The sequence below is a fragment of the Nostoc linckia z4 genome (assembly GCF_002608075.1).
Taxonomy (GTDB): Bacteria; Cyanobacteriota; Cyanobacteriia; order Cyanobacteriales; family Nostocaceae; genus Nostoc; species Nostoc linckia.
Window position 1 is genome coordinate 1 of the sequence record NZ_LAHA01000041.1, and the last position, 57671, is coordinate 57671.

General features: G+C 41.9%; 46 protein-coding genes and 1 tRNA gene (1 of these 47 running past the window's edge). 9 read left to right on the forward strand and 38 right to left on the reverse strand.

Translation table 11 applies throughout. The annotated features are described in order from the left end of the window. Positions 1–211: 211 nt before the first annotated feature. The 14 genes from VF06_RS25895 to gvpN all read right to left on the reverse strand — a co-directional run bounded on the left by VF06_RS25895 (position 212) and on the right by gvpN (position 19402). A complete protein-coding gene (locus tag VF06_RS25895) occupies positions 212–592 on the reverse strand; it encodes a four helix bundle protein (RefSeq protein WP_099068591.1) in 381 nt (126 codons plus the stop codon). Positions 593–672: 80 nt separating this feature from the next. Next, the gene (locus VF06_RS25900) at positions 673–3819 is read right to left on the reverse strand and encodes a hybrid sensor histidine kinase/response regulator (protein WP_099068592.1); all 3147 of its coding nucleotides are present in this window, start codon (positions 3817–3819) and stop codon (positions 673–675) included. A 162-nt stretch (positions 3820–3981) separates the two neighbouring features. Next, on the reverse strand, positions 3982–9207 hold the full coding sequence (locus VF06_RS25905; RefSeq protein WP_099068593.1) for a GAF domain-containing protein: 5226 nt from the start codon (positions 9205–9207) through the stop codon (positions 3982–3984). A gap of 277 nt (positions 9208–9484) precedes the next feature. Then, entirely contained in the window at positions 9485–10003 is a 519-nt protein-coding gene (locus VF06_RS25910; protein WP_099068594.1) for a chemotaxis protein CheW, read from the reverse strand. A gap of 14 nt (positions 10004–10017) precedes the next feature. Next, positions 10018–10380, reverse strand: coding sequence for a response regulator transcription factor (locus VF06_RS25915; protein ID WP_099068595.1), 363 nt, complete (start codon positions 10378–10380; stop codon positions 10018–10020). A gap of 174 nt (positions 10381–10554) precedes the next feature. Beyond that, positions 10555–11964 carry a response regulator gene (locus VF06_RS25920; protein ID WP_099068596.1) on the reverse strand — a complete coding sequence of 470 codons (1410 nt, stop codon included), beginning with the start codon at positions 11962–11964 and terminating at the stop codon, positions 10555–10557. A gap of 436 nt (positions 11965–12400) precedes the next feature. After that, entirely contained in the window at positions 12401–13099 is a 699-nt protein-coding gene (locus VF06_RS25925) for a gas vesicle protein GvpC (protein ID WP_099068597.1), read from the reverse strand. Between the two features lie 78 nt (positions 13100–13177). Further along, a complete protein-coding gene (gene gvpA / locus VF06_RS25930; RefSeq protein ID WP_099068598.1) occupies positions 13178–13399 on the reverse strand; it encodes a gas vesicle structural protein GvpA in 222 nt (73 codons plus the stop codon). A 196-nt stretch (positions 13400–13595) separates the two neighbouring features. Then, entirely contained in the window at positions 13596–14297 is a 702-nt protein-coding gene (locus tag VF06_RS25935; RefSeq protein ID WP_099068599.1) for a GvpL/GvpF family gas vesicle protein, read from the reverse strand. A gap of 87 nt (positions 14298–14384) precedes the next feature. Further along, complete coding sequence (locus VF06_RS25940) at positions 14385–16199, reverse strand: AAA family ATPase (RefSeq protein ID WP_099068600.1); 1815 nt, start codon at positions 16197–16199, stop codon at positions 14385–14387. 356 nt (positions 16200–16555) lie between these two features. Further along, a complete protein-coding gene (gene gvpF, locus VF06_RS25945; RefSeq protein WP_099068601.1) occupies positions 16556–17305 on the reverse strand; it encodes a gas vesicle protein GvpF in 750 nt (249 codons plus the stop codon). Between the two features lie 162 nt (positions 17306–17467). Continuing rightward, positions 17468–17902, reverse strand: coding sequence for a gas vesicle protein K (locus VF06_RS25950; protein ID WP_099068602.1), 435 nt, complete (start codon positions 17900–17902; stop codon positions 17468–17470). Continuing rightward, positions 17889–18236: a gas vesicle protein gene (locus tag VF06_RS25955; protein WP_099068603.1), complete on the reverse strand. Its 348-nt coding sequence runs from the start codon at positions 18234–18236 to the stop codon at positions 17889–17891. The genes VF06_RS25950 and VF06_RS25955 overlap by 14 nt, the downstream gene beginning before the upstream one ends. Beyond that, positions 18233–19402 (reverse strand): gas vesicle protein GvpN, encoded by a 1170-nt coding sequence (gene gvpN, locus VF06_RS25960; RefSeq protein ID WP_099068604.1) that lies wholly within the window; start codon positions 19400–19402, stop codon positions 18233–18235. Before gvpN ends, VF06_RS25955 begins: the two co-directional genes overlap by 4 nt. Positions 19403–19595: 193 nt before the next feature. On the opposite strand from gvpN, the gene VF06_RS25965 reads away from it, so the two are divergent. Beyond that, entirely contained in the window at positions 19596–19847 is a 252-nt protein-coding gene (locus VF06_RS25965) for a gas vesicle protein GvpG (protein WP_099068605.1), read from the forward strand. A 282-nt stretch (positions 19848–20129) separates the two neighbouring features. Here VF06_RS25965 and VF06_RS25970 read toward each other — a convergent pair whose 3' ends face one another. The 4 genes from VF06_RS25970 to VF06_RS25985 form a co-directional block, all read right to left on the reverse strand. Beyond that, a complete protein-coding gene (locus VF06_RS25970) occupies positions 20130–20462 on the reverse strand; it encodes a hypothetical protein (RefSeq protein ID WP_099068606.1) in 333 nt (110 codons plus the stop codon). Positions 20463–20468: 6 nt separating this feature from the next. After that, positions 20469–21173, reverse strand: a complete 705-nt coding sequence (locus tag VF06_RS25975; RefSeq protein WP_099068607.1) for a hypothetical protein — start codon at positions 21171–21173, stop codon at positions 20469–20471. A 182-nt stretch (positions 21174–21355) separates the two neighbouring features. Then, entirely contained in the window at positions 21356–21688 is a 333-nt protein-coding gene (locus VF06_RS25980; protein ID WP_099068608.1) for a hypothetical protein, read from the reverse strand. Between the two features lie 77 nt (positions 21689–21765). After that, on the reverse strand, positions 21766–21954 hold the full coding sequence (locus tag VF06_RS25985; protein ID WP_099076754.1) for a hypothetical protein: 189 nt from the start codon (positions 21952–21954) through the stop codon (positions 21766–21768). A 152-nt stretch (positions 21955–22106) separates the two neighbouring features. Between VF06_RS25985 and VF06_RS25990 the strand changes: the two genes are divergently transcribed. Together VF06_RS25990 and VF06_RS25995 are read left to right on the forward strand one after the other, a co-directional pair. Further along, positions 22107–22397 (forward strand): type II toxin-antitoxin system TacA family antitoxin, encoded by a 291-nt coding sequence (locus tag VF06_RS25990; RefSeq protein WP_099068610.1) that lies wholly within the window; start codon positions 22107–22109, stop codon positions 22395–22397. A gap of 11 nt (positions 22398–22408) precedes the next feature. After that, positions 22409–22906, forward strand: coding sequence for a GNAT family N-acetyltransferase (locus tag VF06_RS25995; RefSeq protein ID WP_244918143.1), 498 nt, complete (start codon positions 22409–22411; stop codon positions 22904–22906). Here the strand turns inward: VF06_RS25995 and VF06_RS26000 are convergent. Beyond that, positions 22874–23362: a DUF1016 N-terminal domain-containing protein gene (locus VF06_RS26000; protein WP_099068612.1), complete on the reverse strand. Its 489-nt coding sequence runs from the start codon at positions 23360–23362 to the stop codon at positions 22874–22876. The two genes, VF06_RS25995 and VF06_RS26000, sit on opposite strands and share 33 nt — an antisense overlap. A gap of 148 nt (positions 23363–23510) precedes the next feature. Here VF06_RS26000 and VF06_RS26005 point away from each other — a divergent pair, with 148 nt between their 5' ends. Continuing rightward, complete coding sequence (locus VF06_RS26005) at positions 23511–23912, forward strand: hypothetical protein (protein ID WP_099068613.1); 402 nt, start codon at positions 23511–23513, stop codon at positions 23910–23912. Positions 23913–24036: 124 nt separating this feature from the next. Here the strand turns inward: VF06_RS26005 and VF06_RS26010 are convergent, their stop codons facing one another. The 4 genes from VF06_RS26010 to VF06_RS26025 all read right to left on the reverse strand — a co-directional run bounded on the left by VF06_RS26010 (position 24037) and on the right by VF06_RS26025 (position 27903). Further along, the gene (locus VF06_RS26010) at positions 24037–24546 is read right to left on the reverse strand and encodes a HEAT repeat domain-containing protein (RefSeq protein WP_099068614.1); all 510 of its coding nucleotides are present in this window, start codon (positions 24544–24546) and stop codon (positions 24037–24039) included. A 38-nt stretch (positions 24547–24584) separates the two neighbouring features. Next, positions 24585–25403 (reverse strand): hypothetical protein, encoded by an 819-nt coding sequence (locus VF06_RS26015; protein ID WP_099068615.1) that lies wholly within the window; start codon positions 25401–25403, stop codon positions 24585–24587. Between the two features lie 298 nt (positions 25404–25701). Next, the gene (locus VF06_RS26020) at positions 25702–25986 is read right to left on the reverse strand and encodes a hypothetical protein (protein WP_099068616.1); all 285 of its coding nucleotides are present in this window, start codon (positions 25984–25986) and stop codon (positions 25702–25704) included. Between the two features lie 45 nt (positions 25987–26031). Next, a complete protein-coding gene (locus VF06_RS26025) occupies positions 26032–27903 on the reverse strand; it encodes an ArsA family ATPase (protein WP_099068617.1) in 1872 nt (623 codons plus the stop codon). A 438-nt stretch (positions 27904–28341) separates the two neighbouring features. Here VF06_RS26025 and VF06_RS26030 point away from each other — a divergent pair, with 438 nt between their 5' ends. Then, positions 28342–31590 carry a WD40 repeat domain-containing protein gene (locus VF06_RS26030; protein WP_099068618.1) on the forward strand — a complete coding sequence of 1083 codons (3249 nt, stop codon included), beginning with the start codon at positions 28342–28344 and terminating at the stop codon, positions 31588–31590. Positions 31591–31760: 170 nt separating this feature from the next. On the opposite strand, the gene VF06_RS26035 is transcribed toward VF06_RS26030, so the two are convergent. The 8 genes from VF06_RS26035 to VF06_RS26080 form a co-directional block, all read right to left on the reverse strand. Further along, on the reverse strand, positions 31761–32546 hold the full coding sequence (locus tag VF06_RS26035; RefSeq protein ID WP_099068619.1) for a hypothetical protein: 786 nt from the start codon (positions 32544–32546) through the stop codon (positions 31761–31763). Between the two features lie 425 nt (positions 32547–32971). Next, entirely contained in the window at positions 32972–36649 is a 3678-nt protein-coding gene (locus tag VF06_RS26040) for an ELWxxDGT repeat protein (protein ID WP_143861759.1), read from the reverse strand. A gap of 107 nt (positions 36650–36756) precedes the next feature. After that, positions 36757–37737, reverse strand: coding sequence for a protochlorophyllide reductase (locus VF06_RS26045; protein ID WP_099068621.1), 981 nt, complete (start codon positions 37735–37737; stop codon positions 36757–36759). 43 nt (positions 37738–37780) lie between these two features. Further along, complete coding sequence (locus VF06_RS26050) at positions 37781–43180, reverse strand: trifunctional serine/threonine-protein kinase/ATP-binding protein/sensor histidine kinase (RefSeq protein ID WP_099068622.1); 5400 nt, start codon at positions 43178–43180, stop codon at positions 37781–37783. Positions 43181–43858: 678 nt separating this feature from the next. After that, a tRNA-Pro gene (locus VF06_RS26060) sits at positions 43859–43932 on the reverse strand. 118 nt (positions 43933–44050) lie between these two features. Next, entirely contained in the window at positions 44051–44416 is a 366-nt protein-coding gene (locus VF06_RS26065) for a DUF1818 family protein (RefSeq protein WP_099068623.1), read from the reverse strand. Positions 44417–44522: 106 nt separating this feature from the next. Next, on the reverse strand, positions 44523–45041 hold the full coding sequence (locus tag VF06_RS26070) for a hypothetical protein (RefSeq protein WP_099068624.1): 519 nt from the start codon (positions 45039–45041) through the stop codon (positions 44523–44525). Positions 45042–45323: 282 nt separating this feature from the next. Further along, positions 45324–45560, reverse strand: a complete 237-nt coding sequence (locus VF06_RS26080) for a DNA-directed RNA polymerase subunit omega (protein ID WP_094351515.1) — start codon at positions 45558–45560, stop codon at positions 45324–45326. A gap of 224 nt (positions 45561–45784) precedes the next feature. Here VF06_RS26080 and VF06_RS26085 point away from each other — a divergent pair, with 224 nt between their 5' ends. Further along, positions 45785–46204 carry a fasciclin domain-containing protein gene (locus VF06_RS26085; RefSeq protein ID WP_099068625.1) on the forward strand — a complete coding sequence of 140 codons (420 nt, stop codon included), beginning with the start codon at positions 45785–45787 and terminating at the stop codon, positions 46202–46204. A gap of 102 nt (positions 46205–46306) precedes the next feature. Here VF06_RS26085 and VF06_RS26090 read toward each other — a convergent pair whose 3' ends face one another. After that, positions 46307–47764 (reverse strand): glycoside hydrolase family 13 protein, encoded by a 1458-nt coding sequence (locus tag VF06_RS26090; RefSeq protein WP_099068626.1) that lies wholly within the window; start codon positions 47762–47764, stop codon positions 46307–46309. Here VF06_RS26090 and VF06_RS42175 point away from each other — a divergent pair. The 3 genes from VF06_RS42175 to VF06_RS26105 all read left to right on the forward strand — a co-directional run bounded on the left by VF06_RS42175 (position 47759) and on the right by VF06_RS26105 (position 50338). Next, a complete protein-coding gene (locus VF06_RS42175; protein WP_143861760.1) occupies positions 47759–47956 on the forward strand; it encodes a hypothetical protein in 198 nt (65 codons plus the stop codon). The two genes, VF06_RS26090 and VF06_RS42175, sit on opposite strands and share 6 nt — an antisense overlap. 240 nt (positions 47957–48196) lie before the next feature. Beyond that, on the forward strand, positions 48197–49924 hold the full coding sequence (locus tag VF06_RS26100) for a S8 family serine peptidase (protein WP_099068628.1): 1728 nt from the start codon (positions 48197–48199) through the stop codon (positions 49922–49924). Positions 49925–50038: 114 nt separating this feature from the next. Further along, positions 50039–50338, forward strand: coding sequence for a hypothetical protein (locus tag VF06_RS26105; RefSeq protein WP_099068629.1), 300 nt, complete (start codon positions 50039–50041; stop codon positions 50336–50338). A 43-nt stretch (positions 50339–50381) separates the two neighbouring features. Here the strand turns inward: VF06_RS26105 and VF06_RS43520 are convergent, their stop codons facing one another. The 6 genes from VF06_RS43520 to VF06_RS26130 all read right to left on the reverse strand — a co-directional run. Further along, positions 50382–50504, reverse strand: a complete 123-nt coding sequence (locus VF06_RS43520; RefSeq protein ID WP_306419401.1) for a CU044_2847 family protein — start codon at positions 50502–50504, stop codon at positions 50382–50384. Further along, positions 50501–53371, reverse strand: a complete 2871-nt coding sequence (locus tag VF06_RS26110) for a CHAT domain-containing protein (RefSeq protein ID WP_180267366.1) — start codon at positions 53369–53371, stop codon at positions 50501–50503. Before VF06_RS26110 ends, VF06_RS43520 begins: the two co-directional genes overlap by 4 nt. A gap of 166 nt (positions 53372–53537) precedes the next feature. Continuing rightward, positions 53538–54167 carry a tetratricopeptide repeat protein gene (locus VF06_RS26115; RefSeq protein ID WP_099068631.1) on the reverse strand — a complete coding sequence of 210 codons (630 nt, stop codon included), beginning with the start codon at positions 54165–54167 and terminating at the stop codon, positions 53538–53540. A 177-nt stretch (positions 54168–54344) separates the two neighbouring features. After that, complete coding sequence (locus VF06_RS26120; protein ID WP_099068632.1) at positions 54345–55274, reverse strand: tetratricopeptide repeat protein; 930 nt, start codon at positions 55272–55274, stop codon at positions 54345–54347. Next, complete coding sequence (locus VF06_RS26125) at positions 55274–56887, reverse strand: serine/threonine-protein kinase (RefSeq protein ID WP_099068633.1); 1614 nt, start codon at positions 56885–56887, stop codon at positions 55274–55276. The genes VF06_RS26120 and VF06_RS26125 overlap by 1 nt, the downstream gene beginning before the upstream one ends. 7 nt (positions 56888–56894) lie before the next feature. Continuing rightward, on the reverse strand, positions 56895–57671 hold the final stretch of the coding sequence (locus VF06_RS26130) for a helix-turn-helix domain-containing protein (protein ID WP_099068634.1). Its footprint extends 852 nt past the window's final position; only the last 777 of its 1629 coding nucleotides appear in the window; the start codon falls outside the window, past its right edge — the gene reads right to left on this strand; the stop codon is at positions 56895–56897.

The following is a 57671-nucleotide window of genomic DNA, read 5'->3' on the forward strand; positions in this document are numbered from 1 at the left end:
AAGGCAAATAAATAATCTGGTATGGCAAAAACAACGACGCGTAATGAGTCGCTCTCGCTCACAGTGCCAGATAATCGCTTAAACGGAAAGGGAGTGTTGAGCATAAAGACTAAAAGGGGAAAGGGGAAAGGGGAAAAGGGGAAGGGGGGAAGGGGGAAGGGGGAAGGGGGAAAGGGTAAAGGGTAAAGGTAAAGGGTAAAGGGGAAAGATTTTATTGTTTTAATGACTGATTTATAGATTGAATTTGATTAGATAGCATACGGCTCAACTCCATAGCTTGATTAGAAAGTTGTGTATAAGTTGGTTGGTCTAGATAGCCCACTTCTAAAGCTACTCTTAAAAGACTGCGAACTTCACCAGCAGACCCTTTGGCAATATTTAGAAAATTTAAGTATTCTTTGCGAGAATATCGTTCAAATCCTTCTGCAATATTTGTAGGTATTGATACGGTTGCACGTCTTAACTGATCTCTTAAACCAAAATCTTTACTCAGTTCACCTTCCTTAGTCCTTAAATATATTTGCTTAACTAAGTCAATACCTTTTTGCCATACTTTTAAATCCTCAAAAGTTTCAATTTTTTTCCTTTCCATTCCTTCCCTTTCCCCTTTCCCCTTTCCCCTTTCCCCCTTCCCCCTATCCTTCCCCTTTACCCTTTCCCAGTGACACTGCGCTAAGGGCTATTAACCAGTTCGGCGATCGCGGCTAGGAAGTTCTGTTCGGAATAGGGTTTGGTCAGGTAAGCTTTCGCCCCTAGAGCTAAAGCTAATTGGCGGTGCTTCTGTCCGCTACGGGTTGTGAGCATCACCACGGGAACCCTTGACAAACGCTCGTCTTGGCGATGGTGTTCTAAAAACTCAAATCCATTCATCCGGGGCATTTCAATGTCGCAGATTGCTAGATTGACATTACCGTGTTGAAGCATTTGGGCGATGGCCTCTCGACCATCACCTGCTTGCAACACTTGATAATCGGCTTTCTGGAGGGTCTGCACCAAACTCTGCCTTTGTACGATGGAATCTTCCACCACTAACACCGTCAAGCGGTTGGGTTGAGCAACGGCTGTATTGACTTCCATTGGCTGCGGTTGCCTTATGGTTAGCTCGGATTGCTGCCCCTCTAGAGTCAGAACAGGCTCAAGTGTGGGCAATAGTTTAGTTGCTAGACTTGATGCTGGGGAAGTCGGCATCATATCTGTCTCCCAGGTTTGACGAACTAACTCTAATGGGTCAATGGTGAGGGTGAGGCTACCATTTCCCAAGACGCTGTAGCCTTGGATGTAACTAGGTAAAGTCACGACTCTGCCGAGGGATTTAATCACTAATTCCTGCTCGACTAAAATCTGATCGACTTGCAAACATAGGTATTGCTGCTCTGTTTGCAACAGCAATAAAGGTTCGACGGTGTTCCGTTGTTTAACAGGAAAAGGACTTAGGGTTAAATTGTGGTCTTGGGTGAATAAAGGATATTTATAATCCAACAAATTGGCAAGTGGGCGGATGGGAACTAGTTGCTGATTTTGCCCTTCTCCCCACTGCCAGAATTTTTGGATGCCTTGCCCGTGTAAAGATTGCTGGACTTGAATCTGGTCTGGCTGCGGTAATAAAACCTGGCTAATTCCTTCAGATAGCAAGGCATAAGTGATACCTTGAGATTGACAAACCAGCAAGCGTGCTGTTGTCAAGCTCAGGGGTAATTGCAGGATAAAGGTGGTTCCTTGCCCTGAAAGCGATCGCACTACAATCGAACCTTGTAAAGCCTGCAATTGAGTGCGAACCACATCTAAGCCGATACCACGGCCAGATAACTCACCAATTTGCTTAGCAGTAGAAAAACCCGGTTCAAATAATAACTCTGAGAGTTGGTCTTGTGAGGCGTAGGGGGCTTCTTCGGAATTTAATAGGTGTTTTTCTATACCTTGCCGACGAATGGATTCCCAGTTTAAGCCTCGACCATCATCCCGTACCTCAATAGTAGTGCGGTTGCCTTGATGGTAGGCTTGAATTGTAATTGTTCCGGTTTCTGGTTTGCCCTGCTGGCGGCGGGTTTCTATCGGTTCAATGCCGTGGTCGAAGGCATTGCGAATCATGTGCAGCAAGGGATCGTACAGCAGCTCGGAAATGGCTTTATCCACCAGTACCTTGGTACCGCCAAGCTTGAGTTCAACAGGCTTATGATAAGTTGCTACCATCTGTTGCAGCAGGCGGGGAAAGCGATTCAACACTGTTCCCAGTGGCACCATTCTGGCTTGCAGTAAATCTTCCTGCGCTCCTGAGAGCAGTTGTTTGCGCTTGCCGAGACTGAAACGAGATTGCTGAACTAAGGTATTAAAAGCCTCAATCCGTTCTCCTAATTGCACCATGTCTTCTGTCAAATTTTGTAGGAGAATGTGCAACTCGCTATAGCTATCCATTTCTAAGGCATCAAATTTAGATTGTGCCTGGGCAGTTGGGGAAGCACGGACAATTGAGCAGCGTGGGTATCGCTGCTTTGCGCGTTCGGGAAGCAGTTGTCGATCCGACCAAGTAGCAAGTTTACTAAGTTGTTGTTGACAGTACAAAAACTGTAGTAGAGTTTCTTGACCTGCTTTGTGGATGTGGTTAGATTGTAGGTTTTGTTGGTTTTCGTTGATTAGCAATTCCCCAATCGTGTGACTGAGGCGATCGAGTTGTTCTATTGCGACTCGGATACTGGGAAGTGATGCCGATGACTGAGCCTGGAGGCTTGGTGCTGGCGGTGGAGAAGCAGGCCGTTCTGAGTCTGAGTAGCGGCAGGATGTCTCTTGGTCTCCGATCCAGATTGACTGTAAAATCCGGTCTATGGCAGAAGTAACTACTACCGCATCCTGAGAAATTGGTTCCAGTACTTCCGGTGCTTTCGGTGAGGAATTATCAGTCCGCTTCGGGAAAAATGACCAAATTGATTCTGCTTCACTGGCACTGAGGAGGGGGGATGGCTGATTTTCAGTTGTAGTGGTTTGTGTTGGTTGGGTAGCTATGGAAACTGGCTGTTCTTGTGATTCTGGGACAGGAGTAGTTAGCCCTGCCCATTCTCGCAATTGGGGAGATATTTCTCCCCCTTGAGTGCGATCGCCTGCGAGTACTGCTACTTGAACTGCTTGAAAATTTTCTAAAGCCACTTGAGCGATTTGCAGTACTTTGTCTGGATGCGCTTTCAGGGCGTTTAGAGTTGCTTGGGCAATTTCTCCCAATCCCAATAAGCTATAAGATGCTGCTAGTTCGGCAAAAAATTCTGCTTGAGAGTTGAGTGTTGTTTGAATTTGTTGCGGATCTTGGCTTTGGATGTCAGCTGCCAACTGTTGCAAATCCTGGGGTACACTCCCAGAAAAGATTGACTCTACCACATCAAAACCAAGTTCTTCCGAACTGGGAAGCGGAGCCTCACGGCCAAAAAAGTCGCCTAGTTTATGTTGGAGTTGGGCAAAGATTGAGGCAGTTCGATCGAGTATTTCTGCCTCATTGTAGGATAAGCCCATCAAAGTTGCGCTCAAGGGAGTTCGCAGACACTCATAAGCATCTAGAAGCAAAGCACCCAATTCTGGATCTATTTCCAGTTCTTGGGGGTATAACGCCTGGAATACATCTTCCAAATGATGGGCAATTGTCTTAATCGTTTCCTGTCCAACACTGGCAGCACTTCCCTTGAGAGTATGGGCGCTTCGCATCAAGGCGTGAACTTTTTCTGTGGTTTTTTCATCAAATAAACCGATCAGATTCTGCTCAATGGTTTGCAACAACTCTGCCGCTTCAGCCAGAAAAGCCTGCTCTAGCTGCTCTTGATTAGTGGGATCGAGGTTCATAGCAGTTTTGGGAGATTAGTCAAACAATTTTTGATTTTAGATTTGCGATAGCGCAGCGTTAGCAAGTCATTGAGCGTCGGATTTTCAATTTGGGATTTTGGATTTGTTGCGCTGGGCATGAACCGAAATAATCTAAAATCTAAAATCTAAAATCTAAAATTCTTAGTCAACTTTGAACTGGCTAACGCTGGTTTCCAGTTGTTGTGAAGTCATCCGTAGTTCCTCAAAAGAATCGGAAATGTGGATGGCACTTTGGGAAGTCTTGCGGGCGATGGCCGAAACATCTACCATCGCTTCTGTCAATATCTGAGATTGCTGACTTTGAGTGGAAACTGCTTGAGTAATTCCTTGCACCAATCCCCCAATTTCATTAGTAGCTGCCACGATGGCACTCAGAGAATGACGAGTCTCATCGATTAAGTTCGAGCCTTGGACAACTTGACTAATGCCTACTTCCATTGCTTCGGTAACTTCGTTGGTGCCAGTTTGAATTTCTTGCACGAGTCGCTCAATTTCTGTGGTGGCGCTAGCTGACTGATAAGCCAGAGAACGAACTTCATCTGCAACCACCGCGAAGCCTTTGCCATATTCTCCAGCACGGGTAGCTTCGATGGCAGCGTTGAGCGCCAGCAAATTAGTTTGAGTGGCAAAGTTTTCAATCAAACTCACTACTTTGGAGATTTTCTGAGAAGCTTCACCGAGGCGTTTAATTTTCTTCGCTGTTTCCGACACAGTTTCCCGAATCTCTAAAATGCCATCTACGGTTCTTTCCATCAGAGAATCGCCAGCTTGGACGGTTCTATTAGCTTCATGCACCGCCTGTCCTACTCGTTGGGCATCAGCAGCGACTACCTGGGTGGAAGTGACCATCATTTGTAATTGTTCCAGAGCGCGTTCGAGCCGTTCTACCTGCTGTTGAGCTTGGTCAGATAGTTGTACTACTGAGGTGGTGTTATGGCTGGAATTTTCACTCACCTTGCTGGCAGCAATCTGCACTTGTCGCACCAAATCTCGCAAACTTTGGATTGTAGTGTTGTAACCATCGGCGATGGTGCCAATTTCATCTTCGGATAAGGGCGCTCGAACGGTGAGATCCCCTCTGAAGGATGGTTCCAAAGCCATGAGAACGCGTATTGCTCCTTGTTGCAGTTTTTCCCTTGCAGTACGTTCGCGCTCTGCGGCTTCTGCTAGTTGCTGTTCTTGACTACGCACCTGTTTTAAATACTCTGCCAGATTGAGGGCAATACCAATCTGGACGCTGGCTTGGTTGAGAACATCTTCCTCCGATTGCTCCCACTGGCGCGATGTGCTATTTTGATAAACTCCCATCAGCCCCCAGAGCCGGTCTTCTTGAAAAATCGGCGCAATCATGTAGGCTTTAGTTCCCCAGGTTTCTAACAATTGAATGTGGCATTCGTCATGACCGACACCATATATATTGTCAACCCGCAAGCTTTCTTTACGAGCATAACGCCCGCCTTTGTTGTACTGGAGAAAGGTATCTCTAACTCTGGCAAGGCTAGTTCCCACTAGCTTCGGCCAATCCCCAGTCACAGACTCAACTACAAATTCTCCAGACCAATCAGGCTCAAAACGGTAAACTCCAACTCGGTCTACTTTCAGCAGTTGACGAAGTTCGTGGGTGGCAAACTGGACAAATTCTAGAACATCACCATGACTTTGGGCCATCTCTGTTAACCGACTCGGCAAGCGATAGGAAAATCGGGCATTTGCTACTTCCCGTTCTGCCAGTTTTATCAGTTCCTCATTCTTGTTTAAGGTTTGTTGTAAGTATTGCGATTGCTGGACGGCAACCCCAAACTGCGTGCCGATTTTCGCTACCAAATTGATTTCGTTATCTTGCCATTGCCGCGGCCCGTCATTCTGATATGCTCCTAACAAACCCCAGAGCTTGTTTCCGGCAATAATCGGGGTGATGATATAGGCCCTCATTTGGAATTGCTCTAGAATTTTTATGTGGCACTGGGCATGACCAGAAGTGTAAATGTCATTGATAACAAACGTCTCGTTGTGGCGATAGCGTCCACCTTGAGTTTGTTGGAGGTGTTCGTCTTCCCATACAGTCCTGATATCGGGGCCAACCAAAGCTACCCATTCACGACTTACAGATTCGGCAATAAACTCCCCACCCCAATCTGGATTGAAGCGATACACGGCTAGCCGATCGCATTCCAAGTGCGATCGCAATTCTGGTAAGGCATTGCGGAAAATCGTATCTAGCTCTTGAACTTGGCGGATTTTTTCTGCCAGCCTTGTCAAGGCTCGTTCCCCTTCTGCGGTTCTGGCTAACTCTGCATTCTTGTTCTTGAGCTTTTCGATATACTTAACCTGTTGCAAACCTATACCCATTTGCAGAGCTAGTTTTCGCAACAGTTGGACATCCTTGGATTTCCACTGCCGAGGGCCAGTATTTTGGTATGCTCCTAAAAAGCCCCAGAGTTTGCTGCCAGTAAAGATAGGAGCGATGGCGTAAGCTTTGGCTTGGATTTTTTCTAATATCTCTAGGTAGCACTGGACGTGACCGACAGCGTAAATATCATTGACAATAAAGGTTTCATGATTGCGATAGCGTCCGCCCTGAGTTTCTTGTAAGTGTTCGTCCATCCAAATTGTTTTGATGTCGGAACCAGCTAAAGATAACCATTTATCTTTTACGGATTCGGCAACAAACTCCACACTCCAATCGGGATTGAAACGAAATACTGCTAGGCGATCGCACTGGATTTGTTTGCGTAAACTTGGCAGTACATTCTCGAAAATTGTGTCTAGATCCTGGGCTTGACGGATTTTTTCCACCATCGCTGTCAGCATCTGTTCCTCTTCTGCTGCCCGTGCCAATTCAGCATTCTTCATTTTCAGTTGTTCGATGTACTCGGTTTGCTGCACGCTTAACCCCAACTGAATGCCCAATTTGGTCACCAATCGCACCTCCTCGGAATTCCACTGGCGCGGGCCGCTATTTTGGTAAGCTCCTAATAAACCCCAAAGTTTGTTGCCAGCAAAAATCGGGGCGATGGTGTAGGCTTTAACTTGGAATTGCTCTAACAAATCAATGTGGCACTGGGCATGACCAACAGCATAGATGTCATTGACAACAAAAGTTTCATTGTTGCGATAGCGTCCGCCTTGGGTTTCCTGTAAATGTTCGTCTTCCCATACAGTTTTGATATCGGGGCCAACCAAAGGAACCCAGTCACTTCCCACAGATTCGGCAATAAATTCACCACTCCAGTCACAGTTGAAGCGATATATAGCCAGGCGATCGCATTTGAATAATTGCCGCAATTCTGCCAAGGTAGTGCGGTAGATGGTTTCTGGCTGTTGGGAATGGCGCATTCGATCCACCATACGCGCAATGGCGTTTTCTACTTCAGCTACTTGGGTCATTTCAATATTTTTTAACCGTAGCTGTTCGATATATTCAGCTTGCTGGAGGGCAATGCTCAAGGATTCGCCAATCTGCAATAAAGCACCAATCTCTTCATCAGTCCATTTGCGGACATCAGAATTTTGATAGGCTGCTAACAAACCCCAGAGATTACCAGCGCGGAAGATGGGAACATTAATGTATGCTTTGGCTTGGAACTTCTCTAATGTTTCTAAATAGCAAGGCGAAAAACCAGCAGCAGAAATATCGTTGACTTTACGGAAGCGCGTTCCTTTGGCGTACACTCCACCCTGGGTTTCCTTAAGATAGGTATCCCCATCAGGTTTAATAGGGGAGCCATAATCCTTAATATTGCACCGTTCTGAAGATATCAGACCTGTTTTTAAAATGCCGTCTTGTTCCTGCATCTCCAACAATGACGGCCAACCAGCAGCCACAGATTCAGCGATAACTTCTCCACTCCAGTCTGGATAAATTTGATAAATGACAACGCGATCGCATTTTAAAAATCGCCGCAATTCTTGGGTGGTAATGCGGAAAAGGGTACGGAGATCCGTTGCTTGCCCAATTTTTTCAATGATGCCGAAAACAGTACGTTCTCGTTCAATTAGCTTGGCTGATTCCTCAGATCGTTGATAAAGTTGTTGCTGATATTGCAACTGCTGAATAGCAATACTAGACAAAGATGCCACCTGCACCATCAGGCGAATTTCACTATCTTTCCACTGACGAGGCTGAGAATTTTGATAAGCAGCCAACAAGCCCCACAATTGTTCTCCCTGGAAGATGGCAACAATAATGTATGCTTTGGCTTGATAGCTTTCTAAAACTTTGACATAGCAGTCAGAAAAACCAGCACTGTAGATATCATTAGTGACTCGATAAACCTGTCCGCGATGGAAAGTTTTGCCTTGGGTGTGCTGAATGTAGCTATCTGCACTGTGCGATCGCCCTGTTGTCCCAACTAATCCCCCTTCGTCTGCAAAGTTCCTCACGCTGCAATAGTTAACGTTCTTGATAATTGCAGGGTTGTTTCGCTGTTCTTCCAATAGAGAAACCCACTCAGATCCAACAGATTCAGCAACAAATTCCCCACTCCAATCTGGTTGAAAACGATAAATTGTCACGCGATCGCATTTTAATGACTGTCGCACTTCTTGGGTGGCAACCCGAAATATGGCATCCACATCTTTGGACTGGAGAATTTTACTCGCTACATCGGTAAGGATTTGGTCTTTTTCTACTTCTTGTTGCAATGTAGCTTGAATCGCGGCAACTTGTAGTTGTGCTTCTAATTCCTGCGCCAGTAATTTGAGCGAGCGAATTTCAGCATTCTGCCACTGGCGAGGAGCAGTGCATTGTTGCACTACCAACAAACCCCAAACCCCATCTTTTGTTAATATTGGCAAGCTCAAACAAGCTCTTACCTGAAACCGATCCACAAGCTGCTTTTGGTAAGGAGACAAACTTGCAGTGTAGGTATCCGCGATCGCTGCTAATTTTTCTTGTTGATAAAGCTTGGCAGAACTTAAGCCAAAAGTGACGGCGGGCAATTTTTCTTTCACCATTGGGGTAAAGCCATCCCTCATGGCCTCCGCAACAACTACCCCCAGAGTCGGATTCGTAAACTCATACACCAGGACGCGATCGACTTGCAGGGCGCTTTGTACCTCCAGGACAGCAGTCGCTAACAACGAATCTAAATCCGAATATTGGCGGATTTTACTAGCGATGGCCTGTACTTGCTCTACCTCAAATCGATCTCCTTTGTCTTGACATGGCAACACACTCAGCAGTTCTTTTAATTTGCGGATTCTATCCCGCAATGGCCCTGTTTCCACCCAATCAGCTTGCTCTAGTTCAGCTCGCAATTCTTCTAGAGTGGAGATGATTTGCTGTTGTCCAGGTAAACCAACGGTATGCCCATTGCCGGAGGTAGAATGTGGTTGGTTGGGTGTAACATTGAGTTGCGTTACCATAATCTTTGTTGCTATTAAGGTTGTCGGAGTTAATAAGTAGAACGAACTTTAAAGACTTCCAAGTAAAAAATATTCCATAGAAGACTGTTCAAGGTTCACAGCCAACGGTCAAGGCTTCGACTCCGCTCAGCCTTGACCCTGAGCGAAGTCGTACCACTTCCCTCCGGGACGCTCCGCGAACGTGGAAGCAAGCTACGCGTAGCGGCGACCATAGGAGAAGGGTCAACAGTCAACAGTCAACAACCTGAAGCGGAATAATTTATTTTTTGGAGTTCCTTTAAAGAGACTGAAGGGTTTGAATCACAGTATGAGTGTCAACTAACATCAAAGGGCTACCTTGAGCATCCATAAAGTAACCCTGCAAGAATGATTTAAGTCGGGCGGGTAACATCGATGCCGAAATTGCTAACCGCTCTTGGGAGTCATAAACTTCAATGGTATTGACTTGCTCCACCAACAGCCCAACAGTTTGATTCTGGATTTGAACAAGCATCGCCATGCCAGAGTTGCGGACATTTTCTCGCCGACACCAGTGTGTTGCTCCCAGTAAACCTGCTAAATCAAGAATCCAGATAGCTTCTCCCCGCCAATTCATGATGCCTAACAAAAATTCTGCTACCTGCGGCACTGGTAAAATCTCTGTGAGTGCAACTTGAATTACTCCCCGCAAATCTGCTAGTGGTAGTAACCCGTTTACCTTTCCATTTAACGGAAATCTTAAAAACCTCTGGTTGTTTCCTTGGGAGGAGTTTTCCAGAATGGGTAGCGCTTTAAAGCCATCATTGCCCTGTACCATTGCCACAGTTTCCTTTAGCGAATAAATTTACTAACAGTCTGGAGCAAAGTATTTTCATCTACTGGTTTGACTAAATACGCATCAGCACCACTCATAGTGCCCCAAGTTCTATCAACATCTGTGTTTTTCGTCGAGCAAATCACTACTGGGATTGCTTTTGTTATCGGATCGCCTTTCAACTTGCGGCAGAACTCAAATCCACTTTGACCAGGTAAAATCAAATCCAGTACGATCAAATCGGGTTTCTGTTGCTTCAACCGCAGTTGAGCTTCTTCACCACTGCGAACTTCATAAACTGAATATCCTCCTTGTTCTAGGTAACGTGTCATCTTTTCGGATTCTGTCAGGCTATCTTCCACTAAAAGAACTTTTTTCATTTTTATTCCTAACTATTTAATTGAGAATTTGAAACATAATTGCGACAAATGAATCAAAAACAAGTCAGAAGGAAGGTTTAAGAATTTTCATACTTGCTTGTGCCAAAACTGGGCATCAATTACCTGTTTGGAATATGGCTATAGAGGAGCCACTGGCATGGCTGTCGCTTCAACCTAAACGCTTAAATACTTGTGCAGCACATTGAGTACTTTTTCTGATTCTACGGGTTTACCTAAAAAGTCAGTTGCCCCTACTAATTTTGTTCGCATCCGATCTACTATTCCATCTTTCCCTGTTAAGATGACAACCGGCACATCTTTAAGACTTGGAGTTTTACGGATTTGAGAACAAATTTCATAGCCATTGACTTTTGGCATTAAAAGATCCAAAAAAATAAAGTCTGGCTTGCTTTTAATTAGTTTTAAAACTGCTGTTAAAGAGTCTTGAATGCCAACAAAACGGTAACCTTGTTGGCTGAGAATTTCCTCCAAACTGCGGCAGATCGTCGGACTATCATCCACACAGGCTACTAAAGGTCTTGAGGCATCAATAATTGCTTTGCTAGGCGCTGGGGTAGCAACTTGGATAACAGTGTTCTGTTCTGTCTTTAGTGAAGAATTGGAATTATTAACTGCACTGGATGGACTGACAATTTGTCTGTTAGTTGCAGGGGTAGCAACTTGGATAACAGTGTTCTGTTCTGTCTTCAGTGAAGAATTGGAATTGTTAACTGTACTGGATGGACTGACAATTTGTTTGCTAATCGGTGGGGGAGCAGTTTGGATAACAGTATCCTCTTCTGTTTTCAGTGAAAAATTGGAATTATTAACTGTACTCGATTGGTTGCTAGTTTCTTGACTAATGCCAATCTTCCTGAGCCTTGGGGTGGGTGAAAAAGCGATCGCCCCTGTTTTGACCAATGGCATCAATAACCGAGTTAAAGCTAAGACATCCCGACTTCTTTTTTGCGCTAGACCTCGTAAAGTTTTTGTGCCATCAACTAAAGAAATAATCTGTTTAGAGGATGCTTGTCCTTGGAGTAGCTCAATTTGTTGAATAACAGGATATAAATTAGGGGAGTAATTAACCAGTCCTGCATCTCGCCATTCTTGCCAAGCTTGTGTAGCCTGTTTCAAAACTTCCTCAGTTGGTATTACAGCTAGGAGAAATCCAGGAACTGCACCAACAACTGTGGTAGGTGACAACTGCCTTGCTTGGTTGTTGCCATCTTTTTTGGCTTCAATGTACTGCATGATATCAAACAAGACTTCAGCTATTAAGCTTGTAATCAGGCTAACAAGTTGTTGTTGTTCGATTAATTTTTGTTCTCGCAATTTACTAAGAATGCAATACTCACGATAACTTTCCTGGGGAGAGACAAGCTCCTGTAACTGTGTCAGATCCAGATTAGAACAGTAGTACGACAAGTGCCGTCGCCATCGTTCATCGGCATTAGAACCGCCAGCCTGCCAAATTAATCGTCCTAAACGAAAATATAGCGTCCAACTCGGCCCGTCCCTTGATTCAAGATTCAGCTTGCCTGTGAATAATTTTGTTTGAAGTTGCTCGATCAATTGATTCACAATGGATCGCACCTCCTTATATATCTTGAGTTTTGCATTTATATTAGAATTCCTCCAACAGTCAAGCTGACTAGCCTCATCATGCGATCGCGGGAACACAGTTCAAAACCTCGATCTACCCCAATTTGTTATATTCCTTTCCAATCGGAACATTTTTAAAGTTCAAAGCCAGAAACTCGAACCAAGATTTAAACTCTTTTTTTAGTTAGCCATAAGTTATCTATATTACTTCTGCCATGTTATATATGCTGAAAAAAAATTGCATATATTATAGTTGCAATACAGACCTTAAAAAGACGGAAATGTTGAATACTACGAATCCCAGACCAGCTTGAAAGCTTATAGATTGCTTACTCTGCCTACTTGAGACAAAAGAAACAAACAATCGCCTAAGCGCTCGTCTGCAAATACAAAAAGTCACCTGGAATCGAGTTTGTCAAGAAATTGCTGGTTGCCGAATAAAGTATTGGCGATCGCGTTGTTCTAGTACTCCTTGCTTGATTAAAGAGCGCAGGATATCTATGGTTTGCACCCGGCTTAAGCCTATCACCTCTTCAATTTCTATTAAAGTAGCTCCTTCGGCTTGCTGGATATATTGCTGCACTTTCGATTTAACATTATCTGCATTCAAGGCAGGCACTTTTCTAGTTATGGTATTAACACCAGGACGAAAACCAGTGGCTTTAATTGCAGAACGGGAAATTGGCCATTTGGCAACTGTTGGCACTAATTGTTCTTTTTTAGCAAGAGTTGGAGAAACTGTTTGTTCGTGACTGCCATCACCCCAAACACTTTGATGTAAAATTTTCCGGAAATTTTGCAAATCTTGGAATAATTCCTGAGCCTTTGCTACTCGCTGTTGGCGGTATTCTTGCTGGCGTTGCCAGACATCTGTTTTGATTTGCAATATTTCCAATTGCCGCTCTACAATTTCTTGCTGAAATTGCTGTTGTTGTAACTTTCTGTTGTTGTGAAGGCTAGTAACAAAACTGCTCAATTCTTGATGAATTAAATCTGCTTGTAACTGCAATTCTTGTTGAGTTAGCTGTTTCCACTGGTTAATTTGTTGACGGCGTTCAGCAGTTATTTGTAATCGCTCTTCTCGCTCTTTTTCCCATAAATTCTTCAGAGCCATCAGCTGAAATCTCCTATTTTGTTAACTAGAAACATTAAATGGGAGCCATGAATTAAGGCTCCCTTTTTTAATGTGGTGTTAAGCAGCAGCAGGAACAGCAGCCTGAGATGTTAAACCAACTGCTTCGGCATATCTTAAGTAAGTTTCAACTGAAGCAATCACAATCCGAGCTTCCACTGCTAGCAGTTCAATACCAACTAAAGAAACACGTACCCAAGCATCAACTACAATACCTTTGTCTAAAATGCGGTCAATAACTTCCGCCAGACTAGAAGATGAGTTCACTTTTTCAACAGCCATTTTATTTTCCTCACATAAATCTAATAATTGGTTTCATCTTGCTCCAATCGAGCAATAGGTAAAACTTACACAATGTGTTTTATTCTTCCTGGATTTAGTGTTCCCAAAAACAACAGATAAATAAAAGAAAATAAAAAAATACTAAAAAGTTAACAATATTTTGAGAGAGAAAAATTAAAGAAAAATCTTCTTGTCTTTATTCTTTCTTGTATATGGGAGTATTTTTGAGAAAATGATACGGTGGCAGAGGTTCGCTCAGTGCTAATTGCCAGTGCGAGCATTGTACTTGCCACAGGGAAAATTGCTGCGTATTAACTGTTGAATCGTTGCGCTGTGCTAAAAAGTGGATTTGTCGCACATCTGGCTTTTGAGTTTCACAGATAACATTTGTATATGTTTTGAGAATTAACTGGTTCAAGACTTCCCACTGTTGGCCTTGTTGTGCTTGGAATGCTTGCTGTGTTTGGTAGCGTTGTTTTTTAGCTAATAAATAGGCTTTTCCCCTAGCATCAATCGTGTCAGAATCATCAAGCAAATTACTGGGTGTAGCTTTTAAAGTGTACTCAACTTTGTCTGTTAGCTTAGTTAAGGTTTGTTGATATTCCTCTTGGTGCTTTTCTAAATGGTTTAGCAATGTTGCTTGCGAGGTAAAACCGTTGCCAAAGCGTAGGGGAAGCAGGGGAGTTTGCTCAAAGACTTCTCGAATTACGCGATCGTGGTTTAATACAGCTTGAAGTAAACGCTCATCGGTTGCTTGTAATGCTTCCAGTGAGATTTCCGGCTCTACGATCGCGGCTAAACCAGAAGAATAAACGAGTTCGGTCTTCCTTTCCATCCCTAAAGGTAGAATAAGCGGTGATGCGATGGGTTGTAGAAGTGCATAGGTGTATATGGACATAAACTAGATATAACGAACCACAAAGGACACAAAGAACGCGAAGACAAGAGGTATGGAGAAAAATTTGGCTCAGCTTCACAAAGAAATTTATTGAGATTGATGCTGATTAGCAAGCATCTGATATGTAACTTGGAAATCATCATTTGTTATCTGAATCAAACTGGAGTCGCTCAATCCTTGTGCGCGGTATCGACGAATTGCGCTTAAAGCAGCTTGATTGCTCAATAAAGCTAAGTCTGCGCCATTCCAACCCTCGGTAACTGTTGCCCAAGTTTCTAAATCGACATCAACCAAGGGACGATCTAGATTGTGAACTTGTAAAATCGCTAATCGGCTAGCTCGATCTGGTAGATCGATTTTGATTTGTAAGTCTAATCTTCCTGCTCTGAGCAAGGCAGGATCGAGGGTTTCTGGACGGTTGGTTGCTCCTACTAACAACACTTTCGGGGATTCATGCAATCCATCCAATTCGGTGAGTAATTGCCCCACAACGCGATCGCTAACTCCAGAATCACCACTGAATCGTCCCCGTGCTGGTGCAAGGGTATCTATTTCATCTACAAACACAACACAAGGCGCTGCTTGGCGAGCTTTGGCAAAAAGTTCTCTGACTGCTTGTTCTGCCGCACCTACCCATCGGCTGAGTAATTCCGGGCCATTCACAGCAATAAAATTAGCTCTCGCCTGGGAAGCGATCGCTTTTGCTAGTAATGTTTTTCCTGTTCCCGGCGGCCCCCACAACAAAATCCCACGGGGAGGCTTGGCTTTGGTTTGTTCGTATAGTTCGGGATAGAGGAGTGCGCCTTCTACAGATTCTTGAAGTTTTTGTTTGACATCATCCAAACCACCAATATCATCCCAACTGACATTTGGTGCTTCCACTGCTACAGCCCTGAGAACTGAGGGTTTGATCTCCTTTATTGCTTCGAGAAAATCCTGTTGCATAACAGTCATATTCTCAGGAATGGGACTGTTAAGGGAGGGGACTTGACGACGCAGAGCAATGTAGGCTGCTTTTTGACACAGAGCTTTGATATCAGCACCGACAAAACCGACGGCCAAATCGGCGATCGCTCCTAAATCAACCCCAGTCTCCAAGGGCATGGCACTTGTTAAAATCGTGAGAATTTCCCATCGTCCATTGCGATCGGGAACGCGAAAATGAACTTCGCGATCGAAGCGTCCCGGACGACGCAGCGCCGGATCGAGATAATCGGGACGATTTGTTGCCGCTAATACGAGTACGCCCTCGGTTTTAGCAAATCCATCCATTAACCCAAGCAACTGCGCCACTAGTCTTTTTTCAACTTCACCTTCTACTTGGCTGCGATCTGGGGCGAGACTGTCAATTTCATCAATAAATATCAGACAGGGAGCAGAACGAGTGGCTTTCTCAAAAATGCTTCGCAAACGCGCTTCCGCCTCCCCGTAATACTTACTCATCACCTCTGGGCCATTGATGGCAATGTAGTTTAACTCTAATTCTTGTGCCAAAACACGGGCTGTTAAAGTTTTTCCCGTACCAGGCGGGCCGACTAGCAAAACCCCACGGGGCGGCTCTAACCCTAATTTTGCCAATAAATCTGGACGTTTCAGGGGAATTTCAACTAACTCTCTGATTTCTTGGAGAACATCAGCCAAACCACCGACATCTTGCCAAGAAGTTTTTGAGTTCGTCTTAGCTGATGGGGGGGTGACATCAGCATCATCAGCTGCATCGGTGGCATTAGATCTGACTCCGCTAGAACTATTTTTTCTGGGAATATTGCCTTGTCTGGGAATACTACTGATATTATGAGAGCGAATTTGAATAGAAGTTTTTAACTCTCCTTTCTCTGCTTTTTCTTCTAAAGCTTTGGCGATTTCTAATAGTTGTTCAAATCCTTTAAATATGTCATCCATTGATTTCACTTAAATAAAAGGTCGAGAAACTTTATTTGGTATTTAACTTCAAAACAATTAAAAAATTCAATAAACTTATTACACGAATGTTAGAAAAAAACTTTCTTGCCTCACACAAAGGCGCAAAGAATGACAAATAAATCACCTGTTTATAGTGTTTCCTAATTTACTGGCGTAATGACTACTGCCCTTTCTAAATTGCGTAAAACTCTGCGTAACTTTGCGCTGAACTCTGCGCCCCTTTGCGTTTAAAAACATTCGTTCTGTACCTCACTTAACTGGCAATCTCTATACTAGCCACACTCTAATTCATGCAAGATGTCTAAGAATTTTTGATTTTCAATTTTTATTGTTATTTAATTGGAACTAAATAATCGCAGACGAGCAAAATTAAATGGGGCAGTGAAATTGTTGTAGCGAATTCGCAAACGTTCTTCAAATTGGCGATCGAGTGCTTCAACTTGTTCGCTAAATTGTGATTCTGCTTCCCAAGGAATTAGATAAGCTGCGTTGTAAATCATTGTGTCCATTTGGGGAGTATTTTCCACTACATCGATGGCAATAGAGTTAAGAGTGCCTTGAAATAAATTAATGATGCCTTGTTTGCGATCGCTCATTCCTTGTTCGATGGCTTGTCCTATTTGGATTACTTGCTCCATACTCAGGGGTTGACCGGCTAGCTTATCCCTTTCGGTTTTGAGATTTGGGTGTTCTGCTAACAATCCCTGAATTTCTGCCTTGGTATCCCAAAAAACTTTGACACTAACTTCTCGGCGACCTGATAACTTTGCTAGTAATTGCGTCAATTCTTGTTGATGAGGACGAATTAATTGTTCTGAAAACGTTTCCCAGTTGGCAACCAAAAGTCCAAATTGCACTGGTAGTAAATTGCCATCGCCTGTTTGCATGATTTCCTCAAGGACTTTCTCATGACTTAGCAGATTACGACGGCTTGCCAAATAACGCTCTTGCTGTGCTTCGGAGTAGATGACTGCAAAATCATCCAAAATTTTAATTTGTACGGGTTGCCGATCTAACCCTTCTAAATTTAAATCTTGCGGAGCAGGCAAGGTCAAAATTCCATAAATGTAAAAGCCATAACTCATAAGAATGTATTACCAATAAAAATGTGGATAAAAAAGTTACAACAAAATGGGATAGCAAGTATTGTTTTAAATTCTTGGAAAACCTTACTAATAAAGGCTTTTAATCCAAAATCAAAAACTTGTACTGAGTGAAGCCGAAGTATCTAAAATCCAAAATCGGTATTACAGGGGTTTAGAGGTAAGTACTAGTCTTAACTTGGCATGAATTAAGTTTAATTGAGCCAGTCCTAAGTCCAAGTCACCTTCAACCACCACACCGGTATTTAATAGGCGATCGAGGAGTTCTAGGATAGAGGGTTGACTAGAGGTTTCACCAGGGTAATATCCCCCAGATTGCGGAAGTAAAGTTCCTATTTCACCCAAGTGAATATTTAGATCGGCTGGGTCAATATCAAATACCTCGCAAAGTTGAATAATTTGTTGTTCGAGCTGTCGCAGGCTTTCGGCTGCCCGGTCTAACTCATAATCGTTGAGGGTGCCAGCATCCATACGCCGAATCACTTGAGCTTCCATGAGTTGGCGTATGAGTTCGACAACCGTCAATAACAACGGTGCTAAACCTGAATCGGAACCTTTTGATTTACTAATCGCCTGCATTCTGATGATTAAGAGGATTGAGTGCTTTGAGCGATCGCAGTTCTGTTTCTAGACTGGCAATACGCTCTTGAAGTTGTTGATTAGTTGTTAATAAGGTGCGAGTTTGACTATTAAGATAGGGGTCGCCCTCCCACCAGTTAATTCCAATCTCTTTGGCTTTATCAACAGAAGAAATCAACAAACGAATCCTAATGTTGAGCAGTTCTGTGGAGCCGACGGAAACAGAAATATCTCCTGCTATAACAATGCCTTTATCCAGAACCCGTTCGAGAATATCTGCCAAGGTAGAACCTTGAGTTGCTGTGATAACTCCCCGGTTAGTATGAGTACTCATTTGTTTATTAAATGGCTAGAATCAAAAGCCACTTGTGATACGTTCGGCAACTCAGCATTACCTTGCATTTGCAATAATACTCCTTGCTCTCTGAGAGACTTGAGTGCAGCTACAATTTGACTGCGATCGATCCCTAATTCGGTTGCCAAATCAGAGAAACGCTTTCCCGGAGACTTGCACAGATAGTTGTAGACTTCATACTCGTAAGGTACTCGTTGTTCTAATACAATCTGATTTTGGCTCTCTGATATTATCTCTGGCGGCTGGAATTGAGTGTTTGTACTACGATGCAATTCACTTAAAACCTCTTCCAGTAACCGAATTGCTTCCACACGAGGTTGATTCGTGCGAGTCAGCAGGATATCGGCACAAATATCTTGGAAATTAGGCTCTTCAAAGTTTACGGAAATTTCGTGTTCGTGGCAGATTCTACCGATCATCAGACAGGAACGTAAACCACCGCCTTGTCCAGAGCCAGATCGACTCCAAAACATCCGCACTAAACGCACGATTTTGTCTGCTTTCTCAGAATCTATGCCTGTTTTCTGAATTACAATTTCCTGCTGAGTTAGTTCATCAGGTGGAGGCATATCGATAGTGATAACACGATCCATCAAAGCATCCTGAGTTGCATGGACTCCACAATACTCTTGGGGATTTGATGTTAAGATTGCCCGAAACTGGGGATGAACTCGGATATACTCGGCTCGATGTTGGTTTGTTGGCAATACTAACAACCTCTCCTCAAGTACCGAGAGTAAAACGTTATTTACCTCCGGGTGCGATCTGTTGAATTCGTCGTAAACCAGCGTAAATCCCTCTTTACAAGCTAGGGTTAATCGTGCGTCAACCCAGTGTTGTCGCAGTTCATCCTCAACTTTGATCACGCTGTGGATGAAGTTATCAACAACCTTTTTGCGGGTGTAACCTAATTGATTACCAATCAAGTCTGAGGTTTTAAACTCATCATCTCCAAATAAGAGGATGATAGGCTGGTTGAGTAAATCAGCCAGATGCATTGCCAGAGTAGTTTTTCCGACTCCAGCCGCGCCACGTAAATGTACTGAAAAACCTGACTGTAGATAACGCAAAGCACGTTGAGTGATGCGTTGAATAGCAGGGGTATTGACAAATCGCTGTGGAGATGCATTTAATACTGTTGTCAAACTCTAAGTACCTCCTCAATAAGCATTTTATAAAAAAAGTAATTTTTGGCACATCGGATATATAAAATACTGGACTCAAATCCCACGCATTTTGGTATCAACACAAGACTAGTAATGTTTAATATCTATGTCATCAGCATGATTACGGTCTTGCGAGGACAGCTTTAGTAAATCCACACGAGTGTAAAGTCATATGGTTCTGCGCTTTTTACTATTACCGATTACCGGCCCATTAATGGGGGTAACGTGGCTTGGGGAAAAAATTTTAGAACAAGCAAGTACTGAAATTGATGATAAAGAAAATCTCAGTAAGCAGCTCCTTGCACTGCAACTTGCTTTTGATATGGGAGAAATTCCTGAAGAAGAGTTTGAAATTCAGGAAGAAGCTCTTTTATTAGCGATTCTGGAAGCAGAAAAGCAGGAACGCGATCGGACACAAGAGTAATACCAATTCTCTAAAAGCCGTCTACAGATAGAACCGCTAAAATATATTGCCTACGAGCAGCCTGGACAAGTTATGCTCAAGGCTCAAGGCTATACCACTATCATGCGGTAGCCAGTGAACTAAGCAAGCACTTAATAAAAGGCTAGCAGTGTAAAATTAAATATAAATAAATCAAAAAGAGAGGTGATATCCTCTCTTTTTAATATTTATTCAATTTTGTAAGTTACTTACATATGAGCTATAAAGACAAATTAATTTATTTTCTGCTATGACCTAAATTTGTTAGCGCATAACTTTATCATCTCGAAACCTTGACCTCACCTTAGATTTTGGGGAAGCTTTCCGCTTTTGACCTAATGGTAGGACAAATAGAAAAGGAAGTGTAGAAAGGTAGCGGCTGAATTTTAGAACAAGAACTGTTCTCTGAGGATAGTCATTTTGTGTAATGGTTGTATCCGTCCAGTTGTCTAGCCAGTCTCCATCTACATCTTTAACAAATTGGCGAATTCCATCCACGCCGTGGACTCTTCTAGATTGTCTCAAAGCCCTAGCTCGTTGAAGAGCATCTCTAGCTCTGTCAACCCTTTGTTTTTCAAGACCCTTTTGAGTAGACATTACACTTTACTTGTCTATATTAATTATAAGATAGCAGTTTCCTTGAGTTCGATCGCTACGCTGAAATACAGATTGACCAATTTTTTGATTTACTTGATTTAATCTTGGATTAAAACTTACAAACATTGCTCTTCTAATACCCCAGTATTTTAAGGTTGATTGCCATTCTCGCTGCTTATTTCGAGAGTGAGTATCATTTACTGTAGTTATTTGCACACACAAAGGTAAATTTTTTGACCCTGAAGCTATAAAATCAGTTGCCATTGACAAATCAGCAATATAAGGGTTTAAAGTGTTTCCTCCTAAAAATTCTATTTCTTGGCAAATTTTATTGACAAAAGATTTATCATCCCCCTTAAATTCACCACCCATTAATTTTTTCTTCCAAATTGGCATCTTGGGGTCAGGCTCATTAATCCAACGCGTGAATAAAAATTCATACCAATATTGTTCTGTTGATGTTAGCTGTGCAAACTCCGCTTTTCTATCATCTTCAGACATTAATTGGGTTTCAAACCAAAAAGTGGCATCACTCAGCAATTCTTCAATAAACTGCAAAACATGAGGTTTTCTTTTTAGAAGTCCAGATTTTTTATTCGCTATCCAGCGTCTTACCTCATCCAACCTAGAAGCTAGTTTGGGGAAAATAGATCGACTTTCTTCAATTAGTTGATTTAAATCTGCCCTAATCTCGTCCGGGTCTCTTTGCACGCTGAGTATACTTTTATATTTTTATTTTTAAAATTTTCTTTAGTATTATAGCAGTTCTCACCCCATTGAAGTATAAGCAAGATTAATTAACCGAAGATGAACACAGATAAATTTGTACTGAATCTGACTAATAAACGCTATATCTCTATTAAATACATTTAACAATTGATAATTTATTTCTCCTATTTTGACACGTCATCATTTTCAATTTCATTATGCTTTTGTGCTTGGTAATCATCAAACAATGCAAATAATTTATCCAAAGCATCGCGTTCATCTGCTGAGTAAAACAGTATTAAATTGGCCCATGTATGATGTGTTTTTACAGGACATATTTTTCTTAGCCATTCTAAAAAGTTATCAAACTCTATTTCCTCTTCAGTTTTAGTAAATCCAAGATTTATTCGTGCTATTTCATAACCTTGAAGAAATGAGTGAAAATCAAAAATACTTTTCCTACTTAAATACAAAGCTGGTCTTCTTTTAATTTCTTGTAAAAGTTCATAAAAATTCATTTTTAAACTCCTTGAGTTTTTCGTCATGTTGATTATGCAAGGAAGTTGCGAAGAATAGGCAGATGAAATCTTAGTACTTAGTATTCCAATGTTATGGTGTTAAATTTTGGTGTATTGTCCTCTAAGCCAGTATTTGCTTGCTGATGGGTGATGTCCTCTTCAGCTGTGATTTGACTATTTAAAATAGCAAGACGCTGCTGAATCTGATGTCGGCGTGCTTCGAGTTTCTGTAGTTCCTGCTCTAAATGCTCTTTTTCCACCATCATTTTGTAAGCATTTAAGTAAACTCTTATTAGATATAAAAATGTGTTGGCATTGTATATACAATATACTATATTAGATATTAAGCATTACCGAAGTAAGCTGTAACTTTACTTTGGTAATGCTTGATATGACACATAAACATGGAAGATACCTAATGGTTGCCCGTTCTAAAATGGATAATCTTAGTCGTAACCAAGTAATTAATATTAGAGTTCAAGAACAACAACGGGATTTAATTGATAATGCGGCTGCGATTCTTGGTAAAAGCCGTTCTGACTTTATGTTAGAGGTAGCCTGTAGAGAAGCTGAAAAAGTCATCTGTGATAAAGCTTTCTTTGCATTGAATGAGGAAAAATATCAAGAATTCCTTACTATTTTGGACTCACCACCTAAAGCGAATGAAGAAATGAGTAAACTCTTAACTACTAAATCGCCTTGGGATTGATGACAAACCAAATGAAAATAATCGATGCTCCTCGGCCTGTTACTAAAGACCATGATGTATCAGAGTTTGAATCTAAATCAGAAGCCTTGAATAGCTGGCTGAAGGAGAGAGCTTTGAAAAGTGAGGGGGATACAGCCAGAACATTTGTAGTAACAGTTGAAAATAAAGTAATAGGTTATTACTGTTTAGCAACAGCTTCTGTAACTCATTTAGCAGCTGTTAGCAAAGCTAAACGGAATGCACCAGACTCTATACCGTGTATGCTTATTGGTAGGCTAGCTGTATATACCAAATGGGAAGGACAAGGTATAGGGTCTGGTTTATTAAAAGATGCTATTAAACGCATTTTATCAGTATCTCAAATAGCTGGTGTTAGATATATTTTGGTTCACGCTAAAGATGAAGAAGCGAAAAAATTTTATTTAAAACGTGGGTTTCAAGCATCACCAATAGAACCATTCACACTAATGATGACTTTAAAAGATATTCGAGCAAGCATTGTAGATTAACCTACACGCTTTTCCCTGACGCTCAAAAAGTCTATTGTCTATTTGTAGAGTTAAAATATTGCGACTCCAACCATTTTCTAAGGTTTTTTGTACATACCATAGCTTTGCTGAAGTATCTTTGATAGCATCCAAAATACGGACATTATGCCCCCAAGGAATTAGTGCAACAAGCTGTTGCACAATTTGTTCATCTGGGTAAGCTTCAGCAAAAGCCCGCATATACTTCAGGTTACGTGCTGAGAATCCTTTCATCTCCGGGAAGGCTTCTTTTAAATCCCTGGCAAGACGTTCAATAACTTTTGTTCCCCATCCCTGTTGTTGTTGTCTAAAAAGAATATCTCGCCCAATTTGCCAATAGAGCAATATCAATTCGCGGTTAATAGATAATGCCGCTCGTACCTGGGCATTGCGTATGCGTTCTTTTAGCTCCCGCAAGAAATTGTCATAATTGTCCATTTCGGTTAATTCTTTGCCAGCTTACTGATAAATTACTGCCCCAACAGTGTACTTTCTATTTGTTTATAATTTAACTTGTTAAATTGTAAACATTTGAATTATATTGCACTTACCTGGTTTGGTAACAGAACATTAAACCCACATAACTATGACAAGACTCGAATTAAAAAATCATCAAGTTTGGCAAGATTTAACTGAAAGATTACAAAATTTAGATGCTAACCTTCTTGTTCAAGAACATCTTGACCAGTGTGATTATAAAGTGTGTGGCTATTGGGATGAACAAGATGAATATTATGAGAAAATTACGTTACCTCGTACCCTAGAAGCCGAATTAGTTAGCAGTTCAATAGGCGTTACTCACGAAGAATGTTTTTTACAACTAAAGTTTTTGCTCATAGCTAATGCTGGCGATAATATGAAAACGGCAAGTAGCAATGCTCAAAAACTTGGGGAATTAGTTCTTGTTTATGATGAAAATCTAGAATTTATTGATGAGAATTGGCTTTTAGATGTCGATTCTCCATTCCTTGGGAAGCGATCTGGCTAATTTTAGGGAATTGAAAGGACACCTTGGAAAGCAAACCGCAATAGTTCTTGGATAGTATTTTTTGGTTTTATGGCTGTTTTTATTGATGTATTGTTTGCATTTTATGCTTGGCGGATTAATCAATTTACCAATTGTCTAATATCAGATTTGCATCTTCACTAATTAGTTCTTCAGGGGATTGAGCTGCTGATTCTATAATCATTTTCGCTTCAGGAGTTCCGATTTCTGCTAATGCCAAGAGAGACTTTCTTGGCACATTGAGCCATTCATCATAAGACCATCGGTATGTCAATGCCTTGGATAATGCCGGGATTGCTCTTTCATCGCGCAATACATCCAAAAGTTCAATAACTGATTCATGAAGACCATTATTGCTCTCATCATTGAGGATTTGACAAAGTATAGGTGTGTAATCCTTTGATAGGTTACGCCATGCTGCCATCATGACAAACGAAGCAGCCGGATAATCTGCTGGATTTGAAGCATATTTTTCCAACTCCTGAATCACTTCGCTAACTGAAGGAGGTGATATATCAAATTCCTTTTTCATTTCATTAGCAATTCTGTCAGTTTCTCTATAATTAGGAGAATTTTTGAATAATTTCAGATATTTTTCAACTGTGTTCCTTAGCATTTTATAGCCTTTTAATATTAGTAAAATTGTTATATATACTAAGACAGAGAAATATCATGCTTGGTAAATACACTAAAACCATCTAAAAACTCAATAACTGCTTCATTTTCTGATAATGGTTGACCCTGTTCTTTCAGCATCACTTTATATGGACGATTACAAGTGAAACAGAAATCTTGGAAAAAAAATGTCCAACCACAATCGTTAACAAATGTTTTAAGTATGTGCCAAAGATTGTCTTCGGGAAAGCATTGTAATTCAGAAATGCAGTAATCGAGCAAGCAGCAGACACTACACTCTGCATCTGGAACCACTAAACCAGATGCCAAAAAACGCCACAATCCCTCTAGCCGTCTTTGCTGATTTGTTTTTGCAGATTTCCAAACTGGAGATAATTTTTCACTATCGCGTAAATTCACAGGTATAAGGCTATGTATAATTGACCAAAATCCCAACTGTTTTTGAAGGTAGTTCCATAGATGAATATCCAACTGCCTTCCAACTGTTTCGATTAATGGCGATACAATATATCGATGAAATGTATTACTGAAAAGTCCTTTTTTAAGTAATTGCTTCTCAAGCCGCCTAATGAGGTTATTAAGTTTTCGAGGATTACACCAATCTTCATGCGGATAAACACAGTTGATAAAACTTAAATTAGCTATACCAAATGGACTATCAAAAAAATATATGTCGAATTCTTCTACACTAGATATTTGCTTGTAAACAGCTTTAATCGCTTGGGTCGCTTTTTGTGTATCAATAACTTGTGTTGAAAGTGCTGCTAACTGCCACTTTCTCTTATATTCACAAAGTAAAGCTTCCTGATGTGGGGTTAACTCAGAAATTAGTTGCATTAATTATTGAGGCAATTGTTAGTTTCTTTCTATAACTTAGAAGTCATTGCAATTCAGCAGCGTGACAATAAGCTGGCTTGAGGATCTAATTGACCTAAGTAATATCTTAATGCCTTTCTTAATTACCTCTCCTTGAGTCGAGGTAATAGCAACGAGTTTGGTCAGCAACCTTAAGATTACTAAGTAAAATTGTGATGTCGTCAAACTCCACGATTCAGACATCCAAAAATGAGATCGCCCCTGCTTGCTACGACCGCGCAAGGAAGTTGTGAAGAATAGGCAGCTGAAATCTTAGTACTTAGTATTCCAATGTTATGGTGTTGAATTTGGGTGTATTGTCCTCTAAATCAGTATTTGCTTGCTGATGAGCGATGTCTTCTTCAGCAATGATTTGACTGTTTAAAATAGCAAGACGCTGCTGAATCTGATGTCGGCGTGCTTCGAGTTTCTGTAGTTCCTGCTCTAAACGCTCTTTTTCCAACATCATTTTGTAAGCGTTTAAGTAAACTCTTGCTTGAGAACGTTGAGGAGGCATTGAGCTAAGTTTGGCTTGAATTTGTCCACGTTTTGGAGTGCGGTGCATAATAAATTTCTCTTTGGGTATGAAAGTATTTAGTCTAATTGGCACTTAAAATAAACAGGCTGCGGCTGCTTGAATGCGTTCTAAAGGCTGAACTGAGCGAGGAAGCACTGGTAAGCGAACCATTGTCAAACCTGGAAAATCGCAATTAATGGTTGCTGTAGAAGTAAAGCGGTTGAGAACAACGTAATTCTGGCTTACACCTATTTCTTGCAGAGATTTGAATAGGCGTTGTTGTTCGGCAAGTACGCTAGTCTGGTTAAGTGTAACGCCAATGAACTCTGCTTGCTGTGGGTCTTTTAGCACTTTTTGGGCTTTGACTACGCGCTGTCGCAAAGTTCGTAAACGCCCCATAAACTCTGTACGGCCAAGCACATCCTGATACTTAATCCATAGTTTGAAAATCCAAGCTAGCCAATCTGCTAGTGCTGTTGGCATTTCTAGAAAACGCAGAAGATGACCTGTAGGAGCAGTGTCTAAAATAATCAAGTCTTCTTCTTGTTGCTCTAGCAATTCCATTACTGTTAACAAGGAAAGCATTTCATCAATCCCTGGTAAAGCTTGCTCGACAATTTTGCGCCAAGCCACAGGAGCATAAGCCATTTCAATAGCTTCGCTTGTTTGGGTTTCGCCACTCATCATTTCGGCCAGTTCCCACAGGTAATCGGCTCTGAATTGCTCCAGAAGGCGATCGCTATCTACTTCCTGACCTCGAAGATTAGCAGTTATTTGATATGGTTCGTGTCCTAAACTCAGACCAAAGGCATCACCCAAGGAATGGGCTGGATCGATGGAAACCATGCGAATTTTGCGATCGCTATGTTGTTGAGCCATAGCCCAACCAATGGCAGCTGCTACTGTAGTCTTTCCTACTCCACCTTTACCGCCAATTAGTAACAGGCGGCGACCTTGGGTAAGAAAATCTCCAAAGCTAGGAGGAATTGTTTCCGGCCATTGAACTGGGAGTAGATCGATAGGAAATAGCGGTTCAAGCTGAGGAACATGGATTTGGTCAATCAGATGGCTGAGGGCTACAATTCCCAAAGGCTCCTTATCTTGCTGTGGCACGATAAAAATCGGCTTGCCGTTAGCAAGATCCGTATACTGACCGATCAGCGGTTGTTGTTCTTGGTAACGATCGCGGTCAGTCGCACTGGTAAGGACTTGGTTGACAAACAAGCCTCCGCAAGGAACCTGCATGTTTTGTAAGGCTTCTAGGAAGCGTTTTGACTCCAACCAACTCATTGGTTCTGCGATCGCAACTAACAAACAAGCTGTATGCTTAGGATCTTGCAGCAGACGACGACCTTGCGATAGTTCAGCTTTTAGGGTATGCAAAAAATCGTCAGCGCGATCGGGTGTGTAACTTCCGGCAAAGGTCTTGCTAATATATCGATGCTTTTCTTGAAACAGTTCCAGAGAGTGGAGGAAAGTGTCTAAAAAATCCATCAAGCCAAACAAGTTGAGTGTATGACCGCTAGGAGCCATATCCACTACTACTCGATGTACCTGCTGTTCGTTGAAAAGGCGTTGGATTTCTAACAAACCCATCAATTCATCCAGTCCAGGCCAATTTAAATCCCAAACTGGCAGCAAGTCTTCTCCTTCAACAAAACTACCACGCTCTACTAACAGTTCTAAAACCTGGCCGTAACGTTCTTTAAACTTTTGTAGCAAAAGCTTTGCATCCAACGCCCTGACTAGTAAATTCGGTAGTTCCGCTATGGGACGAGGAATGTCATCAACGCTAATTTGTAATACATCTCCCAGAGAGTGAGCCGGATCGGTTGAAATTAAAAGAATTTGCTCGTTGACAAATTGCTGCGCCCAACGACATGCAAAGGTGCAGGAGATTGTTGTTTTTCCGACTCCACCTTTGCCGCTAAACATAGCAAGGTGTAGGTTATCAAAAAGTTCCATCTCGTTTGTCATTTCCGGCGTTTTAGGATAAAGTTACTACATATTTTTGAAAATAACTTAAGTAATTTTGCTGAATAAAGGAATTTAAAACGTTAATTTTTCGCAGATGGGATTTACAAAACTTCTATTCTATTGGCTACCGTGTACACATAAGTCATTCCACCCGATGTAGAGACGTAGCAATGCTACGTCTCTACCCGATGATGGGTCTGACCCTCTATTCACCAGCTGCATCTTGTAAAGGGGAGGGAACTAGATTTTCCTTTACAAGTGCGGATTAAGGGGGGTAATTCGACTTGTGATTCTATAGGGTGGTGACAGGGAAAGTTTTACAAAAGAATGTGTAATGAATTTTCTTGAAGTACTTACAAAGATTAGCCGAGGAACTATAACTGAGGGAAAGATTTAGCTAGGGGTGTCCAAAGGTAAGGAGATAAGATGGTTAACAGTTCTGAAGGCGATATAAATATTGGGTGTCATGTCCAAGGTATTTCTGAATACGACTTTTTTTCTGACAGTAATTTTGAGGACATTCATCATCGTTCACTGAAAATAGACTCTCCCTACTTAGGACTAAAAACTTTTGCAATTAAAGATAAAGATAAATTTTTTGGTCGGGAAAAGTGGATTGTTAATTTGGGCGATCGCTTAAAAAAAGATGATGCAATCTTGCTTTTAGGTGCAGCATCCATTGGTAAATCATCGTTGATTTTATCAGGTTTAATTCCTGATTTAGGATATCATAACAATTCCTTGATTAATATCACTTTTCAACCAGATTACAATCCTTTTAAATCTATTTATAAATGTCTTGTTTTTACATATGGTGAAAAATCAAAAATAGCAGATATTTGTCGAGATATAAGAGAAGATACTTTAATTGAAATTACCACATTACTTAAACAAGATTATGAATGTGTGCTGATTTTTATTGACCGATTTGAAGAACTATTTACGAAAACTCCAAAGCCGGAACGTGACAAATTTGTTGCTAGTCTGTTTCAATTGCTCCAGCAGCAGGATAGCTCTGTGAAAATAGTTTTAACAATGCGGTCTGATTTTTTGGATAGATTTAGTGAGTATCCACAACTTGCGAAGATCCACGATCGCTATAGTTGTATACTCACTAGAATGAGCGATGACGAATTAAAGTTAGCGATCGCTGAACCTGCGGCTAAACATGGCGTGACCTTTGAACAAGGGCTAATCGAGCAAATTCTTGATGATTTTCACAAACAAAATGATTCTTTACCACTTCTGCAATACACTCTCGATGTACTGTGGAAAAGCGAAAATCTTCAAAACCGAATTCTGCAAATAAAGACTTATCAACAACTAAAAGAACAAATATTTGGTGATTTCCACGAACAAAGTCATCAATTTATTAATCCTAGTGTTGGATGCTACGATTCCCATTTGCAAGAACAGAAACAAGAGATTCAAAAGTTAAATCTTACACTGACTGAATTAAAACTGCGCGAACAATCAGCCAGGGTTTTGAATTTGCTTCCCTTGCAACCGCTAGAGGGTTTGGTGCTGGCAATTCAAACAATGGGTGAAAATTTAGAAAAATACCCAAATCAGCTTTTACCTTGTGTTTTGGGAAGCTTAAAGGAAGCAACGCACACACCCACAGAGGCAAATAGCTTGCGGGGACACGAACAAGAGGTGAATTGTCTAGCCTTTAGTCCTGATGGCAAATTTATTGCCAGTGGCAGTAGTGATTCTACGGTGTGCTTGTGGAATATCATTGGCAATCCCACTGCTGAATTTTTGCTGGGACATCAGCAAGAGGTGAATTGTCTAGCCTTTAGTCCTGATGGCAAGTTTATTATTAGTGGCAGTATTGACGGAATTTTGTGTTTATGGGATTTACAAGGTAATCTCATTACTCAACCGTGGCAAGGACATGAGGAAGGAATTATTGCCGTCGCCTTTAACTCAAATGGCAACTCCATTATCAGCGTTGGTTTTGACGGAACGGTGTGTTTGTGGGATTTACAAGGTAGCGCCATTACTCAACCTTGGCGCGGACACAAGGAAGGAGTTATTTCCGTCGCCTTTAGTGCAAATGGCAATTCCATAATCGGCGTTGGTTTTGATGGAACAGTGTGTTTGTGGGATTTACAAGGGAACGCCATCACTCAACCCTGGCACAAATATGAGGCAAAAATTATTTGCGTCGCCTTTAGCCCCGATGGCAAGTTTATTGTCAGTGGTAGTAGTGATTCTACGGTGCAGTTGTGGGACATCCAAGGTAATCTTATCGGTAAACCTTGGCGCGGACATGAAGGAAGTGTAAATTCCGTAGCCTTTAGCCCTGATGGCAAGTTTATTATTAGTGGTAGCTGCGATCGCACAATCCGCTTGTGGGATATTGACGGCAACCCCATGACTCAACCTTGGCGGGGACATGAAGCACAAGTTAATTCCCTAGCCTTTAGTCCCGATGGCAAGTTTATTATTAGTGGTGGCGATAAAACTGTGCGTTTGTGGGAGCTACATCAAATATTACAACAACGGGTCATGGGGCGATCGCAGCGTAAATATGAAAATTGGGTCAATGATGTCGCCTTCAGCCCCGATGCTAACTGGATTGTCAGTGCCAGCAATGATTCTACACTGCGCTTGTGGGATATTGAAGGCAACCCCATCGGTGAACCTTGGCGCGGACATGAAAAAGAAGTGAATTGTGTCGCCTTTAGCCCTGATGGTAAATTGATTGTCAGCGCCAGCAATGATACTACAGTGCGCTTGTGGGACATCCAAGGTAACCCCATCGGTGAACCTTGGCGCGGACATGAAAAAGAAGTGAATTGTGTCGCCTTTAGCCCTGATGGTAAATTGATTGTCAGCGCCAGCAATGATTCTACAGTGCGCTTGTGGGATATTGAAGGCAACCCCATCGGTGAACCTTGGCGCGGACATGAAAAAGAAGTGAATTGTGTCGCCTTTAGCCCCGATGGCAACTGGATTGTCAGCGCCAGCAATGATACTACAGTGCGCTTGTGGGATATGAACGGCAACCCCATCGGTGAACCTTGGCGCAGACATGAAAAAGAAGTGAATTCTGTCGCCTTTAGCCCCGATGGCAACTGGATTGTCAGCGCCAGCAATGATACTACAGTGCGCTTGTGGGATATGAACGGCAACCCCATCGGTCAACCTTGGCGCAGACATGAAAAAGAAGTGAATTCTGTCGCCTTTAGCCCCGATGGTAACTGGATTGTCAGCGCCAGCAATGATGCTACAGTGCGCTTGTGGGATATTCACGGCAACCCCATAACTCAACCTTGGCGCGGGCATGAGTATTGGGTCAATTCCGCAGCTTTTAGCCCTGATGGCCAACTGATTGCCAGTGCTAGTCTTGATGGAACAGTGCGCTTGTGGCGCTGTGGGTGGCAAGAGTGGTTGCAAGTTTGTTGCAATAGGTTAAATTATCATCCCATCTTTGAAAATCCTGAAAGCGGTAGCGATGTAGAAATTGCTTACCAAACTTGTCAAAAATATGTATGGAATCCACAATGTCCTCAACAGTTGAAGAACCAAGGTGCAACAAAGCTAAAAGAAAAACCTGATTCACCAGCTTTGGAGGACTTCAACCAAACAGTTCAACTTAATTTCACATACCACTGGAAACATCGCCTTGCTTGGCAATCAGTACCCACAGATGTGATAGGATTTTAATTCTCTATGACAATATCGGTTTTGTGTCAATACGGTTCGGTTAAAAGGGAAAGGGCAAAGAGGAAAAGTTTCAAATACATCCTTTACCCTTTACCCCTTAACCTTTTCCCAGACCACAAGGGAAGTTCATACTGCTTATCCAAACCGTATTGGGTGTTGTGTAAACCCTATCAATTAGAAGGTTCTATATTCAGAAAATTTGCAATTACATTCAAAGCTTTTTCTGCGCTTTTAGCTGTAAACATTGGCCCAGTAGCTAAATAAATTTTATCTTCATTATCCATTGTAAAAGCAATATTATAACTGCTGGAATTTTCCACTGTAAATGCATCAATATCAAGTCCTACTATCTTGGATAGTTTGGTTTCTATAATTTCTTTATCGAATAGCCCTTGACGTTCAATAGTAATTCTGTTTAATTTTTTATCTAAAATACAAGTTATCTTGCGATTTATTAGTAAATAGATAATACAAATAGAGCCAACAATAATTAAAAAAATACCCAAAGGATAAGTCCATAAGCGGCTATCTTCATGAATAGTTAATTGAGATACTTGGGAATTTTGAAGAATGGCATTTATTTGTTTTGCCTTGGCTTCCTTTTGTCTACTATCTGCATTAACCAAATTTATGGGAATAGAGCCAGATTTTGTTAATAACACTAAGGGATAACTACCCGATTTATCAGTGGTTTTCGTGTCTAATTTTGCACCTTTTAACTCTTGAAACCGCCAATTTTTAACATTTGATTTGAAAATATCCTGAATAATTAATTGACAACTTCCTTCTGTAGACGTTATGCGATTACAACTAAAAGTAGTCGTTTTTCCCACTAATGTTATTAAAAAAATACCTCCAGCAATGAATAAACCTCCAAATAACCAATATAGGACACCTTGTGGTTTGAGGTTTATGCTTAACAAAGTTGGGGTTTGTTGCAAAATTTTTAATCTCATACTTGTATATTAGTATAGGAATCCGCTTTGATTACTGAAATTATTTGCGTAGAAGGGAACAGGGAACAGGGAATAGGGAATAGGTAAGAAGGAATCAAAATGTACTGATACCGATTCAAAAAATGTTTGCGACAGATACCCCACCCGCCTGACGGCACCCTCCCCTTGCCAAGGGGAGGGTTGGGGAGGGGTCTTGTCTATGTGTTGCATTATTTTTTCAAATTGGTATGATTTTTTTTCAAAAATCAAATACGAATCCTATATGTATTCAATAATAGAAATCAGTTTGATTTCTGAAACAAGCTACATACTCAGGTAACAGTAAACAAGGCTCTCTAAGGTATATTGAATTGAGCTTTTTCATCAATCAAATATAAGTCCTATAGTAGTTTTTATATCGATTTATAATGACCAATGACCAATGACTAATGACCAATTTGTGCTGTACTTGTAACTCCATCAAAATTGTAAAATATGCTATCCGTAGTTTGATTGTAGATAAAGCGATCGCTTGCTGTTGTCGTATTAGTCCCTAGTTGAAACAAGCTTGATTCAAGGCTCGTATTCTCAGGTCGGCTCAAAATAAATTCTGGTTGGGAAATATAAACAGTATCATTTTCAATATTTAAATCAGTAATAATACTATTAACGCCAGTGTAGATATCAGAATCATCGAAGCTTGCTTGTTTGCTTCCACCGATGAGTACATCGTTACTGACATCGCTGAACAAGTTAGTATTGCCGGAACCAGTAATGAGACTATCGCTTTCTGTATCAGCATCTAATTCCTTGGTGGTGATGCTGTCGCCAACACAGAAGAGAGCATCGCTAGTATCAAGCACTGCCAGTGCAAAAACATCGCTGACGGTTGTTGTTTCATCACTAGCGATAACTTTGATGTTGAGGCTGCCAACATCGTTATTTGTGGGAGTACCGCTGAAAGTGATGCCGTCAAAGGTCAACCAACAGGGAATTGGGCCGCCATTTTCCAGGGTCGCACTGTAGGTGAGGTTATCTCCAGCATCAACATCTGCAAAGGTGTTTGTAGGTAGAGTGAAATTGAAGCTAGTGTCTTTTATTGCTGTTTGGTCGAGAATGCTATTTGCCAGTGTTGGGGCATCATTAATATTGTTGACTGCAATGGCGATCGCTTTCTCGTAGAATAAGCCACCTTCATCTGTGGCGCGCAAACGAATATTGTAGCTATTCTTGGTTTCGTAGTCGGGGGAGATGTTGATATGTAACTCGTTACCAACAATTGTGAAGGCGTTGTTATCAGTGTCCCCTGTACCAGAAACTAGGGTATAGGTGTGGGTGTTCTCTGTGTCAGGGTCATTGGTACTCAAGTTGCCAATTAGTGTGTTGCTAGGAACATTCTCGTTGACGCTAGTGGCACTTAAACTCAGGTCAGTGGGAGTACTGTTGAGGTCAAGCACAAAAAGTTCTTGTCCAGTGTTGCCGTTATCAGCAAAAAAGTAGAGTTTGCCATTGATGTAAGTGATGTTGTTAGGGTAAGAGCTACCGATGCCAGAAAAAATATCCTTAACTAGGACAGTACCAGCTTCAGTACCATCACTCTTCCACAGTTCATTGCCTCCATTGCCGTCGGTGGCACTAAAGTACAGCGTACCGTTGACATTGGTGAGATTTTGCAAGTTAGAGCTGCCGATGCCAGAAAAAATATCCTTAACTAGGACAGTACCAGCTTCAGTACCATCACTCTTCCACAGTTCACTACCTACATTGTTGTCATAGGCAACAAAATATAGGGTGCCGTTGACATTTGTGAGATTTTGGGGGTTAGAACTACCTATACCAGAGAAAATATCCTTGACGCGGATAGTACCAGCCTCAGTACCATCACTCTTCCACAGTTCATTGTCTCCATTGCCATCAGTGGCACTGAAATAAAGCGTGCCGTTGACGTTGTTGAGATTTTGGGGGTTAGAGCTACCAGTACCAGAGACAATATCCTTAACTAAGATAGTACCAGCCTCAGTGCCATCACTCTTCCACAGTTCATTGTCTCCATTATCATCAGTGGCAGTGAAGTACAGCGTGTCGTTGACATTGGTGAGCTTTTGCGGATAAGAACTACCCGTGCCAGGGACAATATCTTTAACTAGAACAGTACCAGCATCGGTGCCATCACTTTTCCACAGTTCCCTACCTCCATTGCTATCGGTGGCAACAAAGTACAGGGTGCCATTGATATTGGTGAGAAAGTTTGGATTAGAGCTACCCGCCCCAGAGACAATATCCTTAACTAAGATAGTACCAGCCTCAGTACCATCACTTTTCCACAGTTCGCGTCCCCCAGTGCTGTCAGTGGCAACAAAGTACAGTGTGCCGTTGATATTAGTGAGATTTTGGGCGTTAGAACCACCTATGCCAGAAAAGATATCCTTAACTAGGACAGTACCAGCCTCAGTACCATCACTCTTCCACAGTTCGTTGCCTCCAGTGCTGTCAGTGGCTGTGAAGTATAGCGTGCCGTTGACATCGGTGAGATTTTGGGGGTTAGAACTACCAGTACCAGAGAAGATATCTTTGATACGGATAGTACCCGCCTCAGTGCCATCACTCTTCCACAGTTCACTACCTCCATCGCCATCGGTGGCTCTAAAGTAAAGCGTGTCATTGACATTGGTGAGAAAAGACGGTTCAGAAGATAGCGTAGTGGTATTAATATCCTTGAGGCGGACAGTACCAGCCTCAGTACCATCACTTGTCCACAGTTCACTACCTCCACTGCCATCAGTGGCACTGAAGTAAAGGGTGTCATTGACGTTGGTGAGATTTTGGGGGTTAGAACTACCTATACCAGAAAAGATATCCTTGACACGGACAGTACCAGCTTCAGTGCCATCACTCTTCCACAGTTCATTACCCCCATTATCGTCAGTGGCACTGAAATATAACGTGCCGTTGACATTGGTGAGATTTTGCGGATAAGAACTACCCGTGCCAGAAAAGATATCCTTGATACGGAAAGTACCAGCCTCAGTGCCATCACTCTTCCACAGTTCCCAGCCCCCAGTGGTGTCAGTGGCAGTGAAATACAACGTGCCATTGACATTGGTGAGATTTTGTGGATTAGAACTACCCGTACCAAAGTAGATATTTTTGAGGCGGACAGTACCAGCTTCCGTGCCATCACTTTTCCATAGTTCATTAGCTCCAGTACTGTCAGTGGCAGTAAAGTACAGCGTACCGTTGACATCAATGAGATTTTGGGGGTTAGAACTACCAGTACCAGAAAAGATATCCTTGACGCGGATAGTACCAGCCTCGGTGCCATCACTTTTCCACAGTTCATAGCCTCCACTAATGTCATAGGCAACAAAGTAGAGCGTACCGTTAACATTGGTTAAATGTTGCGGGTTAGAGCTACCTGTGCCAGAGAAAATATCCTTGACGCGGATAGTACCAGCCTCGGAGCCATCACTTTTCCACAGTTCATTGCCCCCACTGCTATCGCTGGCAGTGAAATACAGCGTACCATTGACATCGATGAGATTTTGAGGGTTAGAACTACCTGCACCCAAGACGATATCCTGAACGCGGATAGTACCAGCCTCAGTGCCGTCACTCTTCCACAGTTCGCGACCGCCATTGCTGTCGGTGGCAGTGAAGTATAGCGTGTCGTTGACATTGGTGAGATTTTGGGGATTAGAGCTACCGACGCCGGAGAAAATATCCTTGACCTGGATAGTACCAGCTTCAGTGCCATCACTCTTCCACAGTTCGCGTCCCCCATTGTTGTCAGTGGCACTAAAGTACAGGGTGCCGTTGAGGTTTGTGAGATTTTGGGGATAAGAACTAGCTATGCCAGAGAAGATATCTTTGACCTGGATAGTACCAGCTTCAGTGCCATCACTCTTCCACAGTTCATAACCACCACTGTTGTCGATCGCAACGAAGTATAAAGTACCGTTAACATTGGTTATATATTGCGGGTTAGAGGAAACTCCACCGGTATTGATATCTTTTATCAGGTTAATAGATCCTTCTGCTGCTGCCATAACCCCATGCCTGCTGCTACGTGCTATATGTTCGCTAACTACAGGGTGTATGAGGTAGGGAGAAATGATTTTCCCCACACCAGACACCCCCCTCTTTACCTGTGCATCATGTAATTTCAGAACTGTTAACCGTCAACAGTCAACACTCAACCACCATCTGCTGTTGTTTCTTTTTTGCAGTTCCCTTAACGCAAAACCATATTTGGCGATTCAATTCCGACTAATTTGGCGCTCAGTTCCCACATCCGCTCGCCTTTTTCATCATCGCGGGCTTGGGGAGAAACTTTCTGAACAAAGGACTGACCATCTTTTTTCTGGCGATTTCCCCAACTCCAATAAACACCAGATTGATTATATTCAGGATCGGCAACAACAGCAGCAACTCTTTCTCCTGACAACTCCTGAGACACATATCCCCCAGTGATGTACTTTTGGAACAATGGGAAAAGTTTCTGGAACAGGGGATAATGATTTCGGAATAGTGGTGTTTCGGCAACACATCCCGGATAAAGAGAACTGAAGACAATCTTAGTTGACTGGTGGTAGCGCCGATGCAGTTCTCTCATGGTCAACACGTTACAAACCTTGCTGTCTTTGTAGGCTTTAACGGGTTCAAATTTCTTGCCGTCAATCATGGAAATTGGGTCTTTAAATCCTGCTGCGAAGCCCTCAAAATTACCCAAGTCTGGACGGGGCGGAATTTTGCCACCCAGTTCGTCTGGGTTATGGGTGACAGTTCCCAAAATCACCAGTCTGGGCTGTGAAGAAGACTTTTGTAAATCCTCTAGCAAGAGGTTGCACAACAGGAAATGCCCAAGATGATTGGTAGTGACAGTTAACTCATAACCTTCTGGACTGCGTAATGGTTCTTTTAATAAGGGCATATAAATTGCCGCGTTGCAAACCAAAGCATCCAGAGAGTTACCACTGGCGCGGAAGTTTTTCACAAACTGTCGAACGCTTTCCAAAGAACCAAGGTCAATGTGTATGCTGGTATAACTGTTGTAAGGAATTCCCACAGCTTGGGCTGCTTGTTGCGCCTTTGCTAAATCCCGACATGCCAAGATTACGTACCATCCTCTCAGGGCCAGAGCTTTTGCCGCATACAAACCTACCCCCGAAGAGGCACCTGTAATTACAACCGTTGACTTCCTATCCTGTGCCATTCTCTTGAGACTCTATTAATCATCTTTTACTATTTCCAGGATTTTACCACCCCCGAACCGGGAGGTAGATGGAAAACTCAGTACCTTGTCTTAATTGTGATTGGACTTCCAGGCGGCCAGCATGTTTCTCTACTACAATTTGACGGGCGATGGCTAAGCCTAACCCCGTTCCTTTACCAACTTCTTTAGTGGTAAACAAGCGATCGAAAATCTTAGATTTGACTTCCTGATTCATGCCTTGACCGTTATCAGCAATGCGAATTTCAACGGCATTTTCTTCAGATAATAATGCAGTTTGAATTGTAATTTGTTGGGGATGATTTTCTAACTCTTCAAAGGTTATTTGCTGTGCCATTTCATCGAACATATCAATGGCATTGGCCAGAATGTTCATAAACACCTGGTTTAGCTGACCGGGGAAGCAATTAATTTCAGGGATGTTGCCGTAATTGCGGATAACTTTAATGGCAGGGCGATTTTCATTGGCTTTGAGGCGATACTTGAGAATCAACAGGGTACTATCTAAACCTGCGTGCAGGTTGGCGCTGACTTTGTGTTCGGTATCAGCACGAGAGAAGGTACGCAGGCTGGTGCTGATACTTTTGATGCGATCGGTGGCACCTTTCATTGAGTCAATTAACTTGGGTAAATCCTCTAACAGAAAGTCCAGGTCAATCTTTTGGGCTAATTCGACCACCGAAGTAGTAGGCGGTTGCTGTTGCTGATAGGTGTCTAAATACTCACGCAGGTCTTGTACATAATCTTTGGCATTATTAATACTGCCGTTAAGAAAGCCCACTGGGTTATTAATTTCGTGAGCAACCCCCGCTACCAAGTTACCCAAAGTCGCCATTTTTTCGTTTTGCACAATCTGAAGCTGAGATGCTTCCAGTTGTTGAGCATAGGCTTGGGCTTGTTGATAGAGACGAGCATTTTCCAGTGAAATCGCAGCTTGGGCACAGAGCAGATTCAGTAACTCAACGCGATCGCGGGTGAAGGCTGCTGTTGTCAGGTTATTTTCCAGATATACCATACCCAACAATTTGCCTTGTTGCAGAATGGGACTGCACAGCAGACTCTTGGGCTGTTGGTTTTGGATATAGGCATCGCTTGTCAATAGCGGCTCTTGCACGGCGTTGCTAATCACAGCAGGCTGCAAACTGCGTTTGACTTTTGTTACCAAATTAATGGGCACTACACCGCTATCCACTAGGGACTGGGTTGGATACAAAATCTGCGTTTCGATTTGACCAGATTCCATAAGTTCTGCCCTAGCCTGAACCGTGAGATTTTGCCCCTCACTTAACATCAAAGCGCACTGCGTAGCACCCAAGGTTTGTATCACCGTCACCAAAAGAGTACCAATTAAGCGATCGAGTTCAATTTCACTGGAAAGAGTTTGGGAAGCTTTGAGAATAGCAACCAGATCCAGGGAATCAGAAAGACTGGTGGAGGAAACACTAGTGGAGGTGACAGTTCCAGTGGCAAATACAGTTTCGTCAACAGAAAATGGTGTCTGTGCTTGTTGGAGAATGGGAGCCAAAAGTTGAGGATAGCGAGTTTCCAAGTCGGCGAGTTTGGCTTTCGCCCCCCAGCGAGCATAGCCATAGTAGGCTTCAATCATGTAAGCTTGGGCGATGCGCTGTTTGTGCCAATCGAGGTAGAATTTTGCCGCCAGTTCATTGGCTAGGGCTGCTTCTTGAGGGTAGCCATTGGACTTGGCTCCCGCGATCGCCAAATCGTATAGTTCTAAAGCTTCTGTTTTGCAATTGAGGAGTTGCTGTTTTTGGGCTTCAACTAAATGATATTTGTGCAAAAAGTTCATGGGAGCATAATCAGCCCATTCTTTTAACTTGGCTTGATTTTCTTCGATTCGTTGCCATTGCGGCTGTGACTGTGACGGCAATTCACCAGCAATGGCCAGCAGGGTGAGAGAATCATAGAAATATAATAGGGGTTCAACGATATTGCCCATACCCCCAGCCAAATACTGTCGGGTTTGAATGGCATCGTGTTCTGCTTTGGCCCAGTCTTGGAGCCAGTAATTCAATGTGAAGCGATACAGATAAAAGTAGCAGAGTCGGTAAAAATCGACTTTTGCCTCAGCCAGGACTTTTTCTTCATAGGCATCCTGGCGTAAGGGAATTTCATTCTCTGACTGACCCAAGAGAATTTGAGCAGCTTGCCAGTAAGCTAAAACACAGTTTGCTGCTGTGAATTGGTGGAGGTCGCACAATTGTTGGTAATAGGCGTGAATTTGGGGTTCGAGTTCGGTAAGGGGTTGACCGCACCAATAGGCATTTAAGCAGTACAACTGGGCATCGTAGCCCATAAATTCTAGATTGCCAGTTTCTAGTCCTGCTTGATAGCCTTCCAGCAGAATCGGCAGCGTTTCTCGTAGATGGATTGTCCAGTGACCAACATACCCCCCCATTAACAAGGCTGTTGCGGCTCGAATATTTTTGGCATCTGGCTCTGAAGCCAGTTGATAGCCTAATTGCCCAAACTGGGGTACTTTTGCCATTTCTCCCCACAGTATCCTCAATTGAAAGGCGTAACCAGCGTAGCAATAAGCCGAAACTGGACTATTACCAAATTGAATTGACAATTTCACCTGTAACGCCACGATCAGGAAATAGAGCTTTGAGCCTGTCATATAACAGACTGGTGTCAGCCGAGCCGCATTTTGCATAATAGCTAACTGCTTAGCATCGGTCATTTGCGGCAGATGAATGAATGACTCAATGGAGCCATCGCCAATTAAAACATCGATTTCCTGCTTCAAGAGGCGAATATCCTCTAGGGTGGGTTCATCTGGTAGATTCACACCAAGCATTTGAAAGACTGATTGACCGATGGCAATGGCTTCTAAAAATTGATTGCGGGCTACCAAGGCCTGGATTCTGACTTGATAAACTTGCACTTGTTCTAAAGGCGTTTTTGCATGATGAATCACCGCTTCAATCCACCGATCCATCTGCTGAAAATCGCCAACCAAGAAAGCCACCTCGGCGGCTAAGTCATGCAGACATAGAGTCATTTGGTACTGCCGTTGCCAAGCGTCTGTTCCTAGTAGTTTTAGCCCCACTGTGGCATATTCACGGGCTGCTTGATAGGCGGTTGAGGCTCTGGCTTTGCGGCAAGCAGTGAGGTTGAGTTGGGCTAGTTCGTCTTTTTGCTGTTGTGTCTCAACCAGCGTCGTTCCATAGTTCAACTGATTAACGATTTCAAAAATCCGCTCTTCTCTGGCGGTTGGGGAAACTTGTTGCAGCAGGAGTTGTCCGATTTGGTAATGAGTCGTCTGTTTTTCCTCGTCGGGGATGAGGGAATAGGCGGCTTGCTGGACGCGATCGTGGAGAAAGCGATAGGAACAGTTAAATGTTGCTGCTTGATTGACTTGTGCCACCTTCAATTCTGACGGCTGATAAAACTTATAGACCTCAGTGATGGGCAAAATCACTCCTTCTTGCAAGGCTTTCCAGAGGTCGATGGCGGTATCTTCGGGCGATCGCTCATTGACAATGGCTAGGGTAGCCAAATCAAACTGAGCGCCAATGCAAGCCGCCAGTTTCAAAGCCGTTTGGGTTGCAGCAGGCAATTTTTGTAACTGGAGTGCCATGAACTCCACGACATCATCCGTGAGGGCAAGTAACTTCACCGTTGCCAGGTCGCACTGCCAATGTCCTGTCTGAAAGTCAAACGTAATATAGCCGTCTTCATGGAGTGCTTTGAGAAATTGGGTGAGGAAGAAGGGATTACCCTTGGTTTTTTGATACACCAACTCCGTTAGCGGTTGAGCCAGTTCCAAAGGGCAACTGAAGGTATCTGCCGTTAACTGATTTACATCTCCTTGGCTCAGGGGTTCCAGGATGAGGGTGTGGAGCCTGGTTTGGGCTTTTTCGATTTCATCGAGCATCAGCATCAACGGGTGAGTCGGGAACACTTCGTTATCCCGATAGGCTCCGATAACGAACAGATAACCGCGATTGCGTTCTGTCAGCAGTAGCTTCAGCAAGTTCAGAGAAGCCGAATCAGCCCACTGCAAGTCATCGAGGAAAATCACCAGTGGATGTTCTGGGGTGGTGAACACCGTGATGAACTTCTGGAACAGCAAATTGAAACGGTTTTGAGCGGCGCTACCGGAGAGTTCTGGTACTGGGGTTTGTTGACCAATTACCTGTTCGAGTTCAGGAATTACCTCAACCAGCACCTGACCATTATCACCAACTGCTGCTAAAATCTTCGCTTTCCACTCAGCTAACTGCGCGTCATCATTGCTCAGCAGTTGACCCATGAGGTCGCGGAAGGCTTGGACAAAGGCGCTAAAGGGAAGGTTGCGGTTGAATTGGTCGTATTTACCTTTAATAAAATAGCCATGCCACCGGACAATAGGCTTATGGACTTCATTGACAACGGCGGTTTTGCCAATGCCGGAAAAACCTGCCACCAGCATCAGTTCGGAAGCTCCATTGGCAACTCGCCCAAAAGCATCGAGTAAGATTTGAACTTCTGATTCTCGTCCGTAGAGTTTTTCGGGAATCAAAAAGCGATCGCTGATATCCTGTTCTCCTAACTCAAACCAGGCATGTTTGCCCACAAGATGATATTCTTCCTGACATCTAATCAGATCGTGCTTGAGACCAAGGGCACTTTGATAGCGGTCTTCGGCGTTTTTAGCCATCAATTTGCCAATGATTTCACTAAGCATGATGGGCAAATCATGGTTGAGATCGCAAACAGAAAGCGGTTGCTTTGCTAAATGGGCATGAACCATTTCCATTGGCTCGTCAGCTTGAAATGGTAACTGTCCTGTAAGCAGTTCAAAAAAGGTAATTCCCAAGGAATAGAAATCGCTGCGATAGTCAATCCCTCGGTTCATTCGCCCGGTTTGTTCCGGTGAGATGTAGGCTAGGGTGCCTTCTAGAACATTGGGATTTTGAATCTCTTGGGTTTCGCGGGGCAACAGGGAGGCAATGCTAAAATCAATCAGTTTAATTTGCCCAGTTTCTGGTTGAATCAGAATGTTGGCTGGTTTAATGTCTTTGTGAATAATCCGTTGCTGATAGAGCTGGTGGAGGATATCGACAATTTGCATGGCAATTGGCCAGAATTGTTCGACTTTTAAAGGGGAAGCCTGGATATAATGACGTAGAGAAATGCCACCGATATCTTCCATTACCAAAGCATAGCCATTGGCATAGGGTTCTAGACTAATCGGTTGGACAATACCAGGGATGTTGAGATTTTTAGCGATCGCATACTGATTGCGAAACTGCACCAACTCGCTGAAGCTGGGATAATCGTGCCGCAGTGTCTTAATCACCACCGGAAATCGCTGCGAGTTTTGCACTCCCCGATAAACAGCCGTCCTAGAACCTAGATACAGCCGCTCAACCAAGGTATAATTGGAAATGTTTGGGAATTGCTGTGCCAGAGAAGTCATAGGTTTAGCAAGAAGGCTTTGATTTTACTAGGATTCCCTAAAATGTTACTCAGGTAACAAATACAACAGTTCAGGAACCGAAAAGTTTTGCCATACCTGAATTGTGCATAACTATTGCTTTGTGAAGAATAGTTGCTAAGTGATTTTTGATTTAAAATTGGCGATTTTAAATATAGCGATCCCCAGTTAAGTGAGGTAGAAATAATATTTTGAAACGCAGAGGGGCGCAAAGTAAAGCGCAAAGGTGAGGCAGCGCGGTCTTGGGGGTTTCCCCCATGAGCGACTGCCGACGCAGAGATTTGTACCTCAACAGACTAGGAAACGCTATAAGTAGAAGTAGTAAATTAAACCTAACTCGACTCGCCAGGTTTCGACACTTCGACAGGCTCAGTGCATGGCTGCGCTCAACCCTCTTGGAATCTTTGGTTTGCTACTTTGAGGTTGACTTTAGAATTTGGTAAATCTAAAGCTCAACAATAACGCTTGCCAGCATAGTTCCATCGTAGTCTTAACCTACCTTGATACTCCTCAATAGCTATAACTCCCTTCTGATGGGAATTCTGAGGTTTTTTTGCCATAGCAGTTTCATACCAATTAAAGGCTGAAAATGGCAATTTTTTACTTATCTGCTAAATTAAGGAGAATGATTGAACTTAGCTTATAATAAGCTTTTATCAATCGGAGCGGCGGGATTTGAACCCACGACCTCCACTACCCCAAAGTGGCGCGCTACCAAGCTGCGCTACGCCCCGTAAAATAATTTTGGATTTCAGATTTTAAATTTTGGATTTTTCCAATTTCAAACCTTGAATCCGTTTATTCACTTTCGCTATTCTAGCATGTAGGCAAATAAAAGTCTAGATATTAGCTTTAAAAAACTTTGAGTATTGCAGTGGCTTGCAGTAAATCTCCGACAGCACAAGCATCCCATTTACCTTCAACACATCGCCCTGTATTCAAGATGAAACGTAGGCTGTAGGCGTGGGGATAACCTTCGACCTCCATCCATAATAAATCGCTTTCAGCTTCACAGGCGATTTTCTCTTCTTCCATTAATTCTGTTGCGAGTTGCTTGATGGTGTCTGCTAGCTGTGCCAACAGGCGGCAAAAATCATTTAATTCGGCTTCGGTTAACTCAATTGCCCAGTCGTCGGTACCTATTAAACCTTTAAATTCAGGTGCATCGGGGTTCCAGCCAATACGCCACCCAGATCCACTTTTGACAACGCGTTGCATAATTTAGTGAGGAGTGAGGAGTGAGGAGTGGGGAGTGAGGAGTTTGGAGTTTGGAGTTAGGAGTGAGGAGTTTGGAGTTATTAAATTACAACTCTTTACTTTGGTATTATTTAAGTAATTGTGCGCCTCCACCTTGGGGTGGCTGTGGAGTTGTTGAGGTGGTGGGGTCGGCTGTGGTGTTGGGGCGAGGGGCTGATGTGTTTTGGGTATTAGGATTAAATATATTGACTAAAACTTCCACTAAAGCATTTCGCTGACTGCGAGTTAAACGAGCGATCGCAGCTTTATCGCCATCTATGGGATTTTCCCGCAGTGTTTCGTTTCCTGGATAGCTACTATCATACATAACTTCATTTGCACCCAGGTAATCAGCCAAAGTCAGTTTCCAATCCAAGCGATAAATTGGGGAACGCCCTTTGGTGTAAACATGATATCTAATCAACCGAGTTGCTAGGGTATTGTTTTCAGCAACTTTGCCATTTTCTTTGTTTATATATTTATTTTCCCGTGGAAAATCTGGCAATTTTTGGTAAACTATTTGCCAAACATCACTAGGCGTGATTGTCTGTGCTATCCCTGGTTGGTTAGTAAATAAAGTGGAACCCAAAATAATTAAACCCAGCATTAACGCAAATAGTATTGGTGAGTACTGAGTTTTGAGTTTTAAAAGAACTAATTTCACAAAAATTTTCTCTTTTTCATATAACAATATTTTGGGCGTTGCTGAGTGCAAGTATGAATTCAGAAGTCAGAAGTCAGAAGTCAGAAGTCAGAAGTCAGAAGTCAGAAGTCAGAAGTCAGAATTCAGAAGTCAGAAGTCAGAAGTCAGAAGTCAGAAGTCAGAAGTCAGAAGTCAGAACTCTTAACTCCTAACTCCTAACTCCTAACTCCTAACTCACCACTATTTTTACAGTTCGCCAATAATTTCTGGCTGAGTCAATTCATCGGACATTTCGATAATTGCCCTTAGCACTGGCTTCATCATTGCATCTTCATTGCTTTCAAAATCTTCATAACGCCGACGTTTGGCACGATTCGCCACCTGAACCGTAATGCGGTAACGATTTGAGGCTGCACTGATCAAATCCTCAGCACGGTGCATAATTTGAGACTGTGTTGTCTCGAACTTAGAACGCTTTAGCATAGTTAGTGGTTCTTGGGGACATTCTCCAGTGTAACAGCACTAAGCGGTTGTGGATTTGGCGTAGCAAATCTGTTGAGTGTTGACTGTTAAGCGTCAACGATGGTGAGTGACTGTGCGATTTAAAAGGTAATAGCTTGAATGTATCTGCAACCTTTCTGTTGATAGAGGCTAAGAGTATTTGAGTCACTTTATAAGTAACTTGTAGTATTAACTGATGCATCTTTATGGCTGACCTTGTGGAAACTGCGATCGCAGCAAAAAATTTCAATACACTGATAAAGGCTGTTAAAGCTGTAGACCTCATAGAAACTCTCAAAAGTCCTGGTTCTCTAACACTTTTTGCACCCACTGACGAAGCTTTTGCCAATTTGCCAGAGGGAACTTTAGATTCGTTACTACAAGACATTCCCAAGCTGAAAAAAATTGTGGCATATCATGTGGCCAGTGGGGATGTCAGGTCTGATGACTTGGCACAAATTAATGAAGCCGAGACACTCGAAGGGTCAATTGTCGCTATTGAATCTGTCAACGACAAAATTAAGGTGAATAGCGCCAATGTCATCAAAACAGACATTTTGGCAGACAATGGCGTCATCCATATTATTGATGCAGTGTTGATGCCTGCAATCGTGGCAGGGAAGTAAAAAGGGAAAAGGGGAAAGGGCAAAGGGGAAAGGGAAAGGGGAAAGATTAAATTTATTCCTTTTCCCTTTTCCCTTTAACCTTTTCCCCTGCTTCCCCAGTCCCTAGCCCAAAATACAACCGCTACGTTCAGGAATAGTTAATGACAACTGCTGAGTTTCTCCTTCACTGTTCCACTCAACTTCAGCACTACCATATAAGAGTTTGTTGGGTTGAGTTTGCAAACTGGCGATATCTACAGTTGCTGTTACCGGACTTGTCCCAGCGTTGACGGCAATTATCAATTCTTCTTTCTCCAAAGTTCGCGCAATGATGTAAAGTTGCCCTTGAGCGTAGAGAACTTGGTAATCACCTGTACGCAATGCTGGGTAAGTGTGGCGGAGGGCAATTAATTGGCGGTGAGTATTGAAAATTTCTCGGTTCCAGTTAGCCTCTAAGGGAAAACCACGGCGTGAGTCTGGGTCTATGGCGCCGGGTAACCCAACTTCATCGCCATAGTAGATACTGGAAGCGCCGGGAAAGGTGAGTAGCAGTAGAGTTGATAATTCTATGCTGGGTATGTCACCACCAGCAATGGTCATCAATCGGGCTGTATCGTGACTTGCTAGCAAATTGAGTTGAGTCAGCTGAATTTCCCAAGGATAAAGTTCGAGTAATTCTTGGATTTTGGTGGCGTACTCGGCAGCAAATAAGGGTGGATAAGGTTTATAATCGCGGCTTTGCACTTGATCTAAGACTACGCGATCGCCCGCCGCAAAGGCAATTGTCGGCCCAGCAAACAAATAATTCATCACCCCGTCAAATTGCGTGCCATCTAGCCACTCACGCGAATCTCCCCAGACTTCGCCGACAATGTAAGCTTCAGGATTGATGGCTTTGACGCGATCGCGAAACTCTTGCCAAAAACCAGGGGTTTTAATTTCAAATGGTACATCCAATCGCCAACCATCAATGCCGAATTTAATCCAATATTCGGCAATTTCCATAATGTATTCCCGAACTTCTGGATTGTCGTGGTTAAATTCTGGCAAAGCGCGATTTCCAGCCCAACCCACATAGTTAGCAGGAAAGTCACCGTTGTAAGCCGAAAGCGGCCAGCCTTCTATTTTGAACCAATTTACCCACGGTGAATGCGGCCCATTTTCTAAAACGTCGTGGAAAAAGAAAAATCCCCGACTGGAATGGTTAAAAACTCCATCCAGAACGACTTTGATATCTCGTTGATGGGCGGCGTCTAGTAATTCCTTAAAAGCTTCGTTGCCCCCCAGCATGGGGTCAACTTGATAATAATCATGGGTATGATAGCGGTGATTGCTGGCGGATTGAAAAATCGGTGTAAAGTAAATGGCGTTAATGCCCAAATCCTGGATGTAGTCTAAGCCTTCGAGGATGCCCCATAAATCCCCGCCTTTGTAACCTTGCAGCGTTGGCATTGCCTCCCAATCTTCCCAACGGGTGTCATGCAACAGGCGTTTGTGTGGCTTTTTACTTCTTGCAAAGCGGTCTGGAAAGATTTGGTAGAAAACAGCGTGCTTCACCCAGTCTGGTGTTTGAATTTGCATGAATTATTCTCAGTGGCTTCAGAAGCGATCGTTGCAGATATTAGCTTCTTTGTGGTTCCTACTTATGATAGAAAATTGAAAATTGGGCGTGGGGCATTGGGCGTGGGGCATTGGGCGTGGGGCATTGGGCATGGGGCATTGGGTATGGGGGAAAATTCATCCGATCAGTCAACAGTCAACAGTCAACACTAAACTTAGTTTTTTACCCAAAAATTGTCAGGAAAAATTATTAATTTAATTGAAATATTTAATAAAATTTAATGTTTGTTGAATTAACTTTATCCGTAATGACTTAAGGGAGTACTGGATTATTTTTATAGATTATCAATTATGTCAAGGTGTATTCAGTCCTAGTAGTAGAAAAGGAAGTTAGGATTCACAATATCGATTGTTATGGTTCTGAGCTTCCAATAAATTTAATTTGAGGCAAAAATGAGACACGATAAACTTTCTCCCGGATTACTTTTGGCTTTTGAAGATTATCAAAATGAAGGAGAACAAGCTTTAGTTACACATAAGCGATCGCTCGGTATTATTGCTAATAAAAACACAGTCAAACCAACTAAAAGCGTAGTTTTTATTTACTGCGATTCTGATGCAGACTTGAGTTATCTATCACAATATAATATTGAAGTCAATCAAAATTCTGGCAGCGTCCGTACAGCTTTCTTGCCAATAAATGCTTTAGATGTCTTGTCTGAAGAAGATACAATCCAACGTATCAAACCATCACGCAAACTTCACCTAAGGATGGATGTTGCACCCGGAAAAGTCAAACTGCCGGAGTTTAAAAACCAAACTGGACTCACTGGCAAAGGCGTAATTATTGGCATTATAGATAGTGGCATTGACCCGAAACACCCTGCTTTTGCTGGCAGAATTTTACACATTTGGGATCAAACACTCCCAGGCCCAGGAGTCACAGAAGGACGCTACGGGGCTGAATTTTCAGGGGCGCAACTGACAATTTCTCAGGATACCGACGGACATGGAACCCACGTTGCTGGAATCGCTGCGGGTGCGGATGCTAGCTATGGCGGCGTAGCACCAGAGGCGGAATTAATTGTAGTCAGGTCAGATTTACAAGATGCCCACATTGCCGATGCTGTGCGCTATATTTTCCGAGTGGCCAGGGAGTTGGGACGCCCAGCGGTGGTGAATCTCAGCTTGGGTGGACACGCCGATGCCCATGATGGTAGTGATTCTCTATCAAAGGTGATTGACGCGGAAACCGGCCCTGGGAGAATTGTTTGCTGTGCTGCGGGTAACGAAGGAAGCATTAATATTCACGGTCAAGCAACCATACCTAGCGATCGCACCCGTGGTATGCGCTTTAATGTACCTTTGAATCAAGTAGGCATCGTTTGGCTAAATGGTTGGTATTCCAAAGACAGTGAGTTGGAAGTATCGTTGCGGAGTCCCAATGGTTTTGTGACTCCCTTCCAAAAAATCATTACTGACGGTAATCCTACACAAGAACATAAATTACCCGATGCAAGGGTGGAAATCGTCACACCAGGCCCAGACCAAGCAAACGGCGACCATAATTTCTTTGTCCAAATACGCGGTAACGGCCCTTCCCCAGTCATGGGAGGCATTTGGCAATTACGCCTACGCAATACCTCTACCACTGATACACGTGTGGATGTGTGGACATTAGATGATATGTCATCAGTATTTTTTACAGGTAAAAGCGTCAAGGATGCAGTAAAAATTGGTTCGCCAGGAGCCGCTAGCAGTGCCGTTACAGTTGCAGCTTATACTACCAAAGCCAAGTATACAGATATTGATAACCAAATACGAGAAATGGGCTTAGATTTGGATACTATTTCCGAATTCAGTAGCGAAGGCCCTTTACGCAATGATGCCCAAAAGCCAGATATAGCAGCACCGGGAGCAATGATTGTTTCTACGCTTTCTGCTGATGCTAATTCTGCCCGTTCGTCGATGGTTAATTCTAAGTTTGTGGCCATGGCTGGTACGAGTATGGCTACACCTTTCGTCACTGGCTTAGTTGCATTACTCCTGCAACGCGACCCCCAACTAGACCCGGCTACTTTGAAAGATTTGCTACGTAAAAATAGCGCCATTCCCGGAAAACCCGCAGGCACATTCGATGAAAAATGGGGTTATGGCGTGATTAATGCCTTAAATCTGTAATTAGATTGAGCAAGGTGGATATTATTTCTGTACAAGGGTAGGCAATAAAAAACTAGAAATTTGATAAGTTAGGGTAGGCAATTTTTACCTACCCTATTTACTAAGGAATTGTTTATGAATTATCAAAAGCTAGACCCTGCCCTTGCTACAGCGTTAAATGACGCTCAAGATTTAGAAAAACCGAGCTTGGGCGTTTTTATCCATACCGAACCAATTTTAGACTCTAATGCAACTGCTGTTTTAGAAAATTTTGGCGTTAGTGGTGTTACTAGTGGTAAGGATATTTTTACAGCAACACTGTCACCCAATGCCATCTCTCAATTATCAGAACAACCTTGGGTGAAGTTTTTGAAGCGATCGCAGCAATTACATTTGGTTAATAGGAGAATAAATACAGGGAAGTTGGGTGTTTAATGGGCATTGCCTAACCCTACGCTGTGCCGATAAATTTTGACTGTTAGTGTGAATCAGGTTTTTGTTTTTCTGGAAACTTACACTTCACCTCAATTTCCAGATTACTTTCAGCTGAACCTTCGGGAATGTAGGGTATGCCTGCTTTGCCACCTAAAGTATCCTTTATAAACCGTTACCGATTAAAAAGAATGGTGCCCAATAATGGGGATGACTGAGATTATTGACTACGTTGGGTAATACGTTGTTACGTGTAGATTGGAGAATTACCCTATCTTGTTGGGAACCTATTAATTTGAAGTCACCTGTAATCATAATTACTTGTGCCTGACGTAAAGCTTCCGTTTTGCTAATATTCCCTTGATGTAGTAAGGCGTAGAAGGTGTTCATTAAGATTTGTGTGCCTCCATCATCAACGGGCCATAAAGAAGCGATCGTGGCTTTTGCTCCTGCATTTTGCATCTGGTAGCCAAAGCCTAAAATTTCTGCCCCATTACCATTATTTATACCGCCTATTCCAGTGTTGCAAGCACTCAATACTACTAAATCTGCTTTTATCTGTAATGTTTGAATTTCAGGCATTCTAATTATATTGCCATCACCTAATAGAATAAATGACTCTTCTGGCTGACCAATAACAAAATGTGCATGAGTAGCCAAATGCACAAATGGGTAATTTCTCAAAGAGTACATAGTTTGTTTTTGATTAAACTGCTCGTCAATTAATGTTTTAGTTTTAGGTATGATGGCAGCTATGTTTTCTACTTCTTTACCTGCAAAAGGCAAACTCTCAAAACCTATTGATGCAAAACCCACATTTACAATATGACGGTTAGTTGTAGCTCCTGCTAAGATTTGAAGTTGAGGTAAGGGTTGACGATCAAATCTTGTGAAACTAAGGGCAGTAATATAGTTTGTGTTAAATCGTTCTACTAACCATTGCTTACCATCATATAATGCTGCTAGCGGTATATAACGTAATTGCCCATCTGGTGCGTAAATAATTGTTTTGGCTTTGGCAGCAGCTAGTCCTGATTCTATTGGTTTAATGAGCCATTTATATAGTTTATTAGCTGGAGTTTTAACATCTAAGCTTGGATTTTTTAAAGCTTGGCTGAAATCTGAAATTGCTCGGTTAATTTCTTGCTTTTTTACATCAACTTTATAATGAATTGGTGGTGTATAAGATGTAGCAACAACAAGTTCTAGACTATTTTCTGAAATTAAAGGATAGAGTAATACGGCATTCTCATCTCGTTCATGTAGACTCTGTAAAATCCTTTGAGAGTCTGTAAGAGTACTTAAAGGTACAATATGATCCCGAATAGTTGGATTAATATCTGCTATGTAGCGAATAACTTCTGGACTTTTGAGAAAATTCAGAAATTCCTGAATAATTTCAGATTCCTTGTTTTCTAGTTCTATAATTTGCTCTATTTGATTTGGGGTTCGTTTATCGAGTGGAGTTTTTCTGAATTCTGCAAGTTTTCTACCTAATTGAATTTGTTGAGTCAAAATATCATTAAAACCACGATTAATTTGTTGTTCTTGTGGTAACACATCAACTCCTCTACTTGTGATGTCGTTACCTCTGACATTATGCAGGTAATCATCTATTTCTTGGACTTTTAACAAGTCTAAAACTTGTAGTGCTTCTAGAATTCTATCTTGTTGTAATAGTAAATCTGCAAGATTGCGATAAGTATCAGCAATAGTGTTAGTGTAAGATTTCTGTTGTGCGTTTGGGAGGAGACGTAAATCTTTACGAATGGACTCAGTTATATTAACTGATTGCTTATAAAATAAGATGGCTAATTGTGGTTGATTTTGTTTGATGAGGACATCGCCAATGTTAGCCAATGTGATTCTCTCACCAGGGCGATCGCCAATTTCTTTACGAATTGCTAAGGCTTGCTGATACAATGTCAGTGCTTGTGGGAATTTACCTTGATTTTTGTATACTGTGCCGATACTATCAAGGGTATTTCCTTCAATGCGGCGATCGCCTGTTTGTTGCACAATCCTCAATGCTTCTTCAAGGTATTTTAATGCTTGAGAAGATTGACCTAATAATTGATAAGTATATCCAATATTATTGAGCGTATTACTAAGACTTGATTGCCTGCCTATTGTTCTAAAAACTCTTACAGCTTGCTGATAAAAAGATAAAGCTTGGAAATATTGCTTTTTTTCATCGTAGGCAAAGCCCACATTATGAAGAGTTTGCCCTTCACCCGTTTTATCGCCAATTCGTTTTTGTATCTCTATCGTTTGTTGATAGTATTTAATTGCTGTATCATATTGACCAAGCCGATTATATACTAATCCAATATTGTTGAGAGAAGCGCTTTGTACTTCTAAATTGTTAGCAGTTTTAGCAAATACTAGAGATTGCTGGTAATAATCAAGGGCTTGGTAATAATTGCCTGTTAAGTAATATACAGTTCCGATGCCGTTAAAGTTAAATGCAAGATATTTCAGATTACCAACTTCTCTACTAATAGCGAGGCTTTGGTTATAGTATTTTAGCGCCTCGCTATATTTACTTTGAGACTGATATATATCTGCTATATTTTTTAAGGTACTAAGAGTACCTTCTTTATCATTAAATGCTTGGCTAATTGCTAAAGCTTCATGATAAAATTTTATTGCTTGAGAATATTGAGACAGATTATTATAAACTGCCCCTAGAGTATTTAATGTATCACGTATATTGCTTTCATAGCCTATTGTCCTCTCAATAATTAAAGCTTGGTTTAATAAATTTAGGGCTTCAGGGTAATTGGCAAGATACAAGTAAGTCTTGCCTAACATTCGTAGAGTATCTGCAACATCAGAATGAGATTGAATATTTTGATAAATTGCCAAAGCTTTTTGAAAAGTGAGCAAAGCTTGTTGGAATTGACGACTACTGTATTCATCGATACCTTGGTTAAATAGTCGCTTTGCTTCTTTTTGTTGTCTTGAGTCTAGCGAATCAACTTGATGCGATAAATTTTGTGATTTAGCTGGTAATACATATAGTGATTGAGTCAAAAAAGTTAATATGGTGACTGTTAGCACCCTCAAAAGTTGGAAATAAAAAGAGTGCATAAAAAATAATTATAATGACTTAAAAAATAATTGGGCGTTGTTTGAATTTCATTTTCAAATCCAGTAACGTCGATAATTGGAATGAAAAATTATTTTTTTATTTTTTCAGTTATTTCTTTACTGGAGGATAGATTATAGGTGGGTTAATAGTTTCATCCCCAGGCTGTTCCGTTCCATCAATAAGGTCTGGATCTATCCGATCAAATAGTCCAGTAATCTTAGTATGATTAACAAAATGCTTGAGTGCTTTCTTATCTTTAGTATCGTTATAAATTGATATTGCTGACTCATAAAATTTTATTGCTTGTTCTTCATGAACTGAGCCAATGATTTGCAATGTGTCAGCAATATCCTTTTGATTACCAATTTCTTGACGAATATCTAAGGATTTGTAGTAAGCTTCTAAAGCTTTTAATAGTTCGTTAAAAGTTTTATAAACCCATCCAATATTTAATAAAGCTACTGCTTCGTTTTGCTGATTAGAGATTTCTTTCCACAGCTTTATAGATTTTTTTAAAGAATTTAATGCTGATTCTTGTTGTTGCAAGCGAGCATAAGTTACACCAATATTATTATAAGCACTAGCGATACCAGCTTTATCTTTATGCTTTTTATAAATTTCTAATGCTTGTTCGTATAAATTTAAAGCAGTATTAAAATCAGAACTATCTTTACCTTGCATTAATAATTGCTCTGCATCCTTGGTAGAAGAAGTTTGAGAGCTTTCTGCATCTTCCATAATTTAACTGCCTTTAAAAATATTTTTAAGTAATTTTATAATTTATGTAGGAACTACAACAATAAGTTTTATTGCCACAAGAATCGATATGTAGAGACGTTGCACTGCAACGTCTCTATCTACACGGATTTTGATATTATGCAAAATTTTTTTTGATACATGAAATCAGCAACGCCGTCAAATAGATTTTAGTTCCTCTATCACTACATCCAGTTCCTTCACTCGCTGAGTATTACCCAAGGTTTTATGACTATCTCGCGCTTGGTTAAACCATTTTATAGCTGCTTTCTCGTCACCAATTTCTATATATAACTCTCCCAAAGCTGTGGAAATCTGTGCTTGTTCTGGGATATCTCGTGCTGCGATCGCTAGTTGAACAGCTTGAAGATAGTTCAATTCCGCTTCCATATTAACACCTGTTTCCCAGTAAAGTTCACCGAGTTTTTTATATAAAGCAGCTTCTTTAATACCACTAGCTATTATTTTTTCTAGTGTATCAATTGCCTCAGCTTTCAATCCAAATCCACTGTAAATGTAAGCAGTTGCTAACGCTTTATTCTTATCTGTAAGTTCTTGATTATCTAGTATTGCTTTCACAATCCCTACTTCTGGTGTTGGCAATAATCTGAACCCTTGCTGAGATGCTTCTTCATCTTGGGATGATTTGCCATTATCAGCTGTGATAATTAGCAAATATTCCACACCTGGTTCTAGTTTAGGTTCTCCAGCATATATAGTCTCATTTTGCTCGGTTGTAGTTTGCCAAATTGTTTTGTCACCCTTAACCAAGCTAGCTGTGTACTGTTTAACCCCAAGGGGAGAATTCCAACGCAGCTTTGGTTTATTACTTAAAAGTAAAGTATGGCGGGGACTAATCAAATAAGGGATATTTGCTAAACTGGGGTCACGCGGATCGCCAGTCCTAGCGCGTCTGCATGTGCTACTTTGGGCAAGTATTATCTGAGGTCGCTCAAAGCCAAATGCTGTGTGAATATTAGGTAGTGCTGTTAACATTACCAAAAACAATAAAATACCTGCAAACCAAACAAAAGTTTTGGTAATTATGCTTTTTTGTTTCCATTTTTTTAGTAGTTCTTGCAACTTCATCACTCAATTCCAGTATTTTTAGATTTTGTATTCTGTTGTAAAGTAGCTAAAATTTTTCGCGCCTGATTTCTCCATTCATATTCTTCTGGAGTTTTTGGTTCCAAATTAAGGCATTTATGTAAATCAGGTAGTGCTTGTTGTTTTAGTTGTTGTAATTCTAGAAGCTGGACGTTTAAACAGTAGGCAGAAGGGCGCATAGATGGTATAGTCATTGCCTTTTTAAGATAGGTTTGTGCCTCTTCGTAGCGTCCTAATTCCATGTTTGCCCAGCCTAAGTTTTTCAGTATGGCATATTTTGTTTTATCTTCAGAGGCAGAAGGAAGTTCTTTTTCTAGCAATGATACTGCTTTTAGTGATTGTTTCTGTAGAATATATAATCGCGCTAAATTGTTATATGCATCTACCCAGCCCTGTTTTATAGCTCTTTTGTATGCCGCTTCTGCTTGATTGAACTTATTTTGGTCTTCGTAAAGTAAACCCAAATTGTAACTAGGTTCTGGCATCTTTGGGTCAAAAATCAACGCTAAACGATAATACAATTCGGCATTCACCAAATTTTTACTATCAATTCCCAATTCGTTTAGTTCAAAAGCTATATCAGGGGCAGATTTCCACAAATTAAAACCTGTAAATAATAACAAACTGGTTATTATCCATTGCAATCTACGTTGAAGAGGTTTCTTCTTAGTGATTTTGTGCTTTGTGCCTAAATGACTCAAGCCTGGTATTGTAGCAACAAGCTTTGAGAAAAGTGTATTTTGTGTACTTTTTCCTAAGTACTCTAAAATTTCTTGGCAGTTTTGCGATCGCTGTCCGGGGAAAGGAGCTATTAATTTATCTATCAAGTCTGCAAATTCAGATGAAACTTGTGTTGCATAATCGCGCCATAATAATTCACCAGTTTGGGGATTTTTGGGAAAATCAAGAGGTGATTTACCAGTGAGTAAATATACAAAGCTGCGTCCCAGCGCGAAAAAATCAGACTGTGGTACGGCGTGTCCCTCTGCTTGTTCTGCTGGCGTGTAACCTGGAGAAATCAGGACAGTACCAGTTTCGTGACCTTTTTGTTTTTGGAGGTAACTTTCAGTTACTTCCCGCACCGCACCAAAATCAATCAGCACCAATTGTCCATCAGGTTTGAGCATGATGTTAGAAGGTTTGATATCACGATGGAAATACTGATGTTGATGCAATTCATTGAGAATTTCTACCAGTTGGATTAACCACTCCTGGGCTTTTTGTGTGGTGATGGGTTGATTACCTTGTGCTTTTAACCACTCTTGCAAGTTAGAACCGGGAATTTTCTCCATCACCAAACAGTGCAACGGTTCACTGCCTTCAGACCAAGTAAAATACCCATCTGGTTCTACACGGGGAATCCCAGGATGCTGAAGCCGACTCAACAGTTCTGCTTCTCGTTTAAATAAAGCGATCGCTTTCTGCTTTATAATCGAACTCTGGAAACGCTCTAACTTCAAAACCTTTAATACTTTGGCAACACCGCCATCATCCACTTCAAAAACCTGACCGAAACCACCGCCACCAATTTGACAGATAACTCGGTAGCGACCTTGAAGTACTACTCCTGGACGAATCATGGCAGATGTAATCATTGCTTATTTACTCTAATAACAGAAGTAAATTATGTTCTGTGTAACCCATAACTGGGGAGATATTTTCACGTACCTGTGCAAGCAAGTTTTGTAGATGCACTTCCATCACTTTAGTTCCCATGACTAGGTACAGACGTTCTTTAATCCGTGTGAGGATGAGACGTACTTGTTCTGCTTGGATTTTGTCAGACTCTTGCTGAACTAAGGCGTGGCTTTTAAGTAACCTAAGTTTTTCAACAGAGTTAGTTGCTATTGCTTCATGGATTTCCTGAACAATTTCTTCTATAAATATACTTGTAGCATACTTCATTACAACAGGCTGTAAAGCGAACAAGATGGTAGTATTAGGTGATGCTTGCTCTTTTTCGATCAGCGCCCTTCGTCCCAAGGATTCTAAGACTGGCAACAGTTCCGAACTCGATACCCCAATTCCTAAGTTTGCTTTTAATTGAGTAAGTGAAAGTGGTTGACGTGCAACTGCTAACCAATAGATGATTGCCTTTTCTAAACTAGATAAACGTTCAAAATGTTGATCGAGAAGATTAGCAAAAATATCTCCAATTACTAGAGAACTTTGTCCCATAAATTCAGAAACATTCCCATTAAATAAATCTTTAATTGTGGTAGCAATAATTTTTAATGCAGCAGGATGACCCCGGTATAGTTGAATTAGTTCATCTAAACCATTTTCTGTGCCAGCAAAGCCTTTTGTAACTAAAAGCTGTTTGCCATAGGTTGATTTTAAGCCCTTGATTTGTAGCACTCGCACAGGTAAAGACTCGCC

Excerpts from the sequence above, each read along its gene's own strand:
- VF06_RS25895 (WP_099068591.1), bottom strand. The coding sequence starts at position 592 with ATGGAAAGGAAAAAAATTGAAACTTTTGAGGATTTAAAAGTATGGCAA.
- VF06_RS25900 (WP_099068592.1), bottom strand. The coding sequence starts at position 3,819 with ATGAACCTCGATCCCACTAATCAAGAGCAGCTAGAGCAGGCTTTTCTG.
- VF06_RS25905 (WP_099068593.1), bottom strand. The coding sequence starts at position 9,207 with ATGGTAACGCAACTCAATGTTACACCCAACCAACCACATTCTACCTCC.
- VF06_RS25910 (WP_099068594.1), bottom strand. The coding sequence starts at position 10,003 with ATGGTACAGGGCAATGATGGCTTTAAAGCGCTACCCATTCTGGAAAAC.
- VF06_RS25915 (WP_099068595.1), bottom strand. The coding sequence starts at position 10,380 with ATGAAAAAAGTTCTTTTAGTGGAAGATAGCCTGACAGAATCCGAAAAG.
- VF06_RS25925 (WP_099068597.1), bottom strand. The coding sequence starts at position 13,099 with ATGGCTCTGAAGAATTTATGGGAAAAAGAGCGAGAAGAGCGATTACAA.
- gvpA (WP_099068598.1), bottom strand. The coding sequence starts at position 13,399 with ATGGCTGTTGAAAAAGTGAACTCATCTTCTAGTCTGGCGGAAGTTATT.
- VF06_RS25935 (WP_099068599.1), bottom strand. The coding sequence starts at position 14,297 with ATGTCCATATACACCTATGCACTTCTACAACCCATCGCATCACCGCTT.
- VF06_RS25940 (WP_099068600.1), bottom strand. The coding sequence starts at position 16,199 with ATGGATGACATATTTAAAGGATTTGAACAACTATTAGAAATCGCCAAA.
- gvpF (WP_099068601.1), bottom strand. The coding sequence starts at position 17,305 with ATGAGTTATGGCTTTTACATTTATGGAATTTTGACCTTGCCTGCTCCG.
- VF06_RS25950 (WP_099068602.1), bottom strand. The coding sequence starts at position 17,902 with ATGCAGGCGATTAGTAAATCAAAAGGTTCCGATTCAGGTTTAGCACCG.
- VF06_RS25955 (WP_099068603.1), bottom strand. The coding sequence starts at position 18,236 with ATGAGTACTCATACTAACCGGGGAGTTATCACAGCAACTCAAGGTTCT.
- VF06_RS25965 (WP_099068605.1), top strand. The coding sequence starts at position 19,596 with ATGGTTCTGCGCTTTTTACTATTACCGATTACCGGCCCATTAATGGGG.
- VF06_RS25970 (WP_099068606.1), bottom strand. The coding sequence starts at position 20,462 with ATGTCTACTCAAAAGGGTCTTGAAAAACAAAGGGTTGACAGAGCTAGA.
- VF06_RS25980 (WP_099068608.1), bottom strand. The coding sequence starts at position 21,688 with ATGAATTTTTATGAACTTTTACAAGAAATTAAAAGAAGACCAGCTTTG.
- VF06_RS25985 (WP_099076754.1), bottom strand. The coding sequence starts at position 21,954 with ATGATGGTGGAAAAAGAGCATTTAGAGCAGGAACTACAGAAACTCGAA.
- VF06_RS25990 (WP_099068610.1), top strand. The coding sequence starts at position 22,107 with ATGGTTGCCCGTTCTAAAATGGATAATCTTAGTCGTAACCAAGTAATT.
- VF06_RS25995 (WP_244918143.1), top strand. The coding sequence starts at position 22,409 with ATGAAAATAATCGATGCTCCTCGGCCTGTTACTAAAGACCATGATGTA.
- VF06_RS26000 (WP_099068612.1), bottom strand. The coding sequence starts at position 23,362 with ATGGACAATTATGACAATTTCTTGCGGGAGCTAAAAGAACGCATACGC.
- VF06_RS26005 (WP_099068613.1), top strand. The coding sequence starts at position 23,511 with ATGACAAGACTCGAATTAAAAAATCATCAAGTTTGGCAAGATTTAACT.
- VF06_RS26010 (WP_099068614.1), bottom strand. The coding sequence starts at position 24,546 with ATGCTAAGGAACACAGTTGAAAAATATCTGAAATTATTCAAAAATTCT.
- VF06_RS26015 (WP_099068615.1), bottom strand. The coding sequence starts at position 25,403 with ATGCAACTAATTTCTGAGTTAACCCCACATCAGGAAGCTTTACTTTGT.
- VF06_RS26020 (WP_099068616.1), bottom strand. The coding sequence starts at position 25,986 with ATGCACCGCACTCCAAAACGTGGACAAATTCAAGCCAAACTTAGCTCA.
- VF06_RS26025 (WP_099068617.1), bottom strand. The coding sequence starts at position 27,903 with ATGGAACTTTTTGATAACCTACACCTTGCTATGTTTAGCGGCAAAGGT.
- VF06_RS26030 (WP_099068618.1), top strand. The coding sequence starts at position 28,342 with ATGGTTAACAGTTCTGAAGGCGATATAAATATTGGGTGTCATGTCCAA.
- VF06_RS26035 (WP_099068619.1), bottom strand. The coding sequence starts at position 32,546 with ATGAGATTAAAAATTTTGCAACAAACCCCAACTTTGTTAAGCATAAAC.
- VF06_RS26045 (WP_099068621.1), bottom strand. The coding sequence starts at position 37,737 with ATGGCACAGGATAGGAAGTCAACGGTTGTAATTACAGGTGCCTCTTCG.
- VF06_RS26050 (WP_099068622.1), bottom strand. The coding sequence starts at position 43,180 with ATGACTTCTCTGGCACAGCAATTCCCAAACATTTCCAATTATACCTTG.
- VF06_RS26065 (WP_099068623.1), bottom strand. The coding sequence starts at position 44,416 with ATGCAACGCGTTGTCAAAAGTGGATCTGGGTGGCGTATTGGCTGGAAC.
- VF06_RS26070 (WP_099068624.1), bottom strand. The coding sequence starts at position 45,041 with ATGCTGGGTTTAATTATTTTGGGTTCCACTTTATTTACTAACCAACCA.
- VF06_RS26080 (WP_094351515.1), bottom strand. The coding sequence starts at position 45,560 with ATGCTAAAGCGTTCTAAGTTCGAGACAACACAGTCTCAAATTATGCAC.
- VF06_RS26085 (WP_099068625.1), top strand. The coding sequence starts at position 45,785 with ATGGCTGACCTTGTGGAAACTGCGATCGCAGCAAAAAATTTCAATACA.
- VF06_RS26090 (WP_099068626.1), bottom strand. The coding sequence starts at position 47,764 with ATGCAAATTCAAACACCAGACTGGGTGAAGCACGCTGTTTTCTACCAA.
- VF06_RS26100 (WP_099068628.1), top strand. The coding sequence starts at position 48,197 with ATGAGACACGATAAACTTTCTCCCGGATTACTTTTGGCTTTTGAAGAT.
- VF06_RS26105 (WP_099068629.1), top strand. The coding sequence starts at position 50,039 with ATGAATTATCAAAAGCTAGACCCTGCCCTTGCTACAGCGTTAAATGAC.
- VF06_RS26115 (WP_099068631.1), bottom strand. The coding sequence starts at position 54,167 with ATGGAAGATGCAGAAAGCTCTCAAACTTCTTCTACCAAGGATGCAGAG.
- VF06_RS26120 (WP_099068632.1), bottom strand. The coding sequence starts at position 55,274 with ATGAAGTTGCAAGAACTACTAAAAAAATGGAAACAAAAAAGCATAATT.
- VF06_RS26125 (WP_099068633.1), bottom strand. The coding sequence starts at position 56,887 with ATGATTACATCTGCCATGATTCGTCCAGGAGTAGTACTTCAAGGTCGC.